43 protein-coding genes are annotated in these 51,481 nt (G+C 47.7%); 27 read left to right on the forward strand and 16 right to left on the reverse strand.

The window, feature by feature from the left end:
* The 6 genes from V7D78_RS05245 to V7D78_RS05270 form a co-directional block, all read left to right on the forward strand.
* Positions 1 to 392, forward strand: a 392-nt coding sequence (locus V7D78_RS05245; protein ID WP_333607383.1) for a hypothetical protein, incomplete at its 5' end; no start/stop codon positions are given.
* Positions 382 to 831: a ribosomal protein S18-alanine N-acetyltransferase gene (rimI, locus tag V7D78_RS05250; protein WP_333607384.1), complete on the forward strand. Its 450-nt coding sequence runs from the start codon at positions 382 to 384 to the stop codon at positions 829 to 831. The genes V7D78_RS05245 and rimI, both read left to right, overlap by 11 nt.
* A 103-nt stretch (positions 832 to 934) precedes the next feature.
* Positions 935 to 2,521: a peptide chain release factor 3 gene (gene prfC, locus V7D78_RS05255; RefSeq protein ID WP_333607385.1), complete on the forward strand. Its 1,587-nt coding sequence runs from the start codon at positions 935 to 937 to the stop codon at positions 2,519 to 2,521.
* Between the two features lie 12 nt (positions 2,522 to 2,533).
* A complete protein-coding gene (gene argS / locus V7D78_RS05260; protein WP_333607386.1) occupies positions 2,534 to 4,273 on the forward strand; it encodes an arginine--tRNA ligase in 1,740 nt (579 codons plus the stop codon).
* Entirely contained in the window at positions 4,273 to 4,911 is a 639-nt protein-coding gene (pdxH, locus tag V7D78_RS05265) for a pyridoxamine 5'-phosphate oxidase (protein WP_333607387.1), read from the forward strand. Before argS ends, pdxH begins: the two co-directional genes overlap by 1 nt.
* Positions 4,902 to 5,732, forward strand: a complete 831-nt coding sequence (locus V7D78_RS05270) for a TatD family hydrolase (RefSeq protein WP_333607388.1) — start codon at positions 4,902 to 4,904, stop codon at positions 5,730 to 5,732. Before pdxH ends, V7D78_RS05270 begins: the two co-directional genes overlap by 10 nt.
* Here the strand turns inward: V7D78_RS05270 and V7D78_RS05275 are convergent.
* Positions 5,729 to 6,328, reverse strand: coding sequence for a hypothetical protein (locus V7D78_RS05275; protein ID WP_333607389.1), 600 nt, complete (start codon positions 6,326 to 6,328; stop codon positions 5,729 to 5,731). The two genes, V7D78_RS05270 and V7D78_RS05275, sit on opposite strands and share 4 nt — an antisense overlap.
* A gap of 77 nt (positions 6,329 to 6,405) precedes the next feature.
* Between V7D78_RS05275 and serB the strand changes: the two genes are divergently transcribed.
* Complete coding sequence (gene serB, locus V7D78_RS05280) at positions 6,406 to 7,464, forward strand: phosphoserine phosphatase SerB (protein WP_333607390.1); 1,059 nt, start codon at positions 6,406 to 6,408, stop codon at positions 7,462 to 7,464.
* A complete protein-coding gene (locus tag V7D78_RS05285) occupies positions 7,461 to 8,354 on the forward strand; it encodes an alpha/beta fold hydrolase (protein WP_333607391.1) in 894 nt (297 codons plus the stop codon). Before serB ends, V7D78_RS05285 begins: the two co-directional genes overlap by 4 nt.
* On the opposite strand, the gene V7D78_RS05290 is transcribed toward V7D78_RS05285, so the two are convergent.
* Positions 8,328 to 10,859, reverse strand: a complete 2,532-nt coding sequence (locus V7D78_RS05290) for a PilZ domain-containing protein (protein ID WP_333607392.1) — start codon at positions 10,857 to 10,859, stop codon at positions 8,328 to 8,330. The genes V7D78_RS05285 and V7D78_RS05290 overlap by 27 nt on opposite strands.
* Positions 10,860 to 10,979: 120 nt before the next feature.
* On the opposite strand from V7D78_RS05290, the gene radA reads away from it, so the two are divergent.
* Positions 10,980 to 12,341, forward strand: coding sequence for a DNA repair protein RadA (radA, locus tag V7D78_RS05295; RefSeq protein WP_333607393.1), 1,362 nt, complete (start codon positions 10,980 to 10,982; stop codon positions 12,339 to 12,341).
* Positions 12,342 to 12,394: 53 nt separating this feature from the next.
* Here the strand turns inward: radA and V7D78_RS05300 are convergent, their stop codons facing one another.
* Complete coding sequence (locus V7D78_RS05300; protein WP_333607394.1) at positions 12,395 to 13,144, reverse strand: outer membrane protein assembly factor BamD; 750 nt, start codon at positions 13,142 to 13,144, stop codon at positions 12,395 to 12,397.
* Between the two features lie 123 nt (positions 13,145 to 13,267).
* Here V7D78_RS05300 and rluD point away from each other — a divergent pair, with 123 nt between their 5' ends.
* The 3 genes from rluD to clpB all read left to right on the forward strand — a co-directional run bounded on the left by rluD (position 13,268) and on the right by clpB (position 17,669).
* On the forward strand, positions 13,268 to 14,242 hold the full coding sequence (gene rluD, locus V7D78_RS05305) for a 23S rRNA pseudouridine(1911/1915/1917) synthase RluD (RefSeq protein WP_333607395.1): 975 nt from the start codon (positions 13,268 to 13,270) through the stop codon (positions 14,240 to 14,242).
* Positions 14,243 to 14,250: 8 nt separating this feature from the next.
* Entirely contained in the window at positions 14,251 to 14,997 is a 747-nt protein-coding gene (pgeF, locus tag V7D78_RS05310; RefSeq protein WP_333607396.1) for a peptidoglycan editing factor PgeF, read from the forward strand.
* A gap of 92 nt (positions 14,998 to 15,089) precedes the next feature.
* The gene (gene clpB / locus V7D78_RS05315; RefSeq protein ID WP_333607397.1) at positions 15,090 to 17,669 is read left to right on the forward strand and encodes an ATP-dependent chaperone ClpB; all 2,580 of its coding nucleotides are present in this window, start codon (positions 15,090 to 15,092) and stop codon (positions 17,667 to 17,669) included.
* Here clpB and V7D78_RS05320 read toward each other — a convergent pair.
* Complete coding sequence (locus tag V7D78_RS05320) at positions 17,666 to 18,112, reverse strand: DUF4124 domain-containing protein (RefSeq protein WP_333607398.1); 447 nt, start codon at positions 18,110 to 18,112, stop codon at positions 17,666 to 17,668. The two genes, clpB and V7D78_RS05320, sit on opposite strands and share 4 nt — an antisense overlap.
* Positions 18,113 to 18,175: 63 nt before the next feature.
* On the opposite strand from V7D78_RS05320, the gene pssA reads away from it, so the two are divergent.
* The 3 genes from pssA to V7D78_RS05335 all read left to right on the forward strand — a co-directional run bounded on the left by pssA (position 18,176) and on the right by V7D78_RS05335 (position 21,621).
* Positions 18,176 to 19,066: a CDP-diacylglycerol--serine O-phosphatidyltransferase gene (gene pssA, locus V7D78_RS05325; RefSeq protein ID WP_333607399.1), complete on the forward strand. Its 891-nt coding sequence runs from the start codon at positions 18,176 to 18,178 to the stop codon at positions 19,064 to 19,066.
* Positions 19,067 to 19,303: 237 nt separating this feature from the next.
* Positions 19,304 to 20,893, forward strand: a complete 1,590-nt coding sequence (gene gshA / locus V7D78_RS05330) for a glutamate--cysteine ligase (RefSeq protein WP_333607400.1) — start codon at positions 19,304 to 19,306, stop codon at positions 20,891 to 20,893.
* An 89-nt stretch (positions 20,894 to 20,982) separates the two neighbouring features.
* The gene (locus V7D78_RS05335) at positions 20,983 to 21,621 is read left to right on the forward strand and encodes a transglycosylase SLT domain-containing protein (protein WP_333607401.1); all 639 of its coding nucleotides are present in this window, start codon (positions 20,983 to 20,985) and stop codon (positions 21,619 to 21,621) included.
* On the opposite strand, the gene V7D78_RS05340 is transcribed toward V7D78_RS05335, so the two are convergent.
* Together V7D78_RS05340 and V7D78_RS05345 are read right to left on the reverse strand one after the other, a co-directional pair.
* A complete protein-coding gene (locus V7D78_RS05340; protein ID WP_333607402.1) occupies positions 21,599 to 22,762 on the reverse strand; it encodes a chorismate mutase in 1,164 nt (387 codons plus the stop codon). The genes V7D78_RS05335 and V7D78_RS05340 overlap by 23 nt on opposite strands.
* A gap of 183 nt (positions 22,763 to 22,945) precedes the next feature.
* A complete protein-coding gene (locus V7D78_RS05345; protein ID WP_333607403.1) occupies positions 22,946 to 25,306 on the reverse strand; it encodes a penicillin acylase family protein in 2,361 nt (786 codons plus the stop codon).
* Between the two features lie 55 nt (positions 25,307 to 25,361).
* Here V7D78_RS05345 and V7D78_RS05350 point away from each other — a divergent pair, with 55 nt between their 5' ends.
* Positions 25,362 to 26,009: a cytochrome b/b6 domain-containing protein gene (locus V7D78_RS05350; RefSeq protein ID WP_333607404.1), complete on the forward strand. Its 648-nt coding sequence runs from the start codon at positions 25,362 to 25,364 to the stop codon at positions 26,007 to 26,009.
* Between the two features lie 43 nt (positions 26,010 to 26,052).
* Here V7D78_RS05350 and V7D78_RS05355 read toward each other — a convergent pair whose 3' ends face one another.
* Positions 26,053 to 26,502, reverse strand: a complete 450-nt coding sequence (locus V7D78_RS05355) for a c-type cytochrome (protein WP_333607405.1) — start codon at positions 26,500 to 26,502, stop codon at positions 26,053 to 26,055.
* A gap of 131 nt (positions 26,503 to 26,633) precedes the next feature.
* Here V7D78_RS05355 and V7D78_RS05360 point away from each other — a divergent pair, with 131 nt between their 5' ends.
* The 4 genes from V7D78_RS05360 to V7D78_RS05375 all read left to right on the forward strand — a co-directional run bounded on the left by V7D78_RS05360 (position 26,634) and on the right by V7D78_RS05375 (position 35,795).
* Positions 26,634 to 29,606 carry a bifunctional diguanylate cyclase/phosphodiesterase gene (locus V7D78_RS05360; protein ID WP_333607406.1) on the forward strand — a complete coding sequence of 991 codons (2,973 nt, stop codon included), beginning with the start codon at positions 26,634 to 26,636 and terminating at the stop codon, positions 29,604 to 29,606.
* A gap of 18 nt (positions 29,607 to 29,624) precedes the next feature.
* Entirely contained in the window at positions 29,625 to 32,726 is a 3,102-nt protein-coding gene (locus tag V7D78_RS05365; RefSeq protein ID WP_333607407.1) for an amidohydrolase family protein, read from the forward strand.
* A gap of 11 nt (positions 32,727 to 32,737) precedes the next feature.
* A complete protein-coding gene (locus V7D78_RS05370) occupies positions 32,738 to 34,033 on the forward strand; it encodes an amidohydrolase family protein (RefSeq protein ID WP_333607408.1) in 1,296 nt (431 codons plus the stop codon).
* A 91-nt stretch (positions 34,034 to 34,124) separates the two neighbouring features.
* On the forward strand, positions 34,125 to 35,795 hold the full coding sequence (locus V7D78_RS05375; protein WP_333607409.1) for a M28 family metallopeptidase: 1,671 nt from the start codon (positions 34,125 to 34,127) through the stop codon (positions 35,793 to 35,795).
* A 34-nt stretch (positions 35,796 to 35,829) separates the two neighbouring features.
* Here the strand turns inward: V7D78_RS05375 and V7D78_RS05380 are convergent, their stop codons facing one another.
* Complete coding sequence (locus V7D78_RS05380) at positions 35,830 to 36,249, reverse strand: translation initiation factor (protein WP_333607410.1); 420 nt, start codon at positions 36,247 to 36,249, stop codon at positions 35,830 to 35,832.
* A gap of 122 nt (positions 36,250 to 36,371) precedes the next feature.
* On the opposite strand from V7D78_RS05380, the gene V7D78_RS05385 reads away from it, so the two are divergent.
* Together V7D78_RS05385 and V7D78_RS05390 are read left to right on the forward strand one after the other, a co-directional pair.
* Positions 36,372 to 37,115, forward strand: coding sequence for a GAF domain-containing protein (locus V7D78_RS05385; RefSeq protein WP_333607411.1), 744 nt, complete (start codon positions 36,372 to 36,374; stop codon positions 37,113 to 37,115).
* Between the two features lie 30 nt (positions 37,116 to 37,145).
* The gene (locus V7D78_RS05390; RefSeq protein ID WP_333607412.1) at positions 37,146 to 38,345 is read left to right on the forward strand and encodes an amino acid aminotransferase; all 1,200 of its coding nucleotides are present in this window, start codon (positions 37,146 to 37,148) and stop codon (positions 38,343 to 38,345) included.
* Positions 38,346 to 38,451: 106 nt separating this feature from the next.
* Here V7D78_RS05390 and V7D78_RS05395 read toward each other — a convergent pair whose 3' ends face one another.
* The 4 genes from V7D78_RS05395 to ettA form a co-directional block, all read right to left on the reverse strand.
* The gene (locus tag V7D78_RS05395) at positions 38,452 to 38,739 is read right to left on the reverse strand and encodes a hypothetical protein (protein WP_333607413.1); all 288 of its coding nucleotides are present in this window, start codon (positions 38,737 to 38,739) and stop codon (positions 38,452 to 38,454) included.
* 291 nt (positions 38,740 to 39,030) lie between these two features.
* Positions 39,031 to 39,432: a DUF6746 family protein gene (locus V7D78_RS05400; protein ID WP_333607414.1), complete on the reverse strand. Its 402-nt coding sequence runs from the start codon at positions 39,430 to 39,432 to the stop codon at positions 39,031 to 39,033.
* 64 nt (positions 39,433 to 39,496) lie between these two features.
* Complete coding sequence (locus V7D78_RS05405; protein WP_333607415.1) at positions 39,497 to 40,171, reverse strand: DsbA family protein; 675 nt, start codon at positions 40,169 to 40,171, stop codon at positions 39,497 to 39,499.
* Between the two features lie 58 nt (positions 40,172 to 40,229).
* Positions 40,230 to 41,891, reverse strand: coding sequence for an energy-dependent translational throttle protein EttA (gene ettA, locus V7D78_RS05410; protein WP_333607416.1), 1,662 nt, complete (start codon positions 41,889 to 41,891; stop codon positions 40,230 to 40,232).
* A 155-nt stretch (positions 41,892 to 42,046) separates the two neighbouring features.
* Here ettA and V7D78_RS05415 point away from each other — a divergent pair, with 155 nt between their 5' ends.
* Together V7D78_RS05415 and folE are read left to right on the forward strand one after the other, a co-directional pair.
* The gene (locus V7D78_RS05415; RefSeq protein ID WP_333607417.1) at positions 42,047 to 42,400 is read left to right on the forward strand and encodes a DUF2750 domain-containing protein; all 354 of its coding nucleotides are present in this window, start codon (positions 42,047 to 42,049) and stop codon (positions 42,398 to 42,400) included.
* A 151-nt stretch (positions 42,401 to 42,551) separates the two neighbouring features.
* Positions 42,552 to 43,196 (forward strand): GTP cyclohydrolase I FolE, encoded by a 645-nt coding sequence (folE, locus tag V7D78_RS05420; RefSeq protein WP_333607418.1) that lies wholly within the window; start codon positions 42,552 to 42,554, stop codon positions 43,194 to 43,196.
* Between the two features lie 15 nt (positions 43,197 to 43,211).
* On the opposite strand, the gene V7D78_RS05425 is transcribed toward folE, so the two are convergent.
* The 3 genes from V7D78_RS05425 to gshB all read right to left on the reverse strand — a co-directional run bounded on the left by V7D78_RS05425 (position 43,212) and on the right by gshB (position 47,752).
* Positions 43,212 to 46,211: an EAL domain-containing protein gene (locus V7D78_RS05425; protein ID WP_333607419.1), complete on the reverse strand. Its 3,000-nt coding sequence runs from the start codon at positions 46,209 to 46,211 to the stop codon at positions 43,212 to 43,214.
* Between the two features lie 191 nt (positions 46,212 to 46,402).
* On the reverse strand, positions 46,403 to 46,591 hold the full coding sequence (locus V7D78_RS05430) for a PA3496 family putative envelope integrity protein (protein ID WP_333607420.1): 189 nt from the start codon (positions 46,589 to 46,591) through the stop codon (positions 46,403 to 46,405).
* 117 nt (positions 46,592 to 46,708) lie between these two features.
* Entirely contained in the window at positions 46,709 to 47,752 is a 1,044-nt protein-coding gene (gshB, locus tag V7D78_RS05435; protein ID WP_333607421.1) for a glutathione synthase, read from the reverse strand.
* 162 nt (positions 47,753 to 47,914) lie between these two features.
* Here gshB and V7D78_RS05440 point away from each other — a divergent pair, with 162 nt between their 5' ends.
* Positions 47,915 to 48,514, forward strand: coding sequence for a glutathione peroxidase (locus tag V7D78_RS05440; RefSeq protein WP_333607422.1), 600 nt, complete (start codon positions 47,915 to 47,917; stop codon positions 48,512 to 48,514).
* Positions 48,515 to 48,678: 164 nt separating this feature from the next.
* Here the strand turns inward: V7D78_RS05440 and rnhA are convergent, their stop codons facing one another.
* Complete coding sequence (rnhA, locus tag V7D78_RS05445) at positions 48,679 to 49,161, reverse strand: ribonuclease HI (protein ID WP_333607423.1); 483 nt, start codon at positions 49,159 to 49,161, stop codon at positions 48,679 to 48,681.
* Positions 49,162 to 49,227: 66 nt separating this feature from the next.
* Here rnhA and dnaQ point away from each other — a divergent pair, with 66 nt between their 5' ends.
* Entirely contained in the window at positions 49,228 to 49,926 is a 699-nt protein-coding gene (gene dnaQ, locus V7D78_RS05450; protein ID WP_333607424.1) for a DNA polymerase III subunit epsilon, read from the forward strand.
* Entirely contained in the window at positions 49,917 to 51,323 is a 1,407-nt protein-coding gene (locus V7D78_RS05455; RefSeq protein WP_333607425.1) for a TIGR03503 family protein, read from the forward strand. Before dnaQ ends, V7D78_RS05455 begins: the two co-directional genes overlap by 10 nt.
* Positions 51,324 to 51,481: the final 158 nt, after the last annotated feature.

The raw sequence follows: 51,481 nt of genomic DNA on the forward strand, positions 1-51,481 counted from the left end.
GGTTGGGGGTTCGAATCCCTCTGCCCCTGCCACTTATCTGTATTATGAATATATCAGCAAGCCAATCTCAATTACTTCGTCAGCTTAATATTAAGCCTTTGCATGCTCGTGACGATTTTTTCCCAAACCATACAACCAACAACAATGACTTAGCCAGCAGTCCGACTGAACTGTTGTTGCCTCAGCAAAGTGTGCTGTCTGATGATATCAACTGCTTACTGGCGACGAGCTCTGTAAGTGGTTGGCTACTTGACCCTGCTGCAAATGAATGCAGACTTTCAGCTGACAATGAGCTATTGATCACGCCTATACTTGAGAAGCTCAAACAAACGGAACTTAAACGGCAGCTATGGTTACTGCTACAACCCTTACTGATTGAATATGTTGATTAGAGCCCTGACGGTTGCCGATATTCCGGCATTGCTGGCCATTGAAACAGCCGCTAATCCTTACCCATGGACAGCAGGGGTGTTTAAGTCTTGTTTTGGTAGTCAGTACTTTAATTTTGGCATCTTTGGTGATGAGCAGTTATTAGGTTTTTACTTTGGCCAATTTATTGCTATCGAAAGTCAGTTGTTTAATATCTGTGTACGCAGCGATCAGCAAGGTAAAGGGCTCGGCGCAACATTGCTTGCGCATTTTATTGCCGAGTCTCAGCTGCGTAGTGCTACGGAGGCCTGGTTAGAAGTCAGAGCCTCTAACCACGCTGCAATTCATTTATACCAAAAGCATGGTTTTATTGAGGCCGGCTGTCGGCCAAACTACTACAGCAGTGCCACTGGTAAAGAAGATGCGCTCATGCTGTGCCTGCCACTGCGTTTTGCCAATTAATCCTGTACTGTGCCAGCGGCAGTGATGCTGCTATAATCCGCAGCAATTATTTTGACATTGTTTTTTCAGCCAGCTAGCTGGTTGCTCACTGATATTGGATACCATGAATAAAGATAAATTTCTGCACGAAATAGAGAGCAGACGCACTTTTGCAATTATTTCGCACCCTGATGCCGGTAAAACCACTATTACTGAAAAGGTATTACTGTTTGGTAACCTGATCCAAAAAGCTGGTACGGTAAAGGGGAAAAAGTCTGGTCAATATGCTACGTCTGACTGGATGGAAATGGAAAAGGAGCGCGGTATCTCTGTTACTACCTCTGTTATGCAGTTTCCTTATAATGACTGTCTCGTCAATTTGTTAGATACACCCGGTCACGAGGATTTCTCGGAAGATACCTATCGCACCTTAACCGCAGTAGACTCTTGTTTAATGGTGATTGATGGTGCCAAGGGCGTTGAAGATCGCACCATTAAATTGATGGAAGTGACCCGGCTGCGAGATACGCCTATTATCACCTTTATGAACAAGATGGACCGCGATATCCGCGATCCTGTTGATTTGCTTGATGAAGTTGAAAACGTACTTAATATTGCCTGTGCACCTATCACCTGGCCTATAGCGTCAGGTAAAGAATTTAAAGGGGTGTACCATATTTTGCGTGATGAGGTCATTTTGTATAAATCTGGTATGGGCCATACTATTCAAGACGTCGATATTATTAAAGGCCTGCATAACCCTGAGCTCGATAAACGTATTGGCTATTATGCCGCTCAGCTGCGTGAAGAAATGGAGTTGGTGCAGGGCGCGAGTAATGACTTTGATCAGGAGTTGTTTTTAAAAGGCGAATTAACCCCGGTGTTCTTCGGTACAGCCTTGGGTAACTTTGGTGTTGATCATATGCTCGACGGTTTGACCGCATGGGCACCTAAGCCGCAGTCGCGGTTAACCAATAGCCGCAAGGTGGAGCCATCTGAGACAGGCTTCAGCGGTTTTGTTTTTAAAATTCAAGCCAATATGGATCCGAAACATCGTGACCGGGTAGCATTTTTACGTATTGTTTCTGGTAAATATGAGAAAGGCATGAAAGTCCGGCATGTGCGGATTGGTAAAGACGTGCTGATCCCGCAAGCATTGACCTTCTTAGCCGGAGATCGCGAGCATCTGGATGAAGCCTATCCGGGTGATATTATCGGTTTGCATAACCACGGCACGATAAAAATTGGTGACACCTTTACCACCGGTGAAGATATGCAGTTTACTGGTATTCCGAACTTTGCCCCTGAGCTGTTCCGGCGTATCCGTTTACGTGACCCGCTGAAGCAAAAGCAATTATTAAAAGGCCTGGTGCAATTATCCGAAGAGGGCGCGGTACAGGTGTTCCGGCCACTGGATAATAACGATTTAATTGTAGGTGCCGTTGGTGTGCTGCAGTTTGATGTCGTAGTGAGCCGCTTAAAATCAGAATACAACGTCGATGCAATGTATGAAAGTGTCAACGTGGCCACTGCTCGCTGGGTATATTGTGAGGATGGCAAGACATTGCAGGAATTCCAGAATAAAGCCAGCAACAACCTGGCGCTGGATGGCGGTGACAACCTGACTTACATTGCGCCGACTATGGTTAACCTGAATTTGGCGATAGAGCGTTACCCAAAAATTTCTTTCCACAAAACCCGTGAACACTAACAGGCTATCAGCATGAACATTAAGCAATTACTTACCGAAAAAACTCAGGCCGCTTTTGTTGCTCTGGGCTTACCTGCTGATACCAATGCCGCTGTTACCGTTAGTACGCGTATTGAGTTTGGTGATTATCAGATTAACGGTGCTATGTCCGCCGCTAAGTGGCTAAAAACCAATCCGCGCCAATTGGCAGAGCAGTTAGTACAACAGTTGCAATTAGCAGGCATAGCGGCAAAAACTGACATAGCAGGCCCGGGTTTTATTAATGTCACGTTGGATAACCAATGGCTGGCAGCACAATTACAGCAAGCCGTTGGTGATAGCCGGCTTGGCGTCAGTGTTAACCCTCAACCGCAAACAGTGGTCGTGGATTATTCGGCGCCCAATTTAGCCAAAGAAATGCATGTTGGCCATTTACGCTCCACTATTATCGGCGATGCGGTAGTGCGCACGCTGGAATTTTGGGGGGACAGGGTGATGCGGCAGAATCATATGGGCGATTGGGGTACCCAATTTGGTATGCTGATCGCGCATTTGGAAGATAAACTGGCAGCGGGTGTCGATTTAGAGCAGGTCGCTTTAGCTGATTTAGAAGATTTTTATCGCGAAGCAAAAAAACGCTTTGATGATGAAGCGGGCTTTGCTGATAAATCGCGTGATTATGTGGTAAAGCTGCAAAGCGGTGACAGTCATTGCCAAAAGTTGTGGCAATTATTTATAGATACCTCAATCAAGCACAGCGAGGAGGTCTATCAGCGACTCAACGTGACCCTGAGCCATGCAGACATTAAGCCTGAAAGTGCTTATAACAAGATGCTGCAGACGATAGTGCATGATTTAAAAGCCAAACAGCTGGCAGTGGAAGATCAGGGCGCCCTAGTGGTGTTTTTGCAAGAGCTGGCAGATAAAGAGGGTAATCCTTCGCCTTTTATCGTGCAAAAAACCGGTGGTGGCTTTTTGTATTCGACTACCGATTTAGCGGCATGCCAGTACCGTAGCCATCAGTTAATGGCTGACAGAGTCATTATTTTTACCGATGCGCGTCAGGCACTGCACTTTAAACAGGTGGAACTGGTTGCTCGTAAAGCCGGTTATCTGCGTGACACCACCACTTACGATCATTGCCCTTTTGGCACCATGATGGGTGAAGACGGTAAACCCTTTAAAACCCGTACCGGCGGTACTGTTAAGCTGGCTGAATTACTGGAAGAAGCGGTGGTCAGAGCGGCTGCGGTAGTGCAGGAAAAGGCGACAGAGTTAAGCGCGGCGGATATGGCTGAAGTGGCGCGTAAAGTAGGGATAGGCGCGGTAAAATTTGCCGACCTCTCTAAAAACCGCAGCAGTGATTATATCTTTAGCTGGAATGCGATGCTGAGCTTTGAAGGCGCCACGGCACCTTATTTACAATATGCCTACAGCCGGGTACGCAGCATTTTGCGCAAGGCGGCGGTGGCAGACAATTTTTCAGCCACTATCCAGATTGGTGCTGAGCAGGAAAAACAGCTGGCAGTAAAACTGTTACGTTTTGAAGAAACCTTGCAGTTGGTGATGAAAGATGCCCAACCTAATTTGCTGTGTAATTACCTGTACGAACTGGCCAGCTTGTATATGAGCTTTTATGAAGCCTGTCCTATATTAAAAGACGGCATTGAACCAGATGTTCGTGATAGCCGTTTAATGCTCAGTATTTTATCCTCGCAGATGCTCAAACAAGGCCTGGACTTGCTCGGTATTGAGGTAATGGAGCGCATGTAATGAAGATTGACGATATTCGCCGCAGCTACATTAAAGACAAATTGGATCTGGATAAGCTTAATGCCGATCCAGTCGTGCAGTTTGAGGCCTGGTTAAAAGATGCTATAGCGGCAGAGTTACCGGATCCGACAGCGATGTGCGTGGCGAGTGTCGATAGTGAAGGCCAGCCGTCACAGCGGCTGGTATTACTAAAAGATGTCAATCAGCAGGGCTTTACCTTTTACACCAACCTTGGTAGCCGTAAGGCAACAGAGCTGAGTGCTAACCCCAAAGTCTGCCTGCATTTTCCGTGGCACCCACTAGAGCGGCAGGTGATTGTCTACGGTACGGCCGAGCGGGTACCGAGCAGTCAGGTAGTGAAATACTTTTTATCGCGGCCGAAAGAAAGCCAGCTGGCCGCCTGGGCCTCAGAACAAAGTCGGCCGGTCTCTACCCGTCAGGCGCTGCTACAAAAATTTGCGGAAATAAAACATAAGTTTGAGCAGGGTGAAGTGCCTTTACCATCATTTTGGGGCGGATTTTTAGTTCGGCCACACAAAATTGAATTTTGGCAGGGCGGTGAGCACCGGCTGCATGACCGCTTCATGTATTCCCTAAAACAGGATAATACTTGGCAAATAGAGCGGCTATGTCCCTGAGTGCTGATGCCGCAGCTGATATTAGTCATCTACGACCTGGTTGTTTTAAGTTGTTCGATAGTCATTGCCACCTTGATTTACCTGACCTGGCTGCCGGGCATGCGCTGCACTGGCAACAAGCACAAGCGGTTGGGGTGGCTGAGTTACTGATCCCTGCGGTCGAGCAGGCCGCCTGGCAAAATCTACTTGAAATGCATGCGTTACAACCCGCCTGGCATATTGCACTGGGTATTCACCCCTGGTGGGCAGAAAAACACGACCTTACTCATATAGCGCTGCTAGACCAACAGTTGAAACTGCATACTGCGGCCGTTTGCGCCATTGGCGAAATTGGCCTTGATTTTGCGTTGCCAGAAGCGACCTTTGACAAGCAACAGCAATTGTTCGACGCGCAGATTGCGGTGGCTAAGTACTATGCTAAACCGCTTATTTTGCATCATCGTAAGAGCCAGCCACAGTTGCTGGCCGCACTAAAGCCACATCAATTTAGTAAAGGGGGCATTTTGCATGCGTTTTCGGGTAGCCAACAACAAGCAAAAAAATTTTTGGATTTGGGCTTTAAGCTGGGTATAGGCGGCACTATTACTTATGACCGGGCCGAGAAAACACGCAATACCGTGAAAATGTTACCGCTCGACAGCTTTGTGTTGGAAACCGATGCACCGGCCATGCCATTGGCAGGCTTTCAGGGGACAATCAATACACCGGCACAATTGGCACGGGTGTTTAGTGTTTTTTGCCAACTACGCACTGAACCGGCTTTGCAGATTGCTGAGCAATTGTGGCAAAACACGCAGCAGGTTTTAAAACTGAGTGCTTAATGCGAGCGCCCAGGGCCTTGCCATCGTACTGACTGGCGTGACCAGCGGGTAAAACCACGCTTTAACAAAAACACTGTGATACCTGCCATCAACAGTAAACCGAGAAACTGTTGCATTAATAGCTGCCAGTCGGCATATCCTGGTAACAAGCTGGCATCGGTTTTAACGCTAATTTTTATGTAGCCAAGTAACTGCTGCTCAAGGCGGATTTCCTCCACCATTGCCAGCAAAGGCTCTGTTTGCTCGGGGTGATAAAGCAGCCGGGCACTGCTGCTATTTTGCGACCAGCTCATTCTCACGCCATTGGAATCATAAATGACTACATCATGCAAATAAGGATTGGCCGCGATATGTTGGGTAAGTTGCTCGAGCCCTTCAAGCTGATCACTGTTAATCAGATAAGCGGCAGTGTGGGATAACGCATACAGGGTTTCACGCATCAGCTGCTGGCTGTGTTGTTGTAACAAGTAATGCCCCTGCTGTTTCGCTAACACCCAGCTATGTAATACAAACCAGAGCAGGACTACGGCTAACAGTAACTGCAACAACTTAATATAACTTGATGTAGACTGAGGTATTGCGATATTGTGCTGCATATTTTGTCAGTCAATCAGTTGCTTTCACCAGTGCGACTTAGGATGCCATGGTATAAGCATTAAGTATAGGTCGAGTTGTGGCGTTTATATATCAGTGTGATCCAGCTTTAACCGCTCAGTATTCCCCCGCCCAGTTAATGGCATTAAGGCCAGTATGGTATCTGCGTTGTTACCAACAGCAACTGCAGCTCGCTTGTGATAAGCCTTTAGCTGAGCTGACTGCCCTTGTTGATGACCTCCCTGTCGTTACGCCCAGCAAGGCTAGCATTCGTTTGTTTGCCGCTATACCCGATTGGTCGCAGCTGCAGCAGCTGTTTTCAATGCTGCCCTTGCTGCACAACTGGGTAGTGGTTCGCCGCTACAAGCCGCACGCTGAATTAGCCGCGGGTTGGCTAATCGAATTACCGCAAGCACTGGATGACATTGCGCAACATCAACTCAAAACCTTGGCAGCGAGCTTTTCTGGTGAGTTAGTCTATCTGGATGCTGCCCCTAGCCTGACTGAGCCGGGTTTGCTGGTAATGGATATGGATTCTACGGCCATTCAGATTGAATGCATCGATGAAATCGCCAAATTGGCTGGTGTCGGGGAGCAAGTGACAGCAGTTACGGCTCGGGCCATGAATGGTGAGCTGGATTTTGCGCAAAGTTTAATCCAACGGGTGGCTACTCTTGCTGGGGCGCCAGAATCAGTATTACAGCAAGTGTTGTCTGCGCTGCCGTTGATGTCAGGTTTACCGCAGTTAGTTCAGCATCTGCAGGATCATCAATGGCAGGTGGCCATTGCCTCCGGTGGCTTTACTTACTTTACCGAGGCATTAAAGCAGCAACTGGCATTAACAGCGACCTTTGCTAATCAGTTGCAGATTATTGATGGCAAACTCACTGGTAAGGTGCTGGGTGAGATTGTCGATGCCAATACTAAAGCCAGTGTTGTACAGCAACTTGCCAGTCAGTATAAAATCAAGCCTGAACAAACCGTGGCTATTGGTGATGGCGCTAATGATTTACCGATGTTAGCCAAGGCAACGCTGGGGGTTGCGTTTCACGCTAAACCGAAAGTGCAGGGGGCCGCTAAGGCTGCCATCCGGCAGGGATCCTTATTGCAACTGCTTTATTTATTGGATGAGGCATGAAGCATCAGCAAACCTCTTTGTATCTCGAGCGCCACAGTTATCAATTACACTTACGTAGGCTGATGCCTATGCAAGCCTGTTTGTCGCCTGTACTTTATATTCATGGCGCCATCGAAAATGGCCGCATCTTTTACAGCCCGTCTGGAAAAGGTTTAGCCTGTTTTTTGGCCGATCAGGGCTTTGTTGGTTATTGCGCCGATCTGGCCGGTCGGGGTCTGTCAAAGCCACATGTCTCCAGTGGCTTTGATCAGAGTCAGCAACAAGCCATTTGCGATGATATCCCAGCGTTAATTGAGCATATTTACCAGTTACATCAACAGCCTGTAACCCTGATAGCTCATTCTTGGGGAGGGGTATTAGTTAGTGCCAGCTTAGCCAGACATCCTAAGTTAGTAACTAAAATTAAAGCAAAAGTGTGTTTTGGTACTAAAAGAGTGATTAGCGTGCGAAACTGGCAGCGGCGGATAAAAATTGACTGGCTCTGGCAGCAGTTTGCGCCCTGGCTGGGAAGGAGATATGGTTTTATTCCCGCTAAACGCTGGCGATTTGGTGCTGACGACGAGCCAAAACGTTTTTTAAATGATACTTTACCGTGGATTGCCGGTGCACCATTTACGGATATAACTGATGGCTTTGACTATGCCGCTGCATGCAGGCAGCTAAGCTGGCCGCCACTATGGCACTTTGCTGCGGCAGCAGATACCTTATTAGGGCATCCACATGATATACAGCAGTTTATACAAGAAACCGCACAGCAACAGGCGCGTTTTACCCTGTTACAGCATTCTGCTCAAAGCAAGCATCGCTATGATCATATCTCGATGCTGACGCATGCTGAAGCCAGAGAAGAGCATTTTCAGCATTTAGCTGACTGGTTGCGACACTTGTAACAGAAACTGTTTTTGCCGCTTTTGTTGTTCTGCCGTTAATTCAATACCAAAGCGAAGCGGTATTTCAGCAGAGATATCCAGTACTTCTCCTACTCCAGCCACGCTCCATAACTCCTCTTCCAGTGATTTAGCTTTGTGAATAGCATAAATGCTAATGTAATTAAGTTCTTTGGTGATGTAATCGGCATCAAGTCGACCAGTTCTGGATAGAAATATTTTAAATGCAAATAATAGATCCTGCTGCAAAGCCTGGCGGATAAAATCTTGTTTGTCTTGTTCGGTGTTGAATTCATAGTCGTAATGGCTGCTTAACTTGGCCGGATCGACACTGCCCGCTGACAAGCGCATATATAACTCATAGCTGTATGGGGCATCAAAGCGTTTCATGTTTTTTAGCTGGCTGGCAAATTGCAAATTCGCCGCGTTATTTTGCAACAATGGTTCCAGCTGCAGTGTATCAGCCTGGCCTTGCGGTAAACTTAATAAGCGGTGCAGTAAATTGAGCTGCAAACCACGGCCAACCACATTCACATCGTAGCGGATCCCCTTGCGATGCACATAAAAAGCAAAGCTGTTTTGCACTTTTAAGTACATGTTTCGAAGGGCTTCAGACATACCAGGATATTTTGGCGTTTCTTCCGCCAGGGTCAGTTTCGCCCTGTTACTTTGAATTAGCTGCTGAAAAAACAGCCGACCTGGATGGGATTGCTCGGTGGGCGGGACCCGCAAATTCATAATGGTTTTACTTTTGCTGACGGCCATGACTTCGTAAGGCAACTGTTGAAGCTGAAATTTATTAGTGATTTTTTGCAGATCTGGTAACGCCAGTAATACCCGCTGGCCTTTACTGAATGTCACAGCTTGTTCTGTTTCAATTTGCAGTCCGCCAGCGGAAAAATCTCTGCTAAATCCTTGAATGGAGGGCAGGTCAGCACCTTGTTCAATGCTGATACTGGTTTTATATAAATAACGTGATTCAGCCCTTAGATTAACATAGTGCACCGGTATGGCTTCGCACGGGGCGGTTATAGCTGCCCGCCTACAGGCAAACTGATTTAGCTCTCGAAGTTGCTCAGGGGCATATGTATATTGTTGATACCAAAAAGAGCTGTGTTGTTGGCTAATATCGGTCAGGCTGACAATAAACCTCAGAGTTTTGATGATCCCCTGAATGAGTGGCGGTGGTCGTGTTGCTACTTCACTTTGCTGGTGGGCGCCAGCCGGGACGGCGTAATGCTGGGTGGCATCTTGATCTGAGGTGCGCAGCAGGCATAACTGAAATACCCGAAAACTGTTTTTACCGGCACCAAAGCCAAAGAATAACTGGCGTAGTGCCAGCGATTCCTCCAGTTCAATATTGGTCGCGCTGTAAAAATATAGCTTACCTTTGGCGGCGTGGGTAAACGTGTAGAGTAAAGCCGATTTTTGCTCAGTGTCTTGTTTTAACAGCTGGTTGAGTCTTTTTGCCGTTAACAGCGCTGGCAATACAGGCTGCTGTTGTTCATCTAAAAAATAATGCCAGATGTGTTTATTGTAATCAGTGGTTAAGGCAAAACGGGCCGTAACCACTTTATCCATTAGATTGAAAAAAACAGGTAAGCAATTGATATGAGGTAAAAAAAACTGCTCATACCCCTTGGTGATGACAGCATCAGTTGCATTATCTAAATTCACTTTATAGCGGCGTTTATTGCCATGGATAAACTGTTGTAAAAAACGACTAAACTGCTGTTCTTGGTCATCGGCAAGACGTTTTAATCGCCAGTAACTGAATTTATCCTGCTGCTCAATATCAAGTAGCTGATAATCGACGCCATGCGCCAACTCCAGTGTAAACTCCTGCTCTAAACCTTTAAAGGCGATATTTATGTGCTGGCCCACTTCAGCCTCACGGCCTTTAGGGATTTTCAATTTGCAGCCTGACACTGATAAATCGCTGGTACTGGCCATAAATCGATTATTATCAAAGCGCACTTCTACATCAATGCCGAAATTCATTCGTTCTTCACGACGGCTGATATAATGGCCAAATTGGATCAGTTTAATACCATCGTTGTTATCTGCAGAGGTCTCTGGTTCGGGTTCTGAAGCGGTAGTCGTCAAAGTGTTTTTTTGTAATACGCTTTGCAGCCGCTGAGCTGTCTCTTTCCGGTGCATGACTCGAAAATTATTATCTGCGTTCATCACCTCTTCGTATACGCCAAGGGTATACTGACCAAACTGAGCGATGCCTGTTTCAAATAAACGAACTGCCTGATCATCCATATAATGAGTTTTGTCGCGGTAATTATAAGGGCGAACCTCACCATCCACGTGGCCACGCAAATCAATAAAAAAATCGCAAGGCTGCGCTAGCCTTTTTAATTCCATTTTTAACAAAAATTGTTTTGATTTTGCTAAATCGGCAGTCAGCTGTAGAAATAACGGCTCAAACTCAGCCGACTTGGTCAGCGCTTTAAGCTGGTCAATAATATGCTGATGTTCTTTTAAATCGGCTGCAGTCATAGTTTTACTAGTTTAGTGCCAAAATACTGGCAGCTTCTGGTTATAATCAAGGTTACGCTACGTGGTTATAAATTGAAAAGCAATATCTATGCCTTTCATTCAAATTGAGAAATTTTATTTATGGCAAAACAAAAAACCGGCTATGTTTGTAATGAGTGTGGTGCCGATTTTATGCGCTGGCAGGGCCAGTGCACCGAATGTGGTGCCTGGAACAGTATAACGGAAGTCAGGCTGGGTGCGATTAAACCGAAACATAGTCGTGCCGATGGTTATGCTGGTGCCACACAGGCCGCTATTATCCGTCTGGATCAGGTTGATTTGCAGGATGTACCGCGCTTTAGCTCGGGCTTCAGTGAATTTGACCGGGTATTAGGTGGTGGCATAGTGCCTGGCTCGGCAATTCTGATTGGTGGCCACCCTGGGGCGGGTAAAAGTACCTTATTGCTGCAGATGATGTGTCAGTTGGCGGCCAGTGGCGGGGCACTTTATGTCACTGGTGAGGAATCATTGCAACAGGTAGCGATGCGGGCACAACGATTGGGCTTGCCGATGGAACATTTGAATATGTTGGCTGAAACTAATGTTGAAACCATCTGTCATTTGGCACAACAGGCTCTGCCGCGCATTATGGTGATTGACTCGATACAGGTGATGCAACTGGCAGATATACAGTCAGCACCAGGCAGTGTCTCTCAGGTGCGTGAAAGTGCCGCCTTTTTAACTCGCTTTGCCAAACAGCATAATGTCGCCATTATTATGGTGGGCCATGTCACGAAAGACGGTTCTTTAGCCGGCCCTAAAGTGCTGGAGCATTGTATAGATTGCTCGGTAATGCTCGATGGTGATGCTGATGGCCGCTATCGCACCTTGCGGGGCACTAAAAACCGCTTTGGTGCGGTAAATGAGTTGGGCGTCTTTGCCATGACAGGTCAGGGCATGAAAGAAGTAAAGAATCCTTCTGCCATTTTCTTAACCCGTGGCAAAGAAGATCAGTCGGGCAGTATTGTGATGGTGCTATGGGAAGGGACCAGGCCCTTGCTGGTTGAAATTCAGGGCTTAGTCGATTATTCGCCGCTAAATAACCCGCGACGGGTCACCCTAGGCATGGAGCAAAACCGGATTTCTATGCTTTTGGCAGTAATGCATCGTCATGCCGGTATTCAGATGGCCGATCAGGATGTATTTGTAAACGTAGTGGGAGGCGTAAAAGTTAACGAAACCAGTGCCGACTTAGCCACCTTACTGGCATTGGTATCAAGCTTTCGAGATAAACCCTTACCAAATGATTTAGTGGTATTCGGCGAAGTAGGCTTGGCAGGCGAAATACGGCCGGTGCCCAGTGGTCAGGAGCGTTTAAAAGAGGCGGCTAAGCATGGCTTTAAACGCGCTATCGTGCCAAAAGCTAATGCACCTAAACAAGCGATAGCAGGGATGGAAGTGATAGGGGTAACTAAGCTGTCTGAAGCACTGGAAGCGATTTAAAAAGCACTAAGCTCCACAAGGGAGCTTAGTGCTAAAAGTATTATTAACGAGGTTTAGAAGCGTTGGTTGTCAGGGAAGTTTAATTTTAGTACCTGATAACTGTCGTCACGAAGTTTGGTCAGACCCAGTTGGCCATAACTCTCTACCATCACTTCTAACGCTTGTTCTACCAGTGGTGAATCACGGAAGTACTCAACCACATATTTACCGCGATTAGCTGCCGCTAAATAGGCACCACGACGTAAGTAATAGTCTGCGACCAGCAGCTCATGCCGGGCCAGGGTATCTTTAATTTCGACCATGCGTCTTTTAGCGGTATCACTGTATTTACTGTCAGGGTAGTTGGTAACTAAAATTTTGAAATCCTCAAAAGCCTGACGGGTACTGCTGAGATCGCGGTCGGCACGGTCTACCCCAAAAAATTCCTGAAAGGTATTTTCGTCCGTTTTCAGGTTACTCATACCACGCATGTAGTAAACATAATCCAAATCTGGCTGATTGGGATTTAAGCGGATAAAACGGTCAATGCTGGCTAATGCCTGTGGCACATTTCCGGACTGGTAATAGGCAAAGATCAGATCTAACTGCACCTGACGGGCTACAGGGCCGAAAGGATGACGACTTTCTACTTCGCGTAGCAATTCAATAGCACGATTATAAAGCCCAGAGTCCAGTACATCCTTTGCTTGTTGGTACATCACCTGAGCACTTTGTGTACTGGCTTGAGGCGGCTCTTTCGGTTTGCCAGCACAAGCGCTTAACACGGCTGCACACAGAATTATCAGTATAATATTTGCTTTCATCTAAAAATCCGTTACTACTTAAGCTAAATGGCTGTCTAGTCTTGAGTAAAATCGTTAAAATACATGTTATCGCAATTTTACCCCAGACTGGTTGGGGTTGCACACAGGATAACTGCTTCCGTCATGACAAAACAGATAAAACTTTCACAAATTGTACCTGACCATCTTTTTGGTAAGCGCTTAGATCAGGTTTTAGCCGAAATGTTCCCTGATTATTCACGCTCACGCATAAAAGATTGGATTCTGGCCGATGCTGTGCAAGTCAATCAGCAACTGGCCAATACGCCGCGCCAAAAAATGCTTGGCGGCGAGCAGGTTGATATACTCGCCGACACGCCGGAAGATCAGCGTTTTGAAGCAGAAGCTATAGATCTGAATATTGTTTATGAAGATGAGCATATTTTAGTGATCAATAACCCCGCCGGTTTAGTGGTTCATCCGGGCGCGGGTAATGCCGATGGCACCTTATTAAATGCGTTACTGCACCATTGCCCTGGTATTGCTGAAGTACCAAGGGCTGGCATAGTGCACCGGCTGGATAAAGATACTACTGGGCTGATGGTAATTGCCAAAACCATACCAGCGCAAACACACTTAGTGGATGCCATGCAAGCCCGTGAAATTACCCGTGAGTACGAAGCGGTCTGTTATGGCGCCATGACCGGTGGCGGTTTAATTAATGAGCCTATTGGCCGGCATTTAACCAAAAGAACCCAGATGGCGGTAAGCCCAGGTGGTAAACCTGCGGTAACCCATTACCGGGTTATGGAAAAATACCGAGCCCATACCCGGCTGCGTTTGCGTTTAGAAACTGGCCGTACACACCAAATCCGTGTTCATATGACCTTTATCAACCATTCGCTGGTGGGCGATCCTGTGTACGGCGGCCGGCCAAGACCACCGCGTAAAGCGGAAGAAAGCTTGATGGTATTAATGCGCAATTTTAAGCGTCAGGCGCTGCATGCCATTATGCTGCGCTTGGCTCACCCTATTACCAGTGAAATTCTTGAGTGGCATGCCCCCTTGCCGGATGACATGGTGCAATTGAATGCCGCGCTGCGTGCCGACACGCAGCAACATGGTTTGGATTATGTCTGAATGCGCTTATGCCTGAATTGATTATCCCAAACTGGCCTGATCTGCCGGGAATTAGCGCTGTTAGTTCCTGCCGGCTTGGTGGTGTATCAGAGGGGCTGCATGAGTCGCTTAACTTAGGCGATCATGTAGGTGATGATAAAGACGCGGTGTGGCAAAACCGGCAGCGTTTTGCGCAATTAGCACAAATGCCCGCAGCGCCGGTTTGGCTTAATCAGGTACATGGCACTCAGGTACTTTGCCTGTCACCCCAGACAGCATTCCCTCCATCAGGAACGGTCACTGCCGATGCTGCTTATAGCAATATGGCCGGGCGAGTGTGTACGGTCATGACCGCGGATTGCCTGCCGCTGTTAGTCCGTAGTGAGGCAGCTGATGAAGTGGCGGCGATTCATGCGGGTTGGCGTGGTTTGTTAGCCGGTGTCATTGAGCAAACGTTGCAGTGTTTTAGCGCTAAACCTCAGCAATTACAGGTATGGCTGGGACCCGCCATTGGGCCGAGCGCTTTTGCCGTGGGGTCTGAAGTACAGCAGGCCTTTGTTGCGCGTGCCGCTGTTAATCACAGTGCTTTTACTTTGGATGCACAAGGGCAGTGGCGGGCAGATTTATATCAACTGGCACGGCTGGTCCTGATGCAAGCTGGTGTCGAGCAGGTATATGGTGGGGACTACTGTACCTATACCGATAATAAGCGTTTTTTTTCCTACCGTCGTGATGGCCAGACCGGGCGTATGGCCTCTGCCATCTGGATTAGCTGATCTAAGTCAAATTTTTGACGTTTTCCTGCTTGAAATTGCAGCAAAGCCGCCCAATCTTAGAGTACATCAGCTTGTGCTTGTAGGAGAGCCCCATGCGACTAGACAAATTTACCAGTAAATTTCAGGAAGCCATTGCCGACGCGCAATCTTTAGCGCTGGGCCGTGATCAGCAATATATCGAGCCAGTGCATTTAATGTACGCCTTATTAAATCAGGAAGGCGGCACGGTACGGGAACTGTTAAATAAGCTGGCCATCAACTTTAATGAGCTGCGCTCTAAAGTCAGCCATGCGATTGAACGTTTACCCAAAGTTGAAGGCGATGCCGCCAATTTACAGTTGTCTGCGGCGTCGGCACAGTTATTACAACAATGCGATAAATTAGCTCAAAAGCGCAAAGATCAGTTTATTTCCAGCGAGCTGCTGGTATTAGCGGCTACTGAAGATAAATCTGAATTAGGCAATATTTTGCGTTTGCTTGGCATTAGCAAAGATAAAGTCAGTGCGGCCATTGAGCAGCTGCGGGCCGGTCAAAAAGTGGATGATGCCAATGCTGAGGATACCCGTCAGGCATTGACTAAATACACCATTGATTTAACTGCCAGAGCAGAAGCCGGCAAGTTAGATCCGGTGATTGGCCGTGATGAAGAAATCCGCCGCTGTATTCAGGTGCTGCAACGCCGTACTAAAAATAACCCGGTATTGATTGGTGAGCCTGGTGTTGGTAAAACTGCCATTGTCGAAGGGCTGGCGCTGCGTATCATTAACAAAGAAGTACCCGAAGGCTTGAAAGATAAGCGGGTATTGTCATTGGATATGGGCTCACTGCTGGCGGGTGCCAAATACCGCGGAGAGTTTGAAGAGCGCTTAAAAGCGGTGTTAAACGAACTGGCCAAAGAAGAAGGCCAGGTTATTTTATTTATTGATGAAATTCATACCATGGTGGGTGCAGGTAAAGCTGATGGCGCTATGGATGCCGGCAATATGTTAAAACCGGCGCTGGCCCGGGGTGAGCTCCATTGTTTGGGCGCCACCACTTTGGATGAATATCGCAAATATATCGAAAAAGATGCGGCATTAGAGCGGCGTTTTCAAAAAGTATTAGTTGAAGAGCCAAGTGTCGAAGACACCATTGCTATCTTACGTGGTTTAAAAGAACGCTATGAATTGCATCATGCGGTCGAAATTACTGATCCGGCGATAGTGGCGGCGGCAACCTTGTCTCATCGTTATGTTAGTGATCGACAATTACCGGACAAGGCTATTGATTTAATAGACGAAGCGGCGTCAAGTATCCGTATGCAAATGGATTCTAAGCCAGAAGAGCTGGATAGGTTAGAGCGTCGAATTATTCAGTTAAAGCTGGAAGATAATGCGCTGGCCAAAGAGTCTGATGAGGCCAGCAAAAAGCGGCGTGATAGTATTTTGGAGCAAATCCAAGAGCTGGAAATCCGCTACAACGAATTAGATGAGGTATGGGAGTCTGAAAAGGCGGCCTTGCAAGGTACCCAAAATATCAAAGCAGAATTAGAGCAGGCCCGGCTGGATTTAGAAGTGGCGCGCCGTGCCAGCGATTTGCAACGGATGTCAGAGTTGCAATATGGCCGCATACCAGAGCTGGAAAAGCGCCTTGATTTAGCCAGTCAGGCTGAGATGCAGGAGATGACACTGCTGCGCCATAAAGTCACAGAGCACGAGATTGCGGATGTGTTATCCAAATCAACCGGTATTCCGGTCAGTAAAATGCTCGAGGGTGAGCGCGATAAACTGCTAAGAATGGAGCAGGCCTTGCATGAAAAGGTCGTTGGGCAGCATGAAGCTGTCACCGCTGTGGCGCATGCTATTCGTCGCTCACGCGCAGGATTGTCAGATCCTAATAAACCTATTGGCTCTTTTTTGTTTTTGGGGCCAACAGGCGTAGGTAAAACCGAGTTAACCAAGTCGCTGGCAAACTTTTTATTTGACAGCCCCGATGCGATGGTACGCATTGATATGTCTGAGTTTATGGAAAAACATGCTGTGTCGCGTTTAGTGGGAGCGCCGCCGGGCTATGTCGGTTATGAAGAGGGGGGCTATCTGACCGAAGCGGTGCGGCGTAAACCTTATTCGGTTATTCTGTTGGATGAAGTTGAAAAAGCTCATCCGGATGTATTCAATATTTTATTACAGGTATTGGATGACGGACGACTGACCGATGGTCAGGGTAGAACTGTCGACTTTAAAAATTGTGTCATCATCATGACTTCAAATTTAGGCTCTGATTTGATTCAGGAGCATTACCGGGAGTTTGAGTATTTGCAAATGAAAGACATGTTGATGGAGGTGCTGGCAAAACAATTCCGGCCGGAGTTTTTAAACCGATTAGATGAAACCGTGGTGTTTCACCCGTTGGATACCAAGCAAATTCGCAAAATTGCCGGTATTCAGTTAGCACGTTTAACTGAACGTTTGGCGCAGCGTGATTACCAACTGCAGGTCAGTGAAGCGGCAATGGATAAACTGGCCGCGGTGGGGTTTGATCCCTTATTTGGTGCCAGACCATTAAAGCGGGCTATTCAGCACTATCTGGAAAACCCGTTGGCGCAAGTGCTGCTGCAAGGCACTATAGTGCCAGGTAGCCAGCTGAATATTGACCACGATGGTCAGCATTTTACTATTAATGGACTGCGCTAATCCGCCTGATGGCAATAGCGTTCCACTTGCGCCAGAGTCAAGGTTAATTGCTGCTGGCGCTCTTCTTCACTCAGCATCCGCAACAGCGATTGCTCAGTGGGTTTGACATAAAGCGTATTCGGGCCTTCTAGAAGGTCTTTGCGCTCTATTGCTTGCTGACAGAGTAGCGCTAACCGCTCATTAGCGGAGCGTATACTCTGTAAGGAGGCTGCTTTATTTGCTTTTGGGGGAGTTATACGAATAAGCTGGTAATCAGTAGCGTAGGGTTCTTGCTGGCTATAATGGGTGATGCCATTGCTGTCCTGCCAACGATAAATGCTTTGGGTTGCTGCGGGGCTTGCTGTGATGATAGCACCTAAAACAAGATAACTTAACCAAATACAACCTGCTGTTAAGTATCTTTGCATATCATAACTAAACGGCAATGTGCTTACTTTTGCCATAGTCCTATCCATGTTAAGGTATGTCCCTTATAATCAGTGTAATTCTTTTTTCAGAAGTTGCTTATGACAGACTTAAAAAATTCCGCTCAGGGCCCGCGCAAGGGTATATTTTTGTTGCCAAACCTGCTGACTACCGCAGGGTTGTTTTCAGGCTTCTTTGCCATAGTATCCTCAATGAATGGGAAGTTTGAGGCGGCTGCTGTAGCCATCTTTGTGGCGATGATTTTTGATGGTCTCGATGGTCGGGTGGCGCGCCTTACTAATACCCAAAGTGAGTTCGGTGCCCAGTACGACAGTATGTCTGATATGTTGTCCTTTGGTGTAGCCCCTGCGTTGGTGGCTTATAACTGGGGGCTGGCCGATTTAGGCAAGTTTGGCTGGTTGGCGGCTTTTGTGTTTGTCGCATGTGCCGCACTGCGGCTGGCGCGTTTTAACGCTAACCTTAGTGTTACCGATGGCCGGTTTTTTCAGGGCTTAGCCAGTCCGGCCGCCGCTGCTATCATTGCCGGTATGGTATGGACCGGCTCTGTTTATCAGGTCGATGGTGATAATCTGGGTTATCTGGTGGGTATATTGACCATTGTGACGGGTTTACTGATGGTCAGTAACTTCCGCTATAACTCCTTTAAAGATCTGAACTGGCGCGATCGAGTGTCATTTTTGGCTATCTTGCGTGTTGTGTTGGTGTTTGTTGTCATTGCTGCCCGCCCGGCAGAAATGTTATTTGGTATATTCTTTATCTACGCTTGTTCAGGCCCGGTGACCACTATCCGCAGTGTTAGAAAACTAAAACTGGAACATGTGGTGGGCGATGCCACTGAGGCAGATTTTGCTGATGATTTAGCAGACGAGCCATCAACTGCAGCTGAGGTTATCAACGACGATGGCGTCACGACTGCCGAAAAGCCAGAAGTGTCAGCTGAAGAGAACCGTGCAGATAACAAACCGTCTTGATGCTTGAAGCATCACTATAAGTAAAAAAGCCGGTTTTTACCGGTTTTTTTTAATCGGCAAAACTTTTGTTCAGGCTGCGCAATGGCAAGTTTAGCCTGAGCTAGTGGATAAAATCCGGCTACTCGTCTCAAAAAGGGATTGTTGATTCGTTTTTTGCACGTTAAATTATGCCACCGACTTGTGTTTTTAAGCTCAGCCCCAATCTGTATCGGCATAAACAGCTAAAAAGGAATCTCCTTGACTGATCATCTACAGCAACGTCTGGCCCAGCTAAGTGCTGCAGGGCAGCTTAAAAGTATTCGGGGTATCAGGCGAGGTATTGAGCGTGAAACACTCAGAGTCAATGCCGATGGCTCACTGGCGCAAACACCGCACCCTAAGGCATTAGGGGCGGCCTTAACTCACCCGTGGATCACCACGGATTTTTCCGAATCGCTGCTGGAGTTTATTACGCCGGCTACTGACAACATTGATACTACACTGGCGCAACTGGCTGATATTCATCGCTTTACGATGCAGCATTTGGGAGCTGAGCAACTCTGGCCTGCCAGCATGCCTTGCTATATTGCCGATCAGCAGCAGATCCCTTTAGCGCAATATGGCAGTTCAAATGTCGGCCGGATGAAAACCCTGTACCGGCAAGGTTTAAAACGGCGATATGGCAGTATGATGCAGGCCATCAGCGGTGTGCATTTTAATTTTTCCTTGCCAGACAGTTTTTGGCAAGCCTATCAGCCGTTGCTGCAGGATAAACGCCCTAAACAGGATTTTATTTCAGCGCAATATTTGGCGCTTATTCGCAATTACAAACGCTATGCCTGGCTTATTGTATATTTATTTGGTGCTTCACCGGCGATGTGCCGTTCTTTTATGGAGGGGCGTAGTAGCCGTTATGATTTTCAGGTGTTGGGTAAAGGCTCTTGTTATTTACCTTATGCTACCTCGCTTCGCATGAGTGATTTAGGCTATACCAACAGTGCCCAATCTAGTTTATCGATTACTTATAATAGCTTACCTGAGTATATTCAGGCGCTGCATGCCGCTGTAAGCCAACCTTCCGCTGAGTACGCCAATATAGGGGTGAAAACAGCCGAGGGTTATCAGCAGTTAAATGGCAATGTGTTGCAAATAGAAAACGAATTTTATTCCACCATCAGGCCCAAGCGGACTACCCTAAGTGGTGAACGGCCAACCTGCGCGCTAATGAAGCGGGGGGTTGAATACATCGAAGTGCGGGCATTAGATGTGAACCCGTTTAGCAGCATTGGTATTAGTGCAGAGCAGATGTATTTTCTGGATGTATTTTTGCTTTACTGTTTGTTACAAGACAGCCCTGAGCTGAATGCCGGGCAGCAAACGCAAACCGAAGTTAACTTAAAAAAAGTGGTGACTGATGGTCGCAGGCAAAATCTGGAGCTGCTGCAAGATGGTCAGCCACGGCTAATGCTTGATTGGGCTGAGCAGTTATTTGCTGAAATGATGCCCATAGCCAGTTGGCTGGATGCGGCCTATGAAACCGATAAGTATCAGGCTGCCATCAAGCAATTTTACCTGTGCTTGCTTGACCCGGCGCAAACTTATTCCGGGCGGCTGCTGGGGCAATTACTGGCCACTCAGCAAGACAATGGCCCTTTTATGCTGCGCTTATCAAAGCAATATCGTGAGCAATTACTGACAGAACCTTACCAATATTATTCTGCTGAGCAATTTATTGACGCTTCAGCGCAATCGCTGTTGCAGCAAGACGAGATAGAAGCCGCAGATAGTCTGAGCTTTGAGCAATATATTGCTGATTATTTTGCTGAGGTGCCGGTTTGTGAGCAGTAAAAAAACGGCTAGCGTTAGCTAGCCGTAAAGGAGAGTCCAAGGAAAACAAAATCTTGGTTGAATCCATTCCTGCTGTTAGAATCGATTAAATGAGAAAAGTTCCATACATAAAAAAAACCGGGCAATGGCTGTTGGCACTGATACTGGGTGTTAGCCTTGTCAGTTGCAGCACCGCGCCGCCGCAAGATGTGAGCAATATCTGCGAAATTTTTAAAGAACACCGTTCCTGGTACAAAGCCGCCGCCGCCACCCGTGATAAATGGGGGGTGCCCATTGCTATTCCGATGAGTTTTATGTATCAGGAAAGCAGTTTCCGCCATAACGCTAAGCCTCCAATGCGTTATTTCCTCGGTATTATCCCTTATGGCCGCGCCAGCTCTGCCCGTGGTTATTCGCAAGCGAAAACACCTACCTGGGATGACTATGTGAAAGATACCGGTCGGCGCTTTGCTAATCGTGGCAATTTTGCTGATGCCATGGATTTTATTGGCTGGTATATTGACAAAACGCATCAGGTGAACAAGATTGCCAAAACCGATGCTTACAACCTTTATCTTAACTACCATGAAGGGTGGGGCGGCTATCGGCGTGGCACGCATCGTAACAAAGCCTGGCTTATTTCCACCGCCAGACGGGTAGATGACAGAGCTAAAATGTATAGCAGTCAGTTACCCGCCTGTGAAAAGCAGTTACAACGCGGTTGGTTTATGCGCCTGATCCTGGGGTAAGCCTGGTAGGGCTGACATCATCACTGGGGTAGCAGCCTAACACTTTAATAAAGCGCGTGATTTTATGTAGTTCTTCCAGTGCCCGGGTCATCGCATAATCATGCACATTGGCTAATACATCGATATAAAACATTTCTTCCCAGGGGTTACCCGGTATTGGCCGAGATTCCAGCTTGCCCATGCTGATACCATGCTGCTTTAATACTAAGAGTGCATCTACCAGCGCACCAGGTTGCTGGCCGGTGTACATGATAAAGGTGGTTTTCGCCGGCAGCGCTTTGTCCACGGCGACACTTTTACGGGCAACCACAATAAAGCGGCTGACGTTATCTTTTTGGTTGGCCAGATCCCGGGTCAGAACCTCCAACCCATACAATTTACCGCCGTCTTCGCCGCCAATGGCGATCCTGGTCGGATCCTGCGCACTGGCAACTTTGGCAAAAGCGGCCGAAGAGCTGTCGCAATAATCAATTTTCACCTCGGACAAGCCCAGTAAAAATTGGCTGCATTGTGCAATCACCTGCGGATGAGCAGATACCTGACGTACCTGAGTTAAATCTGTACCGGGTATGCCCAATAAGCAATGATCGATAGGATGGGTCAGTTCACCAACAATAGACAGGCGGGTATGTTGCAGTAAGTCATAAACTTCATTAATCGAGCCTGAGGAGGTGTTTTCAATTGGTAACAGCGCAAAATCGGCATGGCCGCTTTCTACTGAACGCACTATGTCGTTAAAGCTGTCACAGCCCAGTTCAATGATACGCTCTGCCCGGCGTGTAAAATATTTTTGTGTTGCCCAATAGCTGTAAGAACCTTTGCCCCCCAAAAATGCCACACGAACAGCAGGTTCACTGGCACCGTTTAACTCAGCCTGAATTTTGGCTTGTTGTTGCAGCACTGAATCTTCAATAATCACATGGTACAGCCGCGTGATGTATTGCGCATCCAGTGCCAGCGGCTTACCTTTATCAATCAGAGATAACAACAATTGCTGTTCACGTTGTTGATCGCGGATCGGTTTATTTTGTGCCTGTTTAGCTTCAGCGACGGCCAGCGCCAGTTGCCGGCGCTTTGCCAGTAAGCTCAGCAATTGTTGATCAGTGTCACTGATCGCATTACGAATGTCATCAAGTTGCATAGTCTGTTCTCTGCATGTCAGGTAAAGGCATTTCGGCAAAAAAAAACCTCCCGCGAGGGGAGGCTTTTGCTGTTGGTGCACGCACGCTCAGCTACCTCCCATTCAGGGTGGTAAAGCTAAAAAAGCACACGGTGCGATTTTGTCTATTCATACCTGTACCTTAATCCGTCTGGATGGCTAAAGTCAAGGGGCCGGCACTAATCTTAGTTGATATTTTTTTGGGCCGGGTAAAAAGGGCAAGGGTACCTCATTTAACCAGTAAGCATGATCAGCCCGATAAAAAGGTGACAATGGGTGGCCAGATTGCCCGGCAGGGATGGTTAACATGCCAAGTTGCTCATGGCCAGGAGCAACCACCATACGTTGTGATTGGCCAAAACTGCTATGTTGTACTCTGGGCATATGGCTATCACCAGCCAGCGCTTGCTCAGGCATATTCAACCACCCACCCAGTACAGGCACTGCCTGACTGAGCGGATGGCGGATTTTTGCCTGATTAAGCTGCGCATACTGAGGCATGTCATCGCTGTCGGCTTTGATGTTGGTTAATTGCTTTAATCTGCTCAAGGAATTCACGATGGCCGCATCTAATAATTCTTCATAACTGTTAAAGCCTTCTGGCAAGGTATCGCTGCGTCGTTGTTGCAGTATGGCCCACATTGGGGTTTCCATTGAATACTTTAAATCGCCACTGCGACTGCCATACTGCTCCAGATACGCCGACAATGGCGCAAATTGCAAGCGCAGTAATTCTTGTCTGAATGCCCGCACCAGCGGATATCCCACCGCATCCGGGCTCGCGGCGTCGCTGCTTTGCAGTAAGTGTTGTCGGTAAGTGCTTAGTGCCATAGCGCTGACTTTGTCGTCAGTCAGATGATCCAATAGCAGTTGTTGCCAACGCGCCAAAAATAGCGCCCTGTGATCTAACATGATTTGATGCAGACCTTGTTCATCCCACTGCGGCTGGGCAAAGAGTGCATCGCGGATTTGTTGTGCTCTGGCCCCTAAATCATAACCGCCATTGCCCAGATGTTGATACTCTTCACCACCCACCACTTTGGCATTGGCAGTCCAAAGCCTGCCCGATGGCGGATTAACTAATTGCGGGTGGTCGACTCTGGTAATAGGGCGCTGCCATTGTGGCTCGGCCAACGTCCAATGCTGCGGGCTGTCCCAGGGATTAGCCTGACGCTCAGGTATCACACCCATAATGGTCCAGCCAATATTACCCTGGCTATCGGCTACAAGGAGGTTTTGTGCCGGTATACCTGTGTCGGGAGCCAAGGCCAGGGCATCATTAACACTGTATATCTGCTCTAACTTTAACAGCTTGAAATTAACTGCGTAAGGCTGATAAGCCACCCAGCGCAGTGCATATAGCTTGCCATCTGCAAAGCTGACGGTAGGCCCCCAGTGGGTTTCGACTAGTTGCAGGCTGTGATCGGGCGCATTTTTTACCTTGATACTTTGATAATGATATTGCAGAGGTTGCCAGCCTTGCTCTGTCATGTATTGCTTACCATCAGCAGAGAGTTCAAGTTGAATTAAATCATGCCAGTCAGCGGTACTGTTGGTAAAACCCCATGCCAGCTGGCCATTTGAGCCTACCACTATTGCCGGTGTACCCGCCAGGCTTAAGCCGGTAATTTGTTGCCATTGCCCGCTATCGCGCCAATTGAGCTGGGCTTTATACCAAATGCCCGGCACCCGTTGGCTCAGATGCATATCATTCGCCACTATAGCCGCACCATGGGGGCTTAAGCTGCCTGCTACCGCAAAATTATTGCTGCCTAAATCTACCGCATCTACCGGATCGCAATCTTCGCAGTCGCCATTCAGCCGCAGTTGCTTAGGGTAAGCTGACAGTGGCATGGGCAATGCGTCCAGCTGGCTGTTATCAATGGCAGCTTGCCAGTCGCTGCTATGTTGTTGTAAAAACGCAAACCACTCCGGGGTTACCGCGTTTTGCAGCAGGCCCATGGCATAGTCGTCCCTTCCTGCCTTGCCTTGTAAATCCAGATACATACTAAACAAAACTAGTATCGAGTCTGTTTCCTGCCAGGGCTGTGGTGTTTGTCGTAGCAGGCTATATTCAAAAGGAACAAGTCGTAGGCTGTCTAAACCATCGTTTACGCCGCGGGCATAAGCACTGAGTATGGCCAGCTCAGAGGTCGGCATCTGCTCAAGTAACAGTTCGGCGCGTTGTCTGAATCTGTGCTGTCGCCGCTCGATATCTGTTGATAAAGCGAGCTGGCCAAACAGCTCCGCCAGTTCGCCTGCAGCATTACGCCGACTTAAATCCATTTGAAAAAAACGCTCTTGCGCATGACCAAAGCCTAAACCATAAGCTGCATCGGCCCTGTCGGCAGCGCGTACTGTAAGATAGCCAAGCTGATCGCGCTCCAGCGTCACCGGATTAGCAACGGCGGCAGCGATTTCACCCTGATATTGGGGTAAGCTGAGTCGCAGCATGCCATATATAAATGCACATACCAGCAGTGCCAAGCCAAACAATGTCAGCAGCAGAGTATTGATTATTTTCATTTTTAGTTGCCGATGATATAAAATCAAAAGGTTAGCATAAGATAAGGAAAGCTCAATGCCTGAAAAAATCAGAGTATGGGACAGCGCTGTAAGGTTTTTCCACTGGAGTCAACTACTGTTGCTGGTAGCGTTGTGGTACACCGGCTCAGAAGGCTATATCGCCATTCATCAATTATTAGCCTACAGTTTAGCGGCCATTATTATCTGCCGGCTGCTGTGGGGGGTTATCGGCAGTCAAACTGCCAGGTTTCGCCACTTTGCCGCCTCACCTGTTAAAGCTATCACCTATATACGCCGGCCTTACCCGGTAGTGGGGCATAATCCGGCGTCATCCTATATGATTTTTACCTTGTTGATACTGGTAATCTTACAGTTACTCTCAGGTCTGGCGACCTTTGACAACAGTTATATGAGTGACGGCCCGCTGGTGGCTTACCTTAATAGTGACTGGGTTAAACTGGCATCAGATTTTCACACATTAAATATTGATATCATTATAGGGTTGAGTGTGATTCATGCCGGTTTTGCGCTGTGGCACAGTTTCAGGCATGACAATGTGCTGGCGACGATACTTACCGGAAGAGGCAGCTTCGATGCGCCGGAACCAGGATTTAAGCCCGCGTGGATTTATTTTGTGCTGTTGGGGCTGCTATTAATAGTGTTGTGGTTTTGGCAGGGCAAAACCTTGTTTGCCCTGATGTAAACCAAGCTGATTAACAGGCTGACTTAAAAAATAGTCAGCCTGGTTAGTTTTTGTAGTTATCGTGGCAGGCTTTGCAGTTACGCGCATAATTGCCGAAAGCCCGTCTGATAGCTGCTTGCTCACCACTGTCGGCTGCGACTTTAAGGGCCGCTGCGTCGGCAGCCAGTTTTTCACCGAGTTCAGTAAAATCAGCCATGTTTTGCCACACCGCGGCTTTGGCATCACCACCGCCTTGTTCCGTACCTGCTACCTTAAAGGCTTCCCATGGCAAAGTAGACACCAGTGCCAGCGCATCAGCGCGGCGCTTAATACGGGCGTCGTCCCATTCAATATTGCCTTGCACCATATCGCGAATATCCAGCATATTATGACGAATTAGCTGAAAGCTGGCTTGGCGGTACTTAACGGCTTCAGCCGCATCGGTGAAGGCGGTGCTGGCGGTTGCCAGACCACTTAAGCTAAGCAGCAGGGTTGAGATTAGGGCTTTTTTCATATTGTTGATTCTCATTTGTTGGAATAGCGTGCAATAATGGTAATGTAGTTAATCATAAATGTTTAGTGAATTACACAAGCATAGACCCTTAGCTGGCTAGGGTTAACCACTGATATTAGCAGGATGTCTGATTGAATGATGCAACTTATTCTACACCAACAGGGATGAACTCACTGGGCCTTAAGTTTTCAGTGGTGGTGTTTTTAGCGATGTTTATTGCTGGAAGCTTAGTAGCTTATGTTGCGCTTTGGCTGCAACAAAGCGTGCAATTGTCACAACAACATCAAGCCATTGAACGTACCACCCAAAACTATGTGCAGCATTTTGATTCTTTTCTACAACAAAAAGAACTGGCGGCCATTGCAGCTAATCAGGTGGTGAGCCGGGCGCTGCAGAACGGTGTGACTTCAGCTTCAGCCAATCTACCGCGGTCAGCCGATGGTAGTGTGCGCCAGCATGATGATTTTTCTGCGGCCTTTATTCCAGCCAGCAACTACAACAGGCGTACTGCGGCATTAATGCAAAATACCGCGGCTTTATGGCAGCATTTGTCCCCCCTAATGTTGCAGCATGACTTTTTTAATTTCTATTTTATTTCAACTGACCAATTTGTTCGCACGACACCTGCGGATTGGGCGCTGGCGCTTACTGCAGATTTTAATGTCGATGCTTTACCTTCGTTCAAACTGGCTGGCCCGGAACGAAATCCTGTCAGATTACCCAAATGGACGCCAGTTTACTATGATGAACTTTGGCAACGTTGGCTGGTAACGCTGGTAGTGCCGGTGTACGTCAACAATGAGTTTATTGGTATCACCGGCAGCGACTTTGAACTGGGTAAGCTATTGGCCACTACCTTTAATGCGCATGACTGGAGCCCACATAATCGCCTTGTGGTTTTTGATCAGGAAGGACAAATATTACAGTTGCCTTCTAGGCGAAATGCTCCGCCTGCCAGACAGGATGCAGCACAAAGTCAGCCATATGGTGCCTTAGCAATACAGCAATATGCAAAACAACTGGCTAACACACCGAGGCAACAGCAAGATCAGCTGGCACAGCCGGATGACTTTCTGGTGTCGGCATTACCTATTCCAAAATTAAAATGGTATGGCTTGGTCTATACCGAAAAAAGCCAGGTATTGGATGGCTTAAGCCAATTCCGATCTAAATTGATTAGCTTCTATCTGGTGATGGCCATTTTAATTGCGGTGTTGCTGCAAGTGTTCAGTTATCAGTTTTTTTTGAAACGAATTAACCGGCTGGCAGGGGCTGTGCACAGACTCAGTCGTGGGGATATTGCGCCTGTTCCACTGGATGATAATAAAGATGAAATTGGTATGCTCAATCGCGCTTTTACCGGGATGTCACGTGAAATTGCCGATCTGGTAACAGGATTAAATGCCAAAATCTCTGAAAAAGAGCAGGCTGAGCGATCTGCGCGCAAGCTAAGCAAGGCGGTGTCATTTTCCAGCTCGGGAATAGTTATAACCGATCAGTATTTGCAAATTGAATACCTTAACCCCTTTATACTTGACATGATTGCGGGCGATGAGCAAAGTTTAGTATCAACACTACTGATTAATTTATTTGCTGAAGAAATGCAGCAAGTAGGCACTAATATTGTACAAACGCTAAACGAGAGACAGCATTGGCGGGGTGATATGTTGTTGCAACATCAGCAACAAAGCCAGCATCAGATTTGGGTGTCTTTGGCCATAGCACCGATTCGGGATGACAAAGGCACTGTAACGAATTATGTGTGCGCCATGCAGGATATTTCCTTTATCAAGCAAAGCCAGAAACAAATGGAACAACTGGCGTATTACGATGTGTTAACAGGCTTGGCTAATCGTAGTTATTTTCGTGATCAACTGCGTAAATCCATCGCCATGTCGCACCGCGGATATTATAACTTTGCGCTGCTGTACTTCGACTTAGATGAGTTTAAACGGATAAATGATACCTTAGGTCATGATGCCGGTGACGAGCTATTAAAAGAAGTTGCCCGGCGTTTAACTTCTCGATTACGTGAAGAAGATACCATAGCCCGGCTCGGTGGCGATGAGTTTGCCGTGATTTTAAGTGGCATTAAAGATCGCCATCAGGCGTCACAAATTGCCCAGAATTTACAACAGGCCTTTCATGCACCAGTGAAATTAGGTACCCATGATGTCTCTATAAGTGCCAGCATTGGTATTACGGTAGCGCCGGAAGATGCATCAGAAGAAGAACTATTGTTAAAACACGCCGACTTAGCCATGTACGAAGCTAAAGCCCGCGGCAAAAACACCTTTCATTTTTTCAGTCAGGATTTAAATGATGCGGCTAACGAACGGCTGCAAATTGAAAACTTGCTGCGGGAGGCGATAAGAGAGCAGCAGTTCTTATTGTACTATCAACCTAAGCTGGATATTCGCAGCAATACCATTATTGGCTATGAAACGCTGATCCGTTGGCTCAGGCCCGATAATACGCTTATTCCGCCGCAGCGCTTTATCCCTGTGGCAGAAAGTACCGGTTTAATCGTGCAAATCGGTGAATGGATTATTCTGGAAGCCTGTCGCTTTTTGGCGCGGCAACATAGCCGTGGTTATGCGGTGACACTAGCGATTAATTTATCGGTCAGACAATTTACCGATCAGGATTTACCGAAAACCGTGGATCGTATTGTCAAGCGAACAGGGGTCGATCCGGCGTTTTTAATCTTCGAAATCACCGAAAGTATGTTGATGGGAGACACCGATGCGGCTGTTAACCAGTTAAATCAGTTAAAACGCCTCGGCGTCACTTTATCTATTGACGACTTTGGTACAGGCTATTCATCGTTAAGTTATTTAAAACGTTTCCCAGTGGATGAACTGAAAATTGATCGTTCTTTTGTTAAAGATATACCGGATGATCAAAATGACATGGATATTGTCGCCGCTATTATCGCCATGGCTCAAAAAATGAACATGCGTGTTGTAGCCGAAGGGGTAGAAACCGCAGCCCAACTGGAGTTTTTAAAGAAAAACGCTTGTGACCAGGTGCAAGGCTATTACTTCAGTATGCCCCTGGCCGAGCAAGAATTAAGCCGGTTAAACTTTACTATTAATACCTAATACAACCAGGAATCATTTATGATGTTAGCTCGCCTGTCGATGCTCAGCGCGGCACTGCTTAGTGCTGTCAGCGTTTATAGTGTGGCGGATCAAACCACACCACAGCTTGGGATCCGTGACAAAACCCCTAATTTGCTAGCCCTGACCAATGCCACTGTTACCACCGAACCCGGCAGCCAGTTAACTGGCGCCACTATTTTAATCCGGGACGGTAAAATTGAAGCGGTAAACCTTAATAGCACTGTGCCTGCCGGTTATCAGCAACTGGATTTAAGCGGCCATTATGTGTATGCCGGCTTTATTGATGCCTATTCAGATTATGGCATCCCCATGGTCAGTGCCCCTGCTACTAGTAATAACCGACCTCAATACGAGAATGAACGGGTCGGCGGCAATGCCAGTAATGATGCCATTCATGCGCAGCAGCGTTGGGTTAGCCACTTTAAGCCTGATGCCAAAGCCGCAACTGAGCTGACAAAGCTGGGTTTTACCACAGTGCAAACTGGCCGTCAGGATGGTATTTTTGCCGGCACCTCGTTGGTCACATCGCTTGGTCAGGGAATTGCTAACGAGCTGGTATTAAAAGCGGATAGCGCCCAGTTTATGTCTTTTTCAAAAGGCAGTTCGCGCCAGAGTTACCCGTCATCATTAATGGGTAGTATGGCGCTTATCCGGCAAACCTTGTCAGATGCCAATTGGTATCAAAGTGCCAGTGGCATCAGCAATGCCACCATTAACGGCCAACCAGTCGAATTTAACGCAGCGCTGGCGGCACTAAATGGCCTTAATCGTCAGGGCATACTCTTTGATACCACGGATGAACGCTCTTTATTGCGCGCCCATCACTTGCTGTCAGAGTTTGAGCTAAACAATGTCATTTTACTGGGCTCGGGTTATGAGTATGCCCGGCTGGAGCAAATAAAAGCCACTGGCAGGCCAATATTGCTGCCGCTTAATTTCCCGGCGGCACCTGGCGTGCAATTAGCCGAACAACAACTGGATGTCAGCCTGGCCGATTTACGGCATTGGGAGCGGGCACCGGCTAACCCGGCTGCATTAGCCGCGCAGGGCGTAAAGTTTGCACTAACCAGCCACGGTTTAGAGAAAAAATCGAACTTTTTACCTAATTTACGCAAGGCCGTTCAGCATGGCTTGAGCACTGAGCAAGCGTTAGCGGCATTAACCACAGTACCGGCGGAGTTACTAGGTTTGTTAGCAATGCTGGGCAAGGTAGCGCCGGGTTATCAGGCCGATTTAGTGATTAGCCGTGGCGATCTTTTTGCCGATGGTGAAATTGTTGCCACCTGGTTGCGTGGTAAGCCAGAGCAGTTTTCGCCCATAGCGCATGCCCGCTTTGCCGGCAGCTATGCCCTGCCGTTTAATGAGTTAACCCTAAAGGTAGTTCTGCAAGGGGCTGATGAAAAACTTAAGGGGGAAGTGCAACTGGCAGATAAAAAAATCAGCCTGAAACATGTCAGTGCCACGAACCAGCAATTACAGTTTAGCTTGCCGTTAAAAGAGTTAACCGAACAAGTGGCTGTTGCTCAGTTTAGCGGTGTGCTGCGTGACAATACCTTAACGGGTCACTGGATATTCGCCAGTGGTGAGCAGCAAGCACTCAGTGTACAGCGTCAGCAGACTGATGAGGCTGAGAAACCGAAGAAATCGCCGCAAGCGCCGGTTTTGGTGTCTAAGCTGACCTATCCAAACCGGGCATTTGGTCTGGCGCAGCAACCAAAGCAGCAAGACGTGCATATTAAAAACGCCACTATCTGGACCGCATCTGATGCTGGTGTGCTGTACAACACCGATATGCTGGTACGCAACGGTAATATTACCCAGTTGGGACAAAATCTCAGTACGCCACGGGGTGCCACTGTGATTGATGCCACTGGATTACACCTGACACCGGGCATTATTGATGAGCATTCACACATTGCTACCGAGCAGGGAGTCAACGAGGGCAGCCATGCCAATACGGCAGAGGTTCGTTTAGGTGATGTAGTAAACCCGGATGATATTAATATTTACCGTGGTTTAGCTGGCGGTGTTACCACAGTGCAATTGCTGCACGGCAGTGCTAACCCTATTGGCGGACAGGCACAAATTCTCAGTTTACGCTGGGGTAGTGATGCTAAGGGGATGAAATTTAAACAGGCCCCGCCCAGCATTAAGTTTGCTTTGGGTGAAAACGTTAAACAATCGAACTGGGGCGCGCAATTTAGCAGCCGTTACCCGCAAACCCGCATTGGTGTGGAAAGCTTTATTCGTGATAATTTTCAGGCCGCCAAAGAGTATCAGGCGGCCTGGCAGGCCTATAACCGGCTGTCACGGCGTGAGCAAGGCCGCACTTTAGCTCCCCGGCGTGATTATCAGCTGGATACGCTGGTCGAGATCCTTGAAGGCAAGCGGCATATCCATACCCATTCGTATGTTGCCTCTGAAATTTTGATGCTGATTGCGCTGGCCGATGAAATGGGCTTTAAGGTAAATACCTTTACCCATATTCTGGAAGGTTATAAGGTGGCCTCAGAAATGAAAGCCCATGGTGCATCGGTCTCGACCTTTGCCGACTGGTGGGGTTTTAAAATGGAAGTGAATGACGCTATTCCGACCAATACCTGCTTGATGCATGAGCAAGGCTTAGTGGTGGGGGTTAACTCAGATGATCCGGGCTTATTACGCCGGTTAAATCAGGAAGCGGCTAAATCCGCTATGTATTGCGGTATGGATGAGCATGAAGCACTGAAGATGGTGACCCTTAACCCGGCAAAACAGCTGAAAATTGACGATAAAGTCGGCAGCATAGTCGTGGGTAAACAAGCCGATTTTGTGCTGTGGGATGCGCATCCGTTATCGGTATATAGCATGGTGCAGCAAACCTGGATTGCCGGTGCCCGTTACTTTGATCGTGCTGCAGATTTACAAGCGCGTGAGCAACAGCAACAAGAACGCTTACAGCTTATTCAGCAGGTGCTGACTGCGGGCGACGCTGCCCGGCAGGGCAACAGCAACGGCTATAAGCAAGATGAGCCCATCTGGCACTGTGAAGATCATCATGACTGGTTACAACTGCGTTTTGGCGCCGGTAATCTTTTACATGATCATGGCGCGCTTTAAGGAGTAGCACGATGTTTAATTTAAAAGTAGTTACCTCGCTATGCTGTGCCTTTTTCAGCGCACTAACGCTGGCGGTAAACCCGGTTCCCGGTGAGCGGCAGCAGCAACCGCTATTATTAAAAAATGCCACTGTGCACAGTGTCAGTAGCCCGCCGCGGCAACAGGATGTGTTGCTGGTGGCCGGTAAAATTGCTGCCATCGGCAATAATTTAACCTTGCCTGAAGGCACCGAGCAGCTGGATCTAAGCGGAAAGCATCTGTATCCGGGATTAATTGCCCTGATTAACCAATTAGGGTTAATAGAAGTTGAAGCGGTGCGGGCCACTCGTGATGATCGCGAAATCAGCAGCACCAATCCTGATTTAAAGGTGGAAGTCGCCTTTAATGCCGACTCAGTGGTGATCCCGACGATCCGCTCTAATGGCTTTAGCCATAGCTTAATTTATCCGGATGGCGCTATGTTGACTGGTCGCTCTGCCCTGATGCATTTAGATGGCTGGAATTGGCAGGATGCCACAGTGCGCTCGGGCGTTGGCTTACATGTTAACTGGCCCAATATGGCGATTCGTTCGGGCTGGTGGGTAAGGGATAGTGAGGAAAAGCAGCGCGAGCAGCAGCAAAAGCAATTAACCGAGTTAAAGCAACTGTTTGAACAGGGCCATCGTTATTATCTGGCGGAGCAGGCAGGGCTGAACCGGGGTAAAGATGCACGCTGGCATGCGATGCAGGATTTTTATGCTGGTAAACTGCCACTGTTTGTGCATGCCGATGATCCTCGGCAAATCCGTCAGGCCATGTTGTTAGCTGAGCAATATCAAAGCCGGCTGGTGATTGTAGGTGGCCGTGACAGCTGGCGGCTGGCACCAGAGCTGGCAGCTGCCAAGGTAGATGTGGTGTATACCGCGCCTTATGGTTTACCGACCCGTGCCGATGAAGCCTATGATCAGGCCTTTCAGGCGCCAGCCATGTTACGCGCTGCCGGTGTACGAGTAGCGTTGTCACTGGATGGTTTCTGGGATACCCGTAATCTGGTGTTTGCCGCTGGTCACGTTACCCGCTATGGCTTAAGTAGCACAGATGCGCTGCGCAGCCTGACTTTGGATGCAGCCGCGATTGCTGGGGTAGATGACCAGCTTGGCAGTATAGAAGTGGGTAAAAGCGCCAGTTTAGTGGTGTCTGATGGCGATATTTTTGATTATTTAGGCCACAAGGTTGAACATATGTGGATAGATGGCCGTAAAGTCGATTTAGATAACAGGCACAAACAGCTGCATCGTCGCTACGAGCAGCGTTATCTGCAGCAATAAGCAGTTTACCTTTTAACTTGTATAGGTATTTTATGTTTTAAAGCCAGTGCCTCTTTAATATGCACTGGCTTTTTATTTAACAGGATGATGTATGCGTTTACCCTTTTTTAGTGGCGTCTTGCTACTGTCCTTTTTAACCGGTTGTGCGCTGACAGAGGTACAGCCGAAAGTCACTGCTGCAGCTAATCCGGCCTTGATCGAAGGTCACTTACGTTTTTTAGCTGACGATGCGCTGGAAGGCCGTGATACCGGTAGCCGTGGCCATGAAATCGCCTCGCTGTATATCGCCACTCAGCTGCAGGCTTTGGGGTTAGAGGGAGCTGGTGATGATGGCAGTTTTTATCAACGGGTACCGCTTCGTAAAGCACGGTTATTACCTAACGCTGCCAAACTGAGTTTGCACCACAATGGTAAGATTAGCGAGTTGTCTTACCCGCAGCAGTTTTTCAGTGGCCCCACTATGTGGGCTAGCGAGCAGGCGGTCACGGCCCCTCTGGTGTTTGTGGGTTACGGTCTGGTGTCATCTGAGTTTAATTTAGATGACTATGCCGGGCTTGAGGTTGCCGGAAAAATAGTGGTGATGTTAGCCGGTTTACCCACGTTTTTACCCAGTGAAGAGCGTGCCTACCTTGGCAGCATTAAAACCGAGCTGGCAGCAGAGCGCGGTGCTGTAGGTATCCTTACCGTGCACACGCCGCAGCAAGAAGCGTTTCGGCCTTATGCTAACAGTCTGTTGTATTTAAATACACCATCTATGACCTGGTTAGATAAAGAGCAGCAACCAGGTCGTGGCTTTGCCGGTTTGCAGGGTGGGGCTTATCTGCATCATGAGGCGGCAGCTCAGTTTTTTGTTGATGCGCCAAGCAGTTTAGCCGACATTTTTGCGCAATTGGAGCGCGATGAAATCCCAACAGGTTTTGCTTTGAAGCAGCAAGCCAGCCTCAGCAGCCGAAGCCAGCATGACAGCTTATCCAGCCCCAATGTGATTGCCGTGCTGCCGGGTGCTGATCCCGTGCTTAAACACGAATATGTGGTGATTACCGCCCATTCTGATCATATCGGCCTGAGTAACGATTTACGTACCAGCGATAACATTAATAATGGCGCAATGGATAACGCCGCAGGGGTGGCCCTTTTGCTGGAAACGGCCCGTTTATTTGCCGGTTTAGAGCAAAGGCCAAAGCGCTCTATTATGTTTTTAGTGGTAACGGGGGAAGAAAAGGGCTTATTAGGCGCAGATTATTTTGCCAGAAACCCCACCCGACCTATTGAATCCTTGGTGGCCAATGTCAATCTGGATATGCCGGTATTGCTATACCCCTTTGCTGATTTGATTGCCTTTGGCGCCAATCATTCTACCTTAGGTGAGGTGGTCGCGCGCGCTGCAGGCAAGCATGGTATTGCCTTAAGCCCGGATCCGATGCCCGAACAAGCCATTTTCACCCGCTCTGATCACTATCGTTTAGTACAGCAGGGGGTACCAGCGGTCTTTTTGATGACGGGTTTTCAGTCTAAAGATCCGGCGCAGGATGGCGGTAAAATCTGGGGCAGTTTTTTTGCAAAGCATTATCACAAACCATCGGATGATATTGCCAGTTTAGAAAAAGAGTATGGTCCTATCCGTTATGATGCCGGTGCTGTGTTTACCGATATCAATTTTCAAATTGCACTTGATGTCGCCAATACACCACAGCGACCGCTGTGGAAAGCCGACAGTTTTTTCCAGAAAGTCTTTGGTAAAGACTACAACAGCCAGCGTTAAGTTGTGCGTTGAGGCATAAAAAGCAGGCAGCCGCTTAACCGCCTGCCTGCTTTACTTTAAAGCCGCTTTGTTGCAGTAATTCGCTTATAAGCTCGCGTTTATCGGCTTGTATTTCAATGATGCCGTCTTTGACAGTGCCGCCACAGGCGGCTTTCTTTTTAAGTTGAGCGCAAAGCGCCGTTAAACTGGCATGCGACTGGGCGATGCCACTAATCGTCAGCACGGTTTTACCGCCCCGGCCTTTGCTTTCCCGTTTAATGCGCACAACACCATCGGGGTAGGCCACGCCTGCAGCTTTATCGGCTTTTGCTGTGCTGATACTGCCGCCATCGGTAGAATACACCAGCTGAGTATGGTCGGGCTTATCGCTGCTTGGCTTGACGTGACTGCTTTGAGCGTCGGCATTCGGATTAAGCTGCTGCTGCCAGTCGGCCAGCGAAATTTTTTTAGTCATAGCGGATTTAACGGCTTAACAAATAAGGTAGCTAGCTTAAAGGCTGACGCTGACGCTGGCAACAATAGAGTTGGTTTTGGTTGGCGAGTTCTGCTAAACTAGCCGCATTTTTAGGTATCTGGATGTCTATAATGCCTGAGCAAGATGTCAGCGAACACGCTTTTTCTCATGTTATAACACAATATCTGTCGCAAAGCGGTCTAGCACAGCACTATAGAGATATTGCGCCCATGGTCAGTCGCGAATTAGCCTTATTACAACAAGCGCTGACTGGCGCTGCTGCGGTGACGGTTAACTGGCAATATCGGGTGCCGGAGCTGGGGGAGGGCGGCGCCTGCTCTTTGTTTGGCGTGCTTGACCCAGAGCCTTATGACTTGCGGCCCATTCTGGGCGGTGACAGCGCCGAGACGCAAGCTGCGTTGCAGCAGCTGCAGGTGGTTACCCAATATTACCAGCAGCGCTCAGGCCTGGATTGGTTTGGTATTTATCAGGCGCGACCCAATACCACAGGGCAAGATGTGCTGGTTAAGCTGGCTTATTATGGCGCGCCGTCCCGGGCTGAGTTTCCGCTCAATGCCGATTTTGCTCAAATCAGTAATAACAGCAGTGTCGGCTTAAGCGGTAAAGCGCGGGTTATTAACGATGTTAGTGCTTACTTAGCACAAGGTGGCGAATATTACACCTGCGATCCTAAGGTGCAAGCGGAAGCGTGTTTGCCTCTGTTAACGCAATCAGGCAAAATAGTTGGCATTATTGACGCAGAAGATTTTCGCAAAAACGTTTTTACCGCCGACGCCATGGCGCTGTTGGTGGCTGTGTGTGTTACGCTGCCGGCGTTGTTGCCCGTTGTGGCAGCTAGGCCTTAATATTTTAATCAGCAAATAATCAGGTAGAACATGATGTTTTCTCAGTTAAAGCCCGTTGCCACTGATCCGATTTTAGGCCTGATGGCCGAATATAAAGCCGATACTAACCCGGCTAAAGTTGATCTGGGTGTCGGCGTTTACAAAGATGAGCAAGGGCACACGGCAGTCCTTAAATGTGTAAAAGAGGCGGAAGCACTGCGCTTAAAGCAGGAAGACAGCAAAACCTACATCGGCATGGCCGGAGATTTGGGCTTTAATAGCCATATTGAAAAGCTGGCCTTTGGTAACAGTCATCAGGTGTTACTGGCAAACCGGGTGACCAGCGCTCATACACCGGGCGGTACCGGTGCTTTGCGAGTGGCTGCAGAATTTATTAAACGGGCAAACCCTAATGCTACCATTTGGGTGACGACGCCGACATGGGCAAACCATATTTCGCTGTTTCAAGCCGCGGGCTTAACGGTTAAAGAATATGCCTATTATGACTATGACACTAAAGGCCTGAAAACCGAGCAAATGTTTGCAGACTTGGCTCAGGTGCCAGCGGGTGATGTGGTGCTGGTACATGCCTGCTGCCATAACCCCAGTGGTATGGATTTAACTTTTGAGCAATGGCAGCGTTTTGCCGCGCTCGCTGTTGAGCGTGGCTTTACGCCTTTAGTGGATATGGCGTATCAGGGCTTTGGTAGTGGTTTGGATGAAGACGCCGCTGGCTTACGCCATGTAGCGGATACTGTGCCAGAAATGATTTTATGCAGCTCATGCTCAAAAAACTTTGGTTTGTACCGTGAGCGGATTGGTGCGGTGAGCATTGTATCGGCAGACAGCCGCATAAGTGAAATTTGCCGGGTTAATCTGTTAAGCGTGGTGCGCAGTATTTATTCTATGCCACCGGCGCATGGCGCTATTATTGTTGGCCATATTCTGGATAGCCAGGAGCTTACTGCGTTGTGGCATCAGGAGCTGGCAGAAATGCGTAACCGCATTAACAGCTACCGTCAGTTGATTATTGATAAACTGGCCGCAGAAGGCGTGCAGCAAGATTTCAGCTTTATTACTAAACAACACGGTATGTTTAGTTTTCTGGGTATTTCTAAAGAGCAAATTGCCCGCTTAAAGCAAGAGTTCAGTATTTATATGGTAGGTTCAAGCCGCGTCAGCATTGCCGGCCTTAACCACAGTAATATTGATTACTTTGCCAAAGCCGTTGCCACAGTGCTTAAAGGCTAAGCAATAAAAAGATATAAAAAAAAACCATTTTTACAGAAGATGTTGTTGTCTGCACCCATTAGCGGTAATTCTTTACCCGCTTGTGGCCATGTTACTGCTAAGGTCATTATTCTTCCTCAGTTTTTTTCGGCTCGCTGACTATCACTGTAACAGTAGCTTGTTCTTGTTGAAGCTCGGCGCTAGCTGCGCTGCTTTGCAGCTTAAAGCGCTCAGTTAATTGGTTCACCGTTTGCTGCATGCTGTGCTGAGCTTGTTGTTTAATGTTCTGGCTGATTTCGCTTAGCTGTCTGGCTGCTAACTCGCTGATCGTGTCTTGCACACTGCTGGCGTTGGCATTAGTGCAAAGTACCAGGCTAAACACACTGATAAGGCTGATGTTGGTTACTGTGTTCATGCTAATGTTCTCTCGTTTAGGTTAAGGTTGTTCGCTATTGCGACATGACAACCTAATATTACAAGAGCTGTGCCAGCTTGATATTTTCAACTAAGCTTATGAAATTAATAGCTATATTATTTTTAATAAGCCCTTGTTTAGGCAGTGGGTAAAACGAGGGAAACCACTTTTTAGTGAAGAACGCTACTTTTTAGTTAAATCTCTGGGCGGCGGGTTTTGCAACCGGCCGCGCAGGAGTGGGGCTTCGCAGAGTGCTTGGTGGTAAGAGACGTTGCGTAATTTTTAGATGATCTATTTGATCAGCTGCTTTGCGTTATTCAGGTAGCGTTGCCCTTCGCTTTTCACCTTGTCAAAATCCATATGCTCTGAGCCGACATGCACTTCTTCCAATACCAGCTGTAAAGCAGCGGTTTCGGCATGAATTTTTTGTAAGGCATTTTCCAGGGTATAGGTTAACTGATGTATTTCAACCATGCGCTCTGGCGTGAGCTCAGCAGCGAGTAACGAGGCAAGCTTGGCATTGTATTGCTGAAAGTTTGCTACGGCTTGCTGCAGCGTATCAGCCGGTTTTCCTTTGAAATGATCAGGCCGCTCTGCTAAGGCCGTGCTGCTAAAACCCAGGCTGAGTAGCGTTATACTGATCGCCAAAGCCAGTGGGCGAATGCTGATGTTTTTCAGCTGGGGTGTTGGCATAAGTTATCTCCTAATTGATAATAGTTATCATTATGATGGCATAAGTAATGCCATAGGCAACCGCTTAATCCGCTTTTTGCATTAAATAGCGGACCAGCGCCTGGTAACGCTCAATATTATTGGTATCCTGATGGTGCAGTATCAAATACTGACCATTTACTACAATAGCCGGCACACCGCCAATCTGGTTTTGCTCCATTTCTGTATTTGCTTCAAGCATGCGTGCTATTACTTGCTCACTGTTATTGGCCAGCTCAAAGAACTGCTCTAGATCGACATTATGTTGTTGTAAAAACTGCTGCAGCTCTAACGGGCCTGGTTGACCCTGTGCAATGTATATCTCAAACAATGGATCGGTAACTGCTTCGTGCCCCATTTGTTGCAGCGTAAAAAAAATGCGGGCGTCAAGCTGCCAGTTTGGCGCGACAGCTGCGTGTTTTCTGACCAATTGCAGTTGCGGGTTTTGCGCCATTATTTGATGTAAAACCGGTTCAAACTGCTGGCAATGGCCACAGCCAAACCAGAAGTATTGTACTAAAAAGGGCTTGGCAGCGGCATGGCTTGCTATATTGCTCACCCGCCGGTAATGCAGGTTTTCTTTAAAAGACGGTACTTGTTCCGTCTGTTGTACACCAGGCTGTTGCGTTATGTCAGGCGCGGGCTTACCACAGCTGCTTAACGTTAAACCCAAAGCGACAACCAGGGCGCAGATAACAGGCAGTTTGCTCAGCTTGCTCATAAAAATTCCGTTAGTAAGTGGTGTAGTAAAAACGCCTGCGATGAGCAGGCGTTATCCGTTAGATTTTTTTGTACTTGATGCGATGTGGCTCTACCGCCGCGGCACCATAAGTGGCTTTTAACCAGCTTTCATAATCTGAATAGTTACCTTCAAAGAAGTTAACCTGACCTTCATCACGATAATCGAGAATATGGGTCGCGATGCGGTCGAGGAACCAGCGGTCATGCGATATCACCATGGCACAACCTGGGAAATCTAAAATGGCATTTTCCAGCGCCCGCAGGGTTTCTACGTCTAAATCGTTGGTCGGTTCATCCAGTAACAGCATATTACCACCGGCTTTTAACAGCGCCGCTAAATGCACCCGGTTACGCTCCCCCCCAGATAATTCGCCAATAAACTTTTGCTGATCATTGCCTTTAAAGTTAAAGCGACCGACATAAGCCCGGCTTGGGATCTGAAAATTACCAATTTGCAACATATCCTGGCCGTTAGAAATTTCCTGCCAGACGGTATTTTTCGGGTTCATGCTATCGCGGAACTGATCAACACTGGCCACCTGCACAGTATCACCGACACTAATGTCACCTGAGTCGGCTTGCTCACTACCAGTGATCATTTTGAATAATGTCGACTTACCAGCACCGTTGGGACCGATGATGCCAACAATGGCGCCCTTGGGCACACTAAAGCTTAAATCGTCAATTAACAGCCGATCGCCAAAGGATTTACGCAGATGCGAGACTTCCAGTACCTTATCGCCCAGACGCGGTCCTGGTGGAATAAACAGCTCGTTAGTTTCATTACGCTTTTGAAATTCCTGGCTTTGCAGCTCTTCAAAGCGAGCCATCCGCGCCTTACTTTTTGCATGTCGGCCTTTAGGATTAGTGCGTACCCACTCCAATTCTTGTTTTATCGAGCGTTGACGGGCATTCTCGGTTTTCTCTTCCTGTTGTAAGCGGGCGTCTTTTTGCTCCAGCCAGGAAGAGTAGTTGCCCTCCCACGGAATACCATAGCCACGGTCGAGTTCTAGTATCCAGCCTGCTACGTTATCCAGGAAATACCTGTCGTGGGTAATGGCTACCACAGTACCAGGATAATCATGTAAAAAGCGCTCTAACCAGGCTACAGATTCAGCATCTAAGTGGTTGGTTGGCTCATCCAGTAACAGCATATCGGGCCGCTCCAGCAACAAGCGGCAAATAGCTACCCGGCGGCGCTCACCACCAGATAAGTGTTCAATTTTGGCATCCCAAGCTGGTAAGCGCAGTGCATCTGCCGCTCGCTCCAGGGTATTATCGAGGTTATGACCATCTTTGGCCTGAATTAGCGCTTCAAGCTCTCCTTGTTCACGAGCTAGCGCGTCAAAGTCAGCATTTTCATCAGCATAAGCAGCGTACACTTCGTCTAGGCGCGTTAAGGCACCTTTAACATCGGATACCGCTTCTTCAACAATTTCCCGCACTGTTTTATTAGTATCCAGTACAGGCTCTTGTGGCAGGTAGCCAATTTTGGTGCCGGCTAAAGGGCGTGCTTCGCCTTCAAATTCTTTGTCGACGCCGGCCATAATGCGCAGCAGTGTAGATTTACCTGAACCGTTTAAACCCAGAACACCAATTTTGGCACCAGGGAAAAACGATAAAGAAATGTCTTTTAAAATGGTTCTTTTTGGCGGGACGACTTTCGACACCCGGTACATAGAGTAAATATATTGCGCCATAATCTATTTCACCCAGAGTTAGCAGCTTATTTTTGCATGGTAACTAATTGTACGTGATTTTTTGCTGGCAGGGAAAGGTGCAATATCATTGGCTTTTTACCCCCTAATTCTGTTCTAATAGCACTTAGTAGACTTTTAAAAATAGCAGGCATCCCATGGCAGAGTTTGAACACGATCCTAGTTACCAGAAATTTATTGAAGAAGCCAAGACCAATGGTGTGGTCTGGACCCTGGCCGATGGTGAAGATTTATTAGTAGTAGAGTCTGTCGAGTTTGAAGAAACCGATGTTATGCCATTTTGGTCGAGCAAAGCCGCGGCGCAAGCCCATTGCTCAGACGAATGGGCGGGCTATCAGCCTGAAGCCATCCCGCTGGATGTCTTTTGCGATGGCTGGTTAAAAGAAATGTATGACGATGGCGTATTGATTGGCACTAACTGGGATGAGTCCCTCAATGGCCCGGAAGTTGAGCCTCGTGAGCTACTGGAGTCATTAGCCCGGGTGCAGTAATAGACTGCGTCTGGTGTTGAAGGCTCAAGCCCGGCAGATGCTGGGCTTTTGTTTTATGGACGTGATAAAATAGTAATATTCTGGGCTGATGCCTAAACTGTTGTCAGAGTTTGTACGTAAGAGGCTTATTACAGCCAAGTTGGAAGCTATTATGTTATCTGAAGAAGCGATACTGGTCCGCAGTGCCCTGGATGCACAGGGCCTTGAAACGCCCATGTTAGACAACGGCCTGAGCCGAGACAAAAAATACCAGAAAATCAGCCAGCTAATGACAGAGGTAGTCAGCACCCTGGGCTTAGATTTAACTGATGACAGCTTAAAAGAAACTCCACACCGAATCGCTAAAATGTATGTGGATGAAGTATTTAGTGGCTTGGATTATAAAAACTTTCCAAAAATCGCCGTTATTGAAAACAAGATGCAGGTACAGGAAATGGTAAAAGTTAAAGATATTAGCTTTACCAGTACCTGTGAGCACCATTTTGTCACTATAGACGGCAGCGCTACTGTGGCCTACATCCCGCAAGGACGTATTATTGGTTTATCAAAGATAAATCGCATAGTGCGGTTTTTCGCACAGCGACCGCAAGTACAGGAGCGGCTTACTCAGCAGATACTGGTGGCAATGCAAAGCCTGTTGCAAACTCAGGATGTGGCGGTAACGATGGAAGCAGTTCATTATTGCGTGAAATCACGTGGTGTGATGGATGTTAACTCGAAAACCCAAACCACCGCCTTGGGCGGCTGTTTTAAAGATGACGGCCGCACTCGCGCCGAATTTTTAGCCCGCTATTAAGCTTCATGACTACCCTTACTGCGGGTTGTTAGTATTGCCTTGTTCAGTTAAATGCTGGCGGATAAACGCCAGCGAATCTTCTGCATTTAACGGCCGGCTGTAATGATAGCCCTGCATTTCATCACAACCCAATTGGTGCAAGAGTTGCTGGTGCGCTGCAGTTTCAACGCCCTCGGCAATGGTTCTAAGTCTCAGGCTTTGTGCCATACTAATGATGGCCATCACGATGGCTTTATCACCGCTATCCGTGAGTAAGTCCCGCACAAACGACTGGTCGATTTTAAGTTTATTAATCGCAAATCGTTTCAAATAACTGAGCGAGGAGTAGCCGGTGCCAAAATCGTCTATCGCGATATGCAGGCCGCTGTTACTCAGTTGCTGCACCAGCTCAATGGCTTTTTCTGGCTGCTCCACCATGGCACTTTCGGTGATTTCCAGCTCCACTTTGCTGGCCTCAACCTGAAAATACTCAAGGGTGTGGCTAATATAGTGCTGCAAATTGGGTTGTTTAAATTGTATCGGGGATAAATTTATTGCCATCACCAGCTTGGAATAGCCAGCCTGATGCCAGTATTTTAGCTGTCTAATAGCGCTGAGCATTACCCACTCACCAATAGCGACAATTAAACCATTTCGTTCGGCCAGCGGAATAAACTCGGCCGGTGATACAAAGCCCAGTTCAGCATTATGCCAACGTAACAACGCTTCAAAGCCCGTCAGGCTGCCGCTGTAAAGGCAGCATTGCGGCTGATAGACTAACTGCAACTCGTTACGCTCAATGGCATGGCGCAGCGCATTAGACAGTTGTAGTGTACGGTTGTGAAATTGCTGCATGTCAGCAGTAAAAAAGTTAAAGTGATTACGACCCTGCTCTTTTGCCCGGTACATGGCAATGTCGGCATGTTTGTATAGCTCATGAAAATGCTGGCCGTGTGCAGGATAAATGGCAATACCCACAGAGACCGATAATACCAGCTCGTGTCCGGCAATATAAAAAGGTTCAAGCATATTGGGTAGTAAACGCCGGGCCAGTTGCTCGGCCATTTCTTCATTTGCACCGGGCAACACCAGCACAAACTCATCACCGCCGAGGCGGCTTAAGATATCTTGCTCACGACATAATTTTTGCAGTCTGAGCGCCACCTGGATCAGTAACTCATCACCCACTTTATGGCCTAAACTTTCATTTATCTCTTTAAAGCGATCCAAATCCATAAAGAGTAACGCCAGATTTTTTTCAGCAGCCTCGGCCTCTTTAATGGCTTGCTCGGTTTTATCCAGCAATAGGCTGCGGTTAGGCAATTGCGTCAGTGGATCATAATGCGCTAAAAATTTAATTTTTGCTTCGTCAGCCTTGTACTGACTGATATCGCTGAACAAAGCAACATAATGGGTTAGTTGCTGTTGCTCATCTTTGATCTGACTAATGCTAAGCCATTCCGGGTAGGCAATACCGTCTTTGCGCCGGTTCCATACTTCGCCCTGCCAGCTGCCATTGTGATCTAATTGCTGCCACATTTTCCGGTAAAAGTTCTCGTCGTGATGGCCTGAAGACAGCACGCTTGGGTTTCTGCCTAACACCTCAGTGGCCGCATAGCCGCTGATTTTAGTAAAGGCTTGATTGACCATAACGATGTTTTTATCGGCATCGGTGATAAGCAATCCTTCAGAGCTTTGCTCGAACAACCGTGCCAGTAATTGTAATTTTAACTGTGCTTGCTTACTGGCGGTAATGTCGATATGGGTGCCCACGGTAAAGAATGTAGGTTGCTGTTGCTCATCGCGCAGTGTTCTGCCACGTGACAAAATCCAGACCCAGTGTCCTTGTTTGTGGCGCATCCGAAACTGGTTGTCGTACATACTCTCGTCAGGTTGCTTTATGTATTGCTCAAAGCTACTGATTGCCTTGATTTTATCTTCAGGATGTAACAAGTCTGTCCAGCAATTATCCAGATTATTTTGCTCGGGGTGGGCAAAATCATCCGCCTGATAGCCTAACATTAAAAAATATTCCGGGCTGCAGGTTAAAGTATTACTGTGAGCATCATATTCCCAGGCGCCAGTGTTACTGGCAGCAATAAGGGAGCGATAACGTTGCAGCTGAGTATGTAAACTGGCGGTACGCCGTCGTACCTGGCGCTCTAAATGCTGGCGGGCGTATAAAGATTGCATAAATTGCCAGCAAACGGTTGCCAATAACAAGCTGAATAGACTTGCCAATGCCAGTTGACGCCAATACATAAAAGACAAACTTTGTTGCGCTGAGCTGGATAAGTCCAGCTGCCAATTAACGTTACCCAGTTGGATAACATGTTGCGTGGCAGCATCTGGTTTAACGCTTGATTCAGTGATGAGCTCGGCTGGGAAACCGGATTTGGCCTGACGTGATAAACGATATTGAAATGATGAGGGCAATTGCGCTAGTTGATTAAAACTCTGCAGCTCTGTCAGGCGCAGGGTGACATTAACAAAGCCCCAAAATACCGGAGTATCAGTATCATTGTTGTTTATCATTATTGGGAAGCGACCTACCACGCCCAAGCCACCTTGACGCAGTTGATAAGGGCCGGTGATATTAAGTTGTTTAAGCTGAATGCTGCTGAGTGCTTCATCGCGCTGAGCCGGGTCATCCAACACGCGGTAACCAAGCAGTGCCTGGTTATCAGTAAGAGGGTATACATATTGGATAATGGCGTCTGGTGCCAGAGACACCGTAGCTATTTGCGGGTAATGTTGCAGCAGGGCACTGGCCAGCGGCGTAAATTGTTCGGTTTGGTAATCATTTGCTTTTAGCCAACCCGCGATGGCATAAGCTATCGATAAGTTACGAAGAAGGTCTTGCTGCAGGAAGTTGCCTAATTGTGCGGCTTTTTCTGTCAGCTGAGCTTGCTGTTGCTGTTGGCGTTGTGCTTTTAAATGATGTACCAGACTTAAGCTAAGTAGCAGGCTTATTACTAACACCATGGCACTCACCAGCCACAATAAAAACGGCTGTCGTAACAGGGGTTTAGGCATGGATGACCTTATGTTAAACCAGCCCGCTTAAACAGGCTGTTGCCAGCATATAACAACAGTCTAGCACATTGATTTACATTACTAAATGCTGCATAGGCGCAGTTGCGATATAAGGTGACTATGTGGCAAACCGCCAGTGAGGCTGGCGGCTTGGATGAGAAGAGGGTGTAAATGATTCAAGCTAAGTAGGTTTAGTCGTCCAGCAAATCCCAGTCATCGAGTAGGGCGCGTAATCGCTTTTGCTCCAGCAGATCATCTATACGGCGGCGCGCTTCATAGCGCTGCTTGGCTTTGGAGTCTTTTACTACGGTTTCTTTAACCAGCTCGATCTCAGGAGCTAACTCGTCCAGTTCCATTTCTACATCGGGTAATGATGACATAAGCGCAACCTCGTTATTTTTGTGCTTATTTACCTATTTCTGCGGATGAACAACAGCAAATTATTTTGTTGTTGACGATAAAAATAATCTTTCAATCACTGCCATGATATCTAGGCACTAAGGCAGTTGTTGCTCGGCCTGGCACACCAGAGGCTGAAATACTTGTTTTCGCGGTGATTGATGCGCTTTAATTAGTACCGCTTGCTCGATAAAATCGATCACCTTTTCTTGTAATCGTACTTTATTTAAGCGGTTAATACGGGCAATGCCACCCGGGCTCATCACATTCACTTCGATGAGTTTGCCGTTAATGACATCAATACCGGCAAAGAATAAGCCATCACGGGCTAATTTAGGGCCTATATGAGTGCAGAGTTTTTTCTCTTGCTCGCTAAGCTGATGCTTTACCACAGTACCACCGGCGTGCACATTTGAGCGCATGTCGTCTGCTGGTGGAATACGGCGCATAGCGCCAATGGCTTTACCATTGAGCATTAAAATGCGGATATCACCTTGCTCTGCGCCCTCGACATATTCCTGCAAAATAACGTAGTTGCCGCGCTCTTCATCGCCAATATAAAAATCCAGTAAGGAGCGGGCACTTTGCTGTGCCGATTTTTCCAGTACGATAACGCCTTTACCGCCATAGCCATTCAGCGGTTTTAAGATCATTTTATTGTTGGGGGATTCGGCCAGCATACGGCTTAAATAATCTTTGTTTTTAGACACATGGGTAATGGGAATAAATTCATTGGCCGGATCGTGCAAGGAAGCTGTGTACATTTTATTGTTGGCAATACGAATGCCATCTAAGTCATTCATAATAAATGTATCTTCGCGCACAGTGTCCAAAAAATTCAGTACTATCGGGTCTAGCGGTGGGTTAAGCCGGATAAATATGGCATCAAAAGCGGCCAGCGGCAATTTTTGCTGGTTAAATTCCGCCTGCCGGTAAAACGTCGCAATATTACTGGAGATTTTTTGCCCTTTAACAAACACTTTGCAAAACGCCTGCGCCACACTATCGCGAACTGTTAAATTGTTAGCATGGGTAATGGCCACCGAATGGCCACGGCTCACCGCCTCGTGGATCATGCGGATAGTACTGTCACCGTCAGGCATGACTTTTTGCCATGGATACATTAAAAAACAAATACGCATGTCGACCTCTGCGCGAAAAGAATTGCTGTAAGCATAAATGCCTGCAGCAAAAAGGGAAGCGGATGATATAGTAAAGATATTAAATTACGATGAAAACTTTGTGCAGTGCCAATCTGTTTATCGCCTCTTGCCGTAATCTTACAAAAATTGGAGCTTATTAATATGAAACTTTCTTTGTCACTGTCCGCCTCTTTGTTGATTGCCAGCAGCCTGTTGTTACCGGTTAATCCAGCCCAAGCCAGCCAATGTGGTGCTGTACTTGGCCACTCTATGCAGCAACTACGCACGCGTGAGAGCGTTGATTTATGCGAGCAGTTTAAAGGTAAAACGTTAATTGTGGTTAATACGGCCAGCAAGTGTGGCTTTACACCCCAGTTTGAAGCGCTGGAAGCCTTATACCAGCAATACAAAGATGATGGTTTAGTGGTGCTGGGGTTTCCATCGAATGATTTTCGCCAGGAACACAGCGATGAAGAAAAAACCGCTGAAGTATGCTACCTAACCTATGGTGTTGAATTTCCGATGTTCTCTACCAGCAGTGTCCGTGGTGATGACGCCAACCCTGTATTTAAAGCCTTAATTGCCAAAACCGGTGAGCAACCGTCGTGGAATTTTAATAAATATCTGGTAAGCAGCGATGAGCAAACCGTGCTTCATTTTGGCAGCCGTACCAGCCCCACAGATGCTAAGTTTGTTGCGGAGCTTGAAAAGCTACTGTCTGCCAGCAAAACAGCGGATGCCGTTGAGAAACGTGGTGAGTAACAGCTGAGCTATTTATTCAACTGCGGCTAGCACCTCGTTTTGGTCATCACAGAGTGTCTGAGTGAGCGCGCAAGTGCGAGCGAGTTGCTGTGATGATCCAAAGCGAGTGTCGTAGCTATAGCAGTTGAAATACACTTGAAGTCAAGATTACGTATTACTCATAGTCACTTTTCTGCTTTTTGGCTTTGCTCAAAGGCTTCATCGGCAGTGCCAGGTTTAGCTTCGGCGGCGCTGCGCGCTAGTACATCGCAGCGCTCATTTTCCGGATGGCCGGCATGGCCTTTCACCCAGTGCCATGCTACCTGATGTCGCGCGGCAGCCAGATCCAGTCTTTGCCATAAGTCCTGATTTTTTACCGGTTGTTTATGGCTGGTTTTCCAGTTATTGCGTTTCCAGCCAGCTAACCATTGGGTAATACCCAGCCTGACATATTGGCTGTCAGTGGTTAAATCGACCTGACAAGTTGATTTTAAACTTTCCAGTGCCACTATGGCTGCCAGTAACTCCATGCGGTTATTAGTGGTAAGCCGAAAACCGCCAGACAACTCTTTACGGTGCTGCTGATAGACTAAAATGGCGCCATAGCCGCCGGGTCCCGGGTTACCCAGGCAAGAGCCGTCGGTATAGATTGCAACACTTTTCTGCATAAAGCCTTTCCTCAGAGCAAAACGGCGTATAATCTACCTTAATTGCAGTAAAAAACGAAATCTATCATGGCCAAGCGACAAATTATTCTGGACACCGAAACCACCGGCATTAACCCGCGAGAAGGGCATCGTATTATTGAAATCGGCTGTGTTGAGCTGATTAACCGGCGTTTTACCGGTAATAATTTTCATGTGTATATCAACCCGGAGCGGGAAATCGAAGCAGAAGCTATCGCTGTACACGGTATTACTAACCAGCGGCTGGCAGATGAGCCCAAGTTCAGGCAGATTGCCCAGAGTTTTTTTGATTACATCCAAGGCGCAGAGCTGGTGATCCATAATGCCGCCTTCGATGTCGGCTTTATCAACCATGAATTCGCTAAACTGCAACAAGCTTTACCGCCGGTAGAGCAATATTGCTCCGTGCTCGACACCCTGAAATTAGCCCGCGATTTGCACCCTGGCCAGAAAAATAACCTCGATGCCTTGTGTCGGCGTTACGATATTAATAATAGCCATCGTACTTTGCATGGCGCTTTGCTGGATGCTGAAATTCTGGCAGATGTATATCTGCTGATGACGGGGGGCCAGGTAGCACTGGCATTGGCTGCTGAGCAGGACGCGGATGCGGGTGAGCAGCAACAACTGGCCATTATTCGCAAGGGGCCGTTAAAAGTGATTCGAGCAAACAGCGAAGAGCTCAGTGCGCATGAAAGCCGTTTGCAGCTGGTGCAAAAAAAAGGAGGCCGTTGTTTATGGCATTAATCAAGCACTGCTGTCTATGTTTGCTGTTGTTTTTCGGTAGTTGGCAACTGGCGGCCGAGCCAGAAACACAACAGCAGCAATATACTGACAGTGGCTTTACCCTGCTGCAAGACTTGCCGACTAAGAATCAAATACCGTTATTTGATAATCGTTTTCGAATTGACTCTGAGGTTGAGAGTATTACGCTGCTGTTTTTTCGACGTCAGGGTAGTGCCTCAGTTGTGCTGGTGCGGCCAGATGGCAGTAAGATTCATGCACACACCGCTTCAAAACACCAGGTACGTTGGTTCGATGCGGCAAGCTACGATCTGATAGAAATAACGGAACCCATGCCCGGCCCCTGGCAGGCCATCGGTCGTATTTTGCCCGAAAGCAGGATATTGGTGTTAACCGATATTCAATTAGATGTAGACCTGTTACCAGAGCATTTAATGGTTGGGGAAACGGTTAAGGTGACGGCAAGGTTGATGAATGGCGACCAACCCATTAATGCCCGTGATTTTCGGGATGTGCTATCGTTAGATGTGCTGTTTATCAGTACTAATAACCCTGATTATGACAATTATGGCCGCGGTGTGATCCAGGTGGCGAATTTTCGTGATGATGGTCGTGGTTTTGACGAACGTGCAAGGGACGGTATTTTTACAGGCGAATTCCGGCTTGATTTTTCCGCAGGTGAATGGTTACCAAAATATATTGTTCGCACGCCGCTTTATACCCGTGAAGTGGAGCAGGAGTCTGTGATGTTACAGCCTGCACCAATACAAACTGAAGTGATCCTTGCCAGCAATGAGCAAACCCCTCATCAATTGCGATTTAATCTTACTGAGCCCGCTGTTTTAGCAGATTCTGTACTGGTGCAGGGCCGTATACGATATCCTGATGGCACTGTGGATACTTTTGCTTTAACAGATGCAAAGGCGCCACGCGAACTGTTGTTGGACAATCGCGGCTATGGAAGCTACATACTGGAAGTGTCAGCTTATGGCTCAATGCAAAATGGCCGTGAGTTTATGCTGAATTTGCCAGAATACCGTTTTATGTTTAGTCCGCCGCCGGTGTTGGCACCTGAAATCGCAATGTTGCCGGAGCAATTGCAGGCTGAGCTGGTCCAGGAAAACGCTGCAAATGTTGAAGCGGATAAAGGTTTCCCCTGGGGTTGGGTTATCGGCATTAATTTTTTCATCCTGGCAGTGGGGGGGGGCGCCATCTGGTTGGTATTATCGGGTAAGCATTTTAGTGATCTGCTGTTTTGGCGCAAAAAGCCAGCCGCCGCGGTCAGCTCTGCCAATACCTCGAGCAGTGCTAAAGACACTTCGGGGCAGCAAAATAGCGGTAAAGCACAAAAAAACAACGATCTGGATGATATTCTCGATCTTTCGCTGCCAGATGACTAAGGAATAGCCAAAAGCGACAAAAAAGAAGTTGACGGCCTTTAGCCTTATCCGTATCATTCCCGCCGCACCAGACGATACCCAAATGAAATTGTCTGGTGCAATTAGCGCGGAGCGGTAGTTCAGTCGGTTAGAATACCGGCCTGTCACGCCGGGGGTCG

The organism is Arsukibacterium sp. (assembly GCF_036735525.1).
Taxonomy (GTDB): domain Bacteria; phylum Pseudomonadota; class Gammaproteobacteria; order Enterobacterales; family Alteromonadaceae; genus Alishewanella.

Coding starts and splice junctions, on each gene's coding strand:
- V7D78_RS05335 (WP_333607401.1), top strand. CDS start 20,983: ATGAGAAAAGTTCCATACATAAAAAAAACCGGGCAATGGCTGTTGGCA.
- rnhA (WP_333607423.1), bottom strand. CDS start 49,161: ATGCAGAAAAGTGTTGCAATCTATACCGACGGCTCTTGCCTGGGTAAC.
- V7D78_RS05370 (WP_333607408.1), top strand. CDS start 32,738: ATGTTTAATTTAAAAGTAGTTACCTCGCTATGCTGTGCCTTTTTCAGC.
- rluD (WP_333607395.1), top strand. CDS start 13,268: ATGACAAAACAGATAAAACTTTCACAAATTGTACCTGACCATCTTTTT.
- V7D78_RS05285 (WP_333607391.1), top strand. CDS start 7,461: ATGAAGCATCAGCAAACCTCTTTGTATCTCGAGCGCCACAGTTATCAA.
- dnaQ (WP_333607424.1), top strand. CDS start 49,228: ATGGCCAAGCGACAAATTATTCTGGACACCGAAACCACCGGCATTAAC.
- V7D78_RS05340 (WP_333607402.1), bottom strand. CDS start 22,762: ATGCAACTTGATGACATTCGTAATGCGATCAGTGACACTGATCAACAA.
- V7D78_RS05355 (WP_333607405.1), bottom strand. CDS start 26,502: ATGAAAAAAGCCCTAATCTCAACCCTGCTGCTTAGCTTAAGTGGTCTG.
- V7D78_RS05425 (WP_333607419.1), bottom strand. CDS start 46,211: ATGCCTAAACCCCTGTTACGACAGCCGTTTTTATTGTGGCTGGTGAGT.
- V7D78_RS05275 (WP_333607389.1), bottom strand. CDS start 6,328: ATGCAGCACAATATCGCAATACCTCAGTCTACATCAAGTTATATTAAG.
- radA (WP_333607393.1), top strand. CDS start 10,980: ATGGCAAAACAAAAAACCGGCTATGTTTGTAATGAGTGTGGTGCCGAT.
- ettA (WP_333607416.1), bottom strand. CDS start 41,891: ATGGCGCAATATATTTACTCTATGTACCGGGTGTCGAAAGTCGTCCCG.
- V7D78_RS05455 (WP_333607425.1), top strand. CDS start 49,917: ATGGCATTAATCAAGCACTGCTGTCTATGTTTGCTGTTGTTTTTCGGT.
- V7D78_RS05290 (WP_333607392.1), bottom strand. CDS start 10,859: ATGACTGCAGCCGATTTAAAAGAACATCAGCATATTATTGACCAGCTT.
- pdxH (WP_333607387.1), top strand. CDS start 4,273: ATGAAGATTGACGATATTCGCCGCAGCTACATTAAAGACAAATTGGAT.
- pgeF (WP_333607396.1), top strand. CDS start 14,251: ATGCCTGAATTGATTATCCCAAACTGGCCTGATCTGCCGGGAATTAGC.
- V7D78_RS05405 (WP_333607415.1), bottom strand. CDS start 40,171: ATGAGCAAGCTGAGCAAACTGCCTGTTATCTGCGCCCTGGTTGTCGCT.
- V7D78_RS05345 (WP_333607403.1), bottom strand. CDS start 25,306: ATGAAAATAATCAATACTCTGCTGCTGACATTGTTTGGCTTGGCACTG.
- V7D78_RS05415 (WP_333607417.1), top strand. CDS start 42,047: ATGGCAGAGTTTGAACACGATCCTAGTTACCAGAAATTTATTGAAGAA.
- V7D78_RS05395 (WP_333607413.1), bottom strand. CDS start 38,739: ATGAACACAGTAACCAACATCAGCCTTATCAGTGTGTTTAGCCTGGTA.
- V7D78_RS05365 (WP_333607407.1), top strand. CDS start 29,625: ATGATGTTAGCTCGCCTGTCGATGCTCAGCGCGGCACTGCTTAGTGCT.
- gshB (WP_333607421.1), bottom strand. CDS start 47,752: ATGCGTATTTGTTTTTTAATGTATCCATGGCAAAAAGTCATGCCTGAC.
- prfC (WP_333607385.1), top strand. CDS start 935: ATGAATAAAGATAAATTTCTGCACGAAATAGAGAGCAGACGCACTTTT.
- V7D78_RS05375 (WP_333607409.1), top strand. CDS start 34,125: ATGCGTTTACCCTTTTTTAGTGGCGTCTTGCTACTGTCCTTTTTAACC.
- V7D78_RS05270 (WP_333607388.1), top strand. CDS start 4,902: ATGTCCCTGAGTGCTGATGCCGCAGCTGATATTAGTCATCTACGACCT.
- argS (WP_333607386.1), top strand. CDS start 2,534: ATGAACATTAAGCAATTACTTACCGAAAAAACTCAGGCCGCTTTTGTT.
- V7D78_RS05440 (WP_333607422.1), top strand. CDS start 47,915: ATGAAACTTTCTTTGTCACTGTCCGCCTCTTTGTTGATTGCCAGCAGC.
- V7D78_RS05390 (WP_333607412.1), top strand. CDS start 37,146: ATGATGTTTTCTCAGTTAAAGCCCGTTGCCACTGATCCGATTTTAGGC.
- V7D78_RS05385 (WP_333607411.1), top strand. CDS start 36,372: ATGTCTATAATGCCTGAGCAAGATGTCAGCGAACACGCTTTTTCTCAT.
- rimI (WP_333607384.1), top strand. CDS start 382: ATGTTGATTAGAGCCCTGACGGTTGCCGATATTCCGGCATTGCTGGCC.
- clpB (WP_333607397.1), top strand. CDS start 15,090: ATGCGACTAGACAAATTTACCAGTAAATTTCAGGAAGCCATTGCCGAC.
- V7D78_RS05320 (WP_333607398.1), bottom strand. CDS start 18,112: ATGGCAAAAGTAAGCACATTGCCGTTTAGTTATGATATGCAAAGATAC.
- pssA (WP_333607399.1), top strand. CDS start 18,176: ATGACAGACTTAAAAAATTCCGCTCAGGGCCCGCGCAAGGGTATATTT.
- V7D78_RS05380 (WP_333607410.1), bottom strand. CDS start 36,249: ATGACTAAAAAAATTTCGCTGGCCGACTGGCAGCAGCAGCTTAATCCG.
- V7D78_RS05400 (WP_333607414.1), bottom strand. CDS start 39,432: ATGCCAACACCCCAGCTGAAAAACATCAGCATTCGCCCACTGGCTTTG.
- V7D78_RS05430 (WP_333607420.1), bottom strand. CDS start 46,591: ATGTCATCATTACCCGATGTAGAAATGGAACTGGACGAGTTAGCTCCT.
- V7D78_RS05300 (WP_333607394.1), bottom strand. CDS start 13,144: ATGAAAGCAAATATTATACTGATAATTCTGTGTGCAGCCGTGTTAAGC.
- V7D78_RS05350 (WP_333607404.1), top strand. CDS start 25,362: ATGCCTGAAAAAATCAGAGTATGGGACAGCGCTGTAAGGTTTTTCCAC.
- folE (WP_333607418.1), top strand. CDS start 42,552: ATGTTATCTGAAGAAGCGATACTGGTCCGCAGTGCCCTGGATGCACAG.